The organism is Leucobacter sp. wl10 (assembly GCF_003569785.1).
In the GTDB taxonomy this organism is placed as follows: Bacteria; Actinomycetota; Actinomycetes; order Actinomycetales; family Microbacteriaceae; genus Leucobacter.
Genome location: NZ_KZ984007.1, coordinates 1 through 57,086 on the forward strand (window position 1 = coordinate 1; position 57,086 = coordinate 57,086).

Below are 57,086 nucleotides of genomic sequence, written 5' to 3' on the forward strand. Positions count from 1 at the left end.
ACCCGGTGTTGCATCGACCGGTTGAACTCACCCAGTATGAGGCGGCGTACATCGAGAAGTACGAGGCTCAGCTGGGCGACGTGCTCGAGCACAAGCAGCAGGTCCACGAGCAGCTCCAGAGCATCATCGACGGGGCCTCGTGAACGAGGATGCTCCGGGGACCGAGATGCCCGAGGTCAAGCTTAAACGGATCGCGCGCCCCGTTTACGTCCTCGGAGCCTTGATCCTTGTCGCGGCCATGGTCGTCGTAGCCTTCCTCGCCGGGACCCAGATACAGAGTCCACAGGCGACGAACACCGCCGAGGAGACGACCGCGCTACCGGTAACTGCACAGGTCGAGATGCGCGTCGTCCAGGAGGGGCTCCAGGTCCCCGGCAAGATCACCGCACCGGAGACGCTCGACCTCAAGCTCGCAGGAGAGGGCTCTCTCGGAGTCGTCGCCACCACGGAGGAGGCGCCAGACCCTGAGGGTGCTGGTGGCGAGAAGCAGAAGGGCTCCGAGGCTACCGAGGCGGCCGCCCCGTCGGGGTCGGACCGAAATGTGATCAGCCGCATGGTCGCCGCTGAGGGGAACCGTCTGGCCGCCGGAGATCTGCTGGCGGAGGTCTCCGGTCGGCCAGTTATCGCCGCCCCATCCGGTACTCCGCTCTACCGCGACTTCGTGCTGGGGATCACCGGGGAGGACGTGCTGGCCGTTCAGCAGATGCTTGCCGGGCTCGGCTACGTGGTCGACGTCGACGGCATCCTCGACGCGGACACCATGGACACGATCACCTACTGGTACTCGCAGCTCGGGTACGAGCTGCCCAAGAGCGGCGCCGGGAAGCGCGGCCTGCCGTGGAAGGAGCTCCTCCCATTGCCATCCGGCTCGCTCACGGTCACCACGACCGGGGGAAGCGGCACCGTGCTTGGCGGGGACACCGCTCTGATGAAAGTGCGACGAGGCGATCCGGTGGTGGAGGCGACCGTCGACGCGGTGCAGGTGGGCGAGTTCCGAGACGCGAAAACCGTCTACGTGCTCTTCGAAGGCAAGAGTCTCGAGGCGGAGGTCCTCGCGATCGGCGACCTGAAGACCGACGACGACACCGGCGTCTCCGGCCATACCGTGACTGTGGCGTGCCCGCCAGATCTTGCCGAGCGTTCAGGCGAGGTCACATCGGTGTCGATCGCGACGGCGAAGCCCGAGGAAGCCTCCTTCGCAGTGCCGGTTGCCGCGATCGACGAGGACGGACAGTCCCAGTTCGTGCGCCTGCAGCCCGCCGACACGGAGGCAGCGGACAGCGAGGAACGATCCGCTGAGCGCGTCGACATCGAGGTGCTCGCCGTCTCCGGTGGGTGGGCGGCCATCGCCGAGAACGACAAACTCCCAGAAGGAGCTGAGATCCGTGTCCAATGAGCGAATCGAGATCCTCCGCATGGAGGGCGTCGGACGCACTTACGGCGGAGCGAGCGAGGCCCCCGCGCTCTCTGAGGTCTCCCTCTCGATCCTGCAGGGCGAGTTCGTCGCGGTCATCGGCGCCTCGGGTGCGGGCAAGTCCACTCTCTTGAACCTGTTCGGTCTCCTGGACACGGCAAGCACCGGGAAGTACCTGGTGGCGGGGCACGATATCGCCGAGCTGAGCGATCGAGAACGGGATCGGCTGCGTGCCAGTACGTTCGGGTTCGTCTTCCAGGAATCCCACATGCTCCTGAAAGAGACCGCAGGCGGCAATGCCGCTCTCGGGCTGTCCATCAACGAGGTGGACCCCGAGCTGCGCCCGCCGATCGTGTCAGAGGCGCTGGAGACAGTCCACCTGCTCGAGAAGGCGGGAGACCTGGCAGGGAACCTCTCCGGCGGTGAGCGTCAGCGAGTGGCCATCGCGCGAGCGATCGCCACCTCACCCCGGATCCTGCTCGCAGACGAGCCCACCGGCGCCTTGGACACCGTCAACTCGAAGCGTGTCGTGCGCACGCTCCGACAGCTCAACGACGAAGGGGTGACGGTGATCATGATCACCCACGACCCCGTCGTCGCCCAAGCGGCAGACCGTATCATTGAGATCAGCGACGGTAAGATCATGTCCGACTCATCCGAGCCGACGGTGCACAGGAGTGCCGAAGGCCTCCACCGAGAACCGGCGGCACTGCCGGCCCGCACCCAGTCGACCTGGTCACGCGTCCGCGAACGTATCGGGTCGGCCATCTCCAACCACACCGTCCATGCGGCCCGCGCAGCCCTGCTCCTACTGGCGTTCACCGTCGGCTCGGGAGGGCTGGTGACGGCCATCGGACTGAGCCAAAGCGCCGCGGCTCAGGTGGTCGGGCGGTTGGACTCCGCTGCGCTGGACGAGTTCCTCGTGGTACCGAAGAACGCACCATCGGCCGTCCGATCGGAGTTCGCGCTGCCGGAGACGGCCTCTGCCTCCGAGGTCGCAGAGGTCGCCACGGCACGCGTCGGCGCGCTGGACGGGGTGAGGAGCGTCGGCCTCACCGCGATCGCCGAGTTCGACGAGAAGATCACATTGCTGAACCCGACGACAGTCCACGAGCAACCGGCTGTGTCTCCGGACATCAGAGTGGTCGACAGCACGTACCTCCGGCTGCAAGGCGTCAGGACCGACCGGGAGGTCTCAGTCCAACGGCTCTTCGCCGCTGACGCACAGATCCCGGCGGTCGTACTCGGCCCGGCGCTGGCGGAGAAGCTGGGGTACGACCAAGAGGTGCCCGGTGCACAGCTCTGGATCGGGTCGACTCCCGCCGCGATCGTCGGGATCATCGACGACCTGGGGGAGGAGCCAAGACTGGACTCCGCCCTGGTCGTGAACCCTGCCCTGGCCGCGACGGTCTCGGCCGCAGACCCGTCCCTGATCGTCCAGACTGCTCCAGGGGAGCCAGCCCGCCTCGCAGAGAGCATCGGTATCGCCATCGCTCCAGGTGACGCATCGCTGTTCAAGGCCGAGACCGTGGCCGACCTGCGTTCGCTCACACAGGGAGTCGCCGGCGACCTCGTCTCCCTGATCAACATCGTGTCCTGGGTGCTGCTTGTCCTCTCCTCGCTGAGCGCAGCGACTGCCGCATATCTCTCCGTTCACGCACGAGCCGCGGAGATCGCCCTGCGCCGTGCAGTGGGGGAGAGCAGGCGCTCGATCTGGGGCCAGTTCGTCTTGGAGGGGCTGATCGTCGGCCTGCTCGGCGGCGTGCTCGGCAGCGCCCTGGGCGTCACCATGCTCGTGCTCTTCGCGACCATGCAGGGATGGACCCCGACCTTCAACCTCATGTTCCTCGCCCTCGGGGTCGCCACCGGAGCCGCCACAGGACTCCTTGCGTCTCTGTACCCCGCAGCGGTCGCTGCCCGCCAGGACCCCGCTCTCGCAGTCCGGGGGACCTGATCGTGCGCGCACCCGAGCGGATGAATCGTGAACGCGAACGCCGCGAGACGACAATACGGAGTATGAGGCACGAGCAGGCTACCGACGCGGAGGTGATCGCGACCTCACGCGAGCGTCCGCAGGAGTTCGCCGTCCTGTACGACAGGCATGCCGCAGCGGTGTCACGATACCTGGCGTCCAGGATCGGACAGGGCCCCAGCGCCGAGGACCTCCTGCACGATACGTTTCTTACGGCACTGGAGCTGCGCGATGGCTACGATCCGAGCTATCCCAGCGCGCTGCCCTGGCTGCTCGGGATCAGCACCCGACTGATCAAGAAGCACCGTCGTCTCGAGCACAAAGCGTTGCGCATTACCTCGACAGAGGCGGATCTAGCGGGGGAGGGGTCCGCACGAATGGTGGTGGACCCCACCGCCGAGATCGAGTCGAGACTGGATGCAGCCGTGGCTACCAGTCACCTTCGTGTCGCGCTCACCAAGCTGAAGCCTCGCGACCGCGACGTCCTCCACCTCTACGCGTTCACCGACCTGGATCTCGTCGGCATCGCCGAGGTCCTGGCGGTGCCAGTCGGTACCGTGCGGTCGCGACTGCATCGCATCAGAAAGACCCTCAAGACCCACCTTGGAGCGACCTACTTGGCTGAGAAGGAGCACACTCATGGATGAGTTCGAGACACTGCGACGCCTCCGGCCGGACGTCGAGCCGAGCGAGGAGTCTCTGGCACGCGGTAAGGCACGCCTGGAACGAGCGATCCAGGAGGAGCAGAAGGCGCGACACCGCGCGGCGCTCCCCGTGAAGACACGCCCCGGTCGCTCACGGGTCTGGCTTCCCGTGCTGGGAGCGGGCCTGGCAGCAGCCGCGGTTGCCGTGTTCAGCGTGATCGTGCCGTTCTCGGGCCAGACGCCGGCAGAGGCCGCCGAGCTGCTCTACAAGGCGGCAGACGACGCCAGGTTCGACGCCCTGCAGCTCGACCCGGGATCCTTCCTCGAGGTCGAGACGAGCGCCATGGAGCTCACGATCCTGGGCGCGGCGGACCCGAGTGAGGAGTCCGGCTACCTGAGCCGGCAGACCATCACCTCCTACATCCCACCCGACCGAGACTCCGACTGGATCGTGCAGACCAGCGCGCCGGAGCTTGTGAACACCCTGCCCGGGACGGACGCCGCCGGGACCGACGCACAGGCGGAGGCCGATCTCGCGGAGCGGGCTGAGACCGACCCGCCCGGCGTAATGCGCTGGCCGGGCGGACGTCCGGCACCCACAGCCGATGACCTCGCGAACCCCGATCCGATCGACACTGATGCGCAGATCCTCGATGCGCCTCGCGATCCGGACGAGCTGCTGACCTACATCACACAGGAGCTCGGCACCAAAGGGCGCCCGAGCGACGCCGCGGTCTTCGAATGGCTCCGACCGGTGCTCGCCGACCCCAGCCTCCCTGCCGACCTGCGCGCCGCCGCGTTCGACGCCCTCGCGAGCCTGGACAGCGTCACGATCTCCAGCGAGTCCGCGGCGATCGAGGGGGCCGAGGGTGTCGGGATCACCTTCGATGATCAATCCGGTGACACACGGGACGAGCTCGTGCTGGACCGAGACAGCGGCCGCTTCCTCGGCTACCGCACACTCCAGGTAAGCACGACAGAGCTGCAGCCCTATATCCCCGCAGGGACCGTGATCGCCTACAGCGCCACAGCGTATCGGGTCAGCGACAGCGCGCCAGACGTGCCGTAGCGCGACCGAACCCGTGAGTCCTACTCCGGGCTTCCGGTCGCCACGCGCAACTCGCGTTCGACGACCTCCGCGGTCATCCGGGCAGCGTCTGCGCTCAGATCCGCGCTTGCGGACGGAACCATAGACAGCGACATCAGCGGCCCCAGCAGGAGATTGCAGATGAAGACGAGGTTGTAGCTCCCCGTTCCCAGCTCACCGCGGTCGACGGCGTTGTCGATCACCTCTTTGACCCGTAGCCGACGGGGCAGGATGAACTCCTCGTAGAGCAGCTTGCCCAACTTGGGGTCATCGCTCACCGCTTTCAGCAGGGCCGGAAGCGTCTTCGCCATCAACGGCTCGGACAGCATCTTCGCCTCATTCAGCTGCAGCTGCAAGAGGTCACCGGCGAGGGTGCCTGTGGGTTCTACCCGATTGTCACCGTACCGGCGAAGCAGCACCTCGAGAGTGAGGTGCGCGAGGTCAGGGAATCGCCGGTACATGGCTGGGCGACTCGTCTGCGCCTCCGAGACGAGCGCCTCGACACGGAGCCCTTGGAAGCCATCGGTCTCTAGAATGCGCTCAGCGGTGTCGAGCAGCTTCTCGCTGATCTTCGGGTCGGTCGGTCGTCCGTTCCCTTTGGGGGTAGGCATGACCCAACGTTACCGCAGCGGACGTTACCGTCCCAAGGTAGGTGTGCAGGTTCTCGGCTTATCTCAAGCGCGGATCCCATCGAGCACGTATCCGAGGCTGCGGGAGAGACTCTCAGGAAGCATTGACCAGTCGCCGGTGTAGGCGGCGAGATCCTTGGCGCCGTAACCGACAGCGACGAGGGCCCATGCCACCGACCGCGTGTCGAAGTCGTCGCGCAGCACACCTTCATCTCGGGCTTGCTCGAGGGTCTGCAGCAGGAACGCGTGCCACGTGCCGTACGGGTCGATGACGCGATCCGGGAACTCATGGCGGGCCTCCGCGGCGAGCCTCATGCCTGCTCTCACGACCGGTTCGTCGGCCATGAGTCGACCGACGGCCGCGAACACCCTCTCGAGTCGATCGAGCGCTGAGTCGGCCGCCGCGACGGCCTGCCTTTGAGCTTCGCGCATAGCGGTGCCCTCGGAGTCCATGATGGCATTGGCGACCTCGTGACGCTGTTCCTCGACCCGAGCGGGGTCATGATCCCCACCGAACACTTTTCTCATATCGGCGCCGCCGTAGCCGCGCTCGGAGAACTCCTTCGCTGCCGACACGAGGACGGATTGCGTGATCACGATCATGCCGCCCTGCCCACCTGGACCGTCGAACCAATAGGGTTCCGTGTCTCGAAGAAAGCAAGCCGTGCGCTGGCCTCAACCCCATCGGAGGAGGATGACGCGGAGAGAAGATCATGGATGATGACGCCATCCCGGTTGAGAGCACGCTCCCTGACCAGGCGGGTTCGAGTGGTCAGCATGGTCGGAAGCTCGGAAGGGAATCCATTCGCTTTGATAGACATCGTACGCATCCAGAGATTGCCCATGTCGGTGCGCTGGATGCCTTTCACGGCGCAGACGAGCGCCTGCGTCATCTGCCCCATGGTCACGAGGTAGTCGATCACCGTCGCTGACGGCCAAGCGTTCGCCTGGATGCCGGTGAAGAGGTCTCGCACAGGGGCGACGAGGTCGAAGCAGTGCTCCGCCGTGACCGTGCGGCCAGGGAGGTCCCACTCCAAGATGCGGGTGCGTCCTCTGATACTCGCGAAAGAGTCGGGATACACGTCATGCCGCGGACGGCCCTGAATCGTCGGACGTACGTCGTGCTCGCGCAGCAGGGCTCCGGAGAGCTGAATCCTCGCACCGATGTTGCCGGCTCTCACGCTGAGCTCGATCACCCCCGTGGCGGCGTCGCGCTGCGCGGCGAGGAGCTCGATCGGGACGGCATCCAGTTTGGTCCATGGCTCGGGGCCTGCTCGTAGCTCGACTCCGACGATGCACGCTGCTGCGAGGCTTGACGGGTCGAGACAGCGCGCTTGGGCCGCCATCAGTGCGAGCACGACGGCGTCGACTGAGCTGAGGTGCGCTTGACGCGGTCGGTCGTTCTCGTCGAGCGACCAGCCTTCCGGGTAGAGTACACCGGCCGTCGCCTGGCCGTCGTTCCAAGCCAGGTCTGTGTAAGTGACGTCGCGGTAGCCGGCCCCGAAGTAGCGGCTTTGCTCGGCCCCGAGCCAGTAGTCGAATGAGTGAGATTCTACGAGCGGCACAGCATCCTCCTCTGGATATGCCCTGCTCAGCGTTGAGGCAGGACCGCCCAAAACCCGGCAAATGTGGTTCAGGCGATCTAACATTACCATCGCGGATGTAACGAATTGGTCGCACTTACACTGTTCATTGCAGAGACACCAGGATTGAGTGCGTCTGGTCGGCGTTTGCGGCCGCGTGTGCCCGGCGCAGTTACTACGGGTGCCTATGTCCTGGGCACTCACGGGGAGCTCCCGTGCGACGAGGGATTTTGCCGAGGTTACGAGCGCTCGGCAGCGACCAGTGAGGTGCTCTTCAGGACTGCAACGTTGCTGGCTGTGCCTATCGGTTCTGGGAAGGTTTGAACGAGATAGTCCTCGCAGGCTTCATCGACGCCGAGATCAGGGTTCGTGTCGCGACCTCGAGCGGCGACACGAACCCTGAGGGGTCCCGACTCAAGGATGTCCAAGTCGACCGCCGGGTCGCCCGAGGACGCCATCAGTCCCATGAGGAACACCGGCAGCTCCGGGGAGAGGTGCGTTTCGCTCGAAGTCGGCGACGAGGCCCGCAAGCGCCTGGCCGTCAGGGAGCGCGGAGCGAAGGCCCGTGAATGCCAGCTGAGCGTAGCTCGCTTGACGCGATGGTCACGAGAGCTCCTGTTCTTGTCGGGTCAGTAGCCGGTCGACGTCTGTCACCCGCGTCCGGTTCGCTGGCCTCGCTGCCTTCACGAAGGACACCCACCGGAGAACCGCGCACGGTGCGCAGGTGCTCGGGCGATGGTCGTAGAGGAGTACGACGACATCAGGCAGCACGTTCTCCTGATCCGCCTTCGACCGTCCGACGTGGATGACCACCCCGTCCTGGCTGTGGAGTTCCAGATTGTCGAGCGCGAGCCCGGTGGCTTCGCTGCGGTGCATGGCACCCGCGAAGCCGAGCCAGATCGCCACGGTGTCGCGCGCCGCGGCGACACCGGCGGGGAATGCGCGGTGGTCCATCGCGCGGATGATCTTGGCCACATCGTCAAGCAGCAGCGGCTTCTTCCGTGTCGGCCGACGCGGGTGCTGCTTCTGGGATCCTCGCACGAGGTTCACGACCCCGAGATGCCCGGTCGGGTCGAGGTGGCCTTCGCGGAGGTGCCGGTCGACGATGCCGGCGAGCCGCTGCCGGATCGTGGAGACGGCATAGGGCGGGCTCCCGGCGGGTGCGGTCATCGAAGTGACAAACCATCTGACGGTCTCTGGGTGTGCAGGAAGCGGGTCGAGACTGTTGGCATCGCAGAACACGGTGAAGGCCCACCACGCTTGGTCGTACGCGCGCTTCGTGTTCGAAGCGTGGGTGTGCTCCTCGAGCGACCGCGAAAGCGCTTCGAGCTCGTGCAGGTGACCTGCCCCCGTCGACGGGGGTGACCGGTGCGGGGAAGAGGCGCCGAATGGTGCTCATCCCGTCCGTCCCGACGATGGGTTCTTGATAATGAGGATTCTCATGGCATGGAATGCTGTGGATCCCGCAGAGTCTTTGCCCACACTTCGGCAATTAGAATGGGGTCATGGGCCGTGTTCATCGCCCCAAGTTCCTGTTGGTCTTCAGTTGAAAGGGATGAATGCCGTCCTCCTGCCACACCACTCGGAGGCAGCGTGCTGTGCCACGTGACCTCGGCGAGCGGGGGAGGAGAGTCTTCCCACATGCCGATCACTTGCACACGACCGGTGCCTGTTGTGTAGCGGCTGCCCACTCCGTTCTTAGCTCGGTGAATGAGGACCCGCTTCACGACTTTGCGCAGGGCTTCGTTCACCATATCCACGTCACCGTGCTCCCAGATCGCAACAAGCGCATCGAACGCGGAAAGCTCAGGGATAGTGACAGAGGTGTCTCTCGATTCAATCGCTCGCTTCTGGGAGATGAGGTCATCGAGCTCAACCTTGAGCGCTGCTCGGCGCCCGTCCATCTCGGCTATCTCGTCGTCATCTACGGCGGTGACTTTCATATCGAGGTAGCGTCCGCGCAGCTTCGTCACGGCCTCGATTCTCTTGTCGATAGCGGCGAGGGCTGCCTGAGTGCGCTCGGTTTCCTTCACCTTCTCGATGGCGGCGTTGTAGGCCCTTTCTTCTCTGGAGTTCGCGATGATCCACTTGAGAACTTCGTCCTCAGCGTAGCTCTGCTTGATCATCACAGGAGTCGGACAGAACCGCGTCGCCTTGGTGTTGTGCTTGGACTGGAAGCACTTGTGTACGCGATGCTCTTGTGGCGTGCCGGGATGCACCTTGTGAATGATCAGTTTGCGGCCGCACACCGCGCAGTACTTGAGCGACGACAGGCGGTGAGCGACCCGAGCTTCGCTTGGCGGATGCTTCTCTGCATGCCGCAAGACGTATCTGTCCCACAGATCCCGGTCAATGATCGCGGGGCGGGCTCCTTCAGCGAATTTGCACTCGTTCGGGTTGTAGGTCTTCCGAGCCCCGCTGGGCGTGAATCCAACCACGCGACGGTCGACGAGCAGCCCCGCTGCGATGCCAGAGTCCATGATCTTCCACAGGGAAGTGGTCTGCATAATCCGACCGGTGTTGGTAGTCACGTCGGCCTTTCGCATCTCCTTCACGATTTGATAGAAGCTGAGTCCAGCAACAAACTCCTGGTAGGCCTGCCTCAGCCACGGCCCCTGCCCCGGGTGGATCGAGCACTGGTCCGCGGGATCGTCATCACGTCCGATCTCGCTCTTCACGTATCCCCATCGGACATGGCCATTGCGGAGGAGTCCTTTGCCTACCCGGTACTCCTGGATGTTCATCCAGGTCTCACCGATCTGATCGGATTGCAGCTGAGCGATCGCGAGTGTCTGCGTCAGGGAGAATTTCCCCATCGGCGTTTCGATGTCGTCGAGATTCTCGGTTGCGGATCCGATGAAGCCTCCTGTCTCGTGCAGGGCCATGACGTTGAGCATCGAGTCGAGAGGATTTCGTCCCCAACGGGACGCCTTCCAGACAACGATGCCTTCCGCCTCTCTGCGACGGATGCGCTCGATGCTCTTGCTGATACGTCTCTTGCTGAACTCTCGTCCGGACAGGTCAAGATCTATGATGGGTTCGCCGACAATAGTGAGCCCTTCACGCTCCGCCAACTTGCGGCATACCTCTTCCTGCACGTCGTCGGATATCAGGGTGTCCTTTCGATCACCGACCTTCGAGACGCGTGTGTAGACGAGCACACGATCTCGACGCCTCCGCTTCTGACCAGCGTTTCTCTTACTGAGTGCGCTGAAAGCCGTTCGATCCATACTGTTTGCCGCCCTTCCTGCCTGGCATCTATGGATGTGACCGGCTCTGACTTTTTAGAACCAACGACGAACGTCGGGGCCGTGTTCCGCTCGGTCGCGGCTCTCGGAGCCGACGCGGTGCTGCTCTCGCCGGCCTGCGCCGATCCGCTCTACCGTCGCGCGGTGCGCGTCAGCATGGGCGCCGTGCTGCAGGTGCCGTGGGCCCGCCTGCCCGACTGGCCCGTCGCCGGCCCGCTGCTGCGGGAGGAGGGTTACGAGCTGACGGCGTTCGCGCTGCGGGACGGCGCGGAGGACCTCGCCGGCTTCGTGGAGCAGCTGCCCGAGCGGCTCGCGCTGCTCTTCGGCGCGGAGGGGGCGGGACTCAGCCGCCGAGCGCTCGCGTCCGCCACCCGCTCGGTCGTGATCCCGATGGAGCACGGCGTCGACTCGCTCAACGTGGCGACCGCGGCCGCGCTGGCGCTGTGGGCCGTGCGCACCGCCGACCGGCGCGCTTCGGAGAATCGCGAGGTTCCGGCGGGGATCCCGGGGGGCGGTGCATGACCGGCTCCGCAGGGAGGCTGCAGGCGCTCTGGTCCACGGTACTCTGGGCCGTCGTGGGCGTCGGATCCTATGTGCTCGGCGTGCGCAACGCCCTCGGCCAGCGGGCGGAGGACAGCGCGCTCGGAGCGGCAGAGTTCACCTACAGCCCGCCGCCTCCGCTCAACCTCGTCTCGATCCCCTCAGTGGCCGTCGCGCTGCTGCTCGTCGGGGTGCTCGCCGGTTTCGTGCACGGGATCCGCCGCGCCGTCATGGTGACGGTGGTGCCTTCGCTCGCGATCGTCGCCTCACAGATGCTGAAGCAGCAGCTGCTCACGCGCCCGCAGCTGTTCGAGCTCGACCTGCCGAACACCTTCCCGAGCGGTCACATGACGGTGTTCACCGCGCTCGCCGCCGCGCTCGTCTGGGCGGTGCCGACGCGCGTTCGCTCGCTCGTGGCGATCGGGGGAGCGGCGCTGCTCGGAGCTGCCGGGTGGCAGCTGCTCGCGTACGGCTGGCATCGCCCCAGCGACGTGCTCGGCGGGCTCGCGCTCGGAACGCTGGCGTTCTCCCTGGCTTGCCTCATGAGGCCCACGACGGCGCGGGGACGCGCGGTGCTGGGCCGCACGACCTCCATCGGGCTGGCGCTCGTGGGGTGGATCACGGTGGCGGGCGCGCTCGCCCTGGCGGGGGTCGCCGCGTGGCGCAGCAGCCCCGACCTGATGCTGATCGCGGGGGAGTTCGGCGCGGTCGGGGTCGGCGCGCTGGCGGCTCGGTCCCTGTTCGCGCTGAGTTCCGGCCGCTCCTGAGAGCCCGGAGTCAGGAGCGCGGCCCCGGGTCGGCCTCGTCGGCTCGGCCCGCCCGCTCCCGGCGCAGCAGGCGCTCCGTGCTCATCGCGAACCCCTCCGACACGAGGAAGCGCCTCAGCTGGCCGGCTCCGACGGCTACCGGAGTCGCACAGCGTATCGCCCAGCGGCCCGCCCGCTCGAGGTCGTCGAACAGGCTCGCGAGCCGCGCCGCGTCTCCGGGCGAGGCGAGTACGGCGCCTGGCGGTTCGGACGCGGCAAGCGCGGAGAGCTCGACGATCTCCGAAGGCGTGACCCAGGTGTCGTCCGGTCCGGGGGAGACCTCAAGAGCGAACCCGAGCGCTCGCGCGCGCGCCCTTAGGTCGCCCAGCGGCGGGAGAGGAGCGGATCGATCCTCCGAAACCATGGACCGCATCCAAGATTCGCTGTGCGGGTGGTAGCCGCGCCGAAGGTACAGCGACCTCGCGCGCGCATTGCCACCCATCACATCCACCGCCGCCACGCCGATGCCGCGTTCCCGCGCTTGCGCGTCCACGGCGTCCATGAGGCGGGACCCGAGCCCCGCGCCGCGGATCCCGGGCAGCACGCTCAACGTCTCGAGCACCTGGGCCCGCTCTCCGCCGATGGCTTCCTCGTGCGCCAGCGCGTAGCCCACGGCGGAGTCGCCGTCGAGCGCCAACCAGACGGACAGGCCGGAGGGCCCCGACGCGAGCCGTTCATAGTGCGCTCTGCGCAGCGGCCAGCTCTCCGGGCGCGGGATCGTGGGCAGCCCGGCGGCTCCGACGGAGAGGTGGTGCGCGAACAGGGAGTTCCAGAGGCCCTCCAGGCGGGGGAGCAGCTCGCTGCCTCCGCGCAGCAGACGGGTCGGGTGCATCAGGCGAACCTCCTTCGAACAGGACTGAGTATTCTAGAGTATTCATCATGGGGAGTCTGCGCCGTTTCTGAGACGCGCCGATCGGGGGATCCGTGACGAGAGAGACGCGCCGCAGGCGGCCCGGACGCGGGGGCGGGAGGCGCAAAGACGGGTGATCGAGGGCGCCGCCCGGGTGTTCGGGAACTTCGGATACGAAGCCGCGAGCCTGCCGATGATCGCGGAGGCCTCGGAAATCCCGACGGGGTCGATCCACTTCCACTTCAGCTCCAAGGAGCAGCTCGCGCTGGCCGTCCTGCAGGAGCAGCAGCTCCGATCGATGTCGCTCCTGCGATCGATCAGCGCGCTCGAGGAGGGAACGTTCAGCGCCCCCTCGAGGAGCTCGTACGAGGACTGGATCGAGAGTATCCGCGCGCAACTCGCGAAGCGACGACCTGCTGGGCGCCGTCCAGGACATGTGGGAACTGTTCATCGACGGGATCGCGCCAGTCGGCGCCGGCGATGCGGCCTGGGCCGCGCTGCATCGCGCATTCGGAGCCGAGGCCCCGAGGTCGGGAGGCGTCATATGCACGATAATCGATATTATGTCAGTTTGGATGCTGTTCCGTTGCCAGAACGCCCTCCACGGTGTTGAGTGGGCGAAGACGAGCGCGCTCCCCTCGCAGCGCGCATTGCACGGAAGGCGACGCGATGAGAGCGCTCCGATACTCGATCAACATCACGCTCGACGGCTGCTGCCACCACGAGGCGGGAATCCCGCCCGACGAGGAGTCGATGAGCTACTGGACCGCCGAGATGGAACGAGCGGACGCCCTGTTGTTCGGCCGGGTGACCTACGAGATGATGGAGTCGGCCTGGCGGAGACCGGCCGACGGCGCGTGGCCCGACTGGATGGACGAGTGGGACATCCCGTTCGCCGAGGCCATCGACCGGGCGGAGAAGCACGTCGTGTCGAGCACGCTGAGCGGCGTTGATTGGAACGCCGAGCTGGTGCGAGGCGACCTGGGTGAAGCGGTCCGACTCCTCAAGCAGGAGCCCGGTGAGCGCCTGTGGGTGGGCGGGGTGACGCTCCCCCTGGCGCTCGCTGGTCTGGGACTGATCGACGAGTACGAGTTGCTCGTGCAGCCGGTCGTCGCCGGACGCGGGCCGACGCTGCTCGCCGGCCTGCGCGAGCGCATCCGGCTCGAGCTGGTGGATCGCCGCGAGTTCCGCTCCGGAACGGTCGCCATGCGATACCGGCCCGCTCGACACGACGCGTGAGCTGATCGGGGCGGTGCGGCGGCCGCTCCCCCGCGACCGGATCCCGCGCTTCGGCCGGCCGCGCAGCCCTAGACTGGGCGGCATGTACGTCAAGATCTGCGGACTGCGCGACGCCGGCACGGCCCGGCACGCGGTGTCGAGCGGCGCCGACGCGGTTGGCGTCGTGATGAGCCCGGCGAGTCCGCGCCACGCGACGGCGGGCCAGGCCGTCGAGGTGGTCGATGCCGCTCGCGCGGCGGCGCGCCTCGAGGATCGCCCGGTCGACACCGTGCTCGTGGTGAACCGCATGCCGGCCGCCGAGGCCGCAGGTGTAGCGCTCGAACTCGGCTTCGACGTGCTGCAACTGCACGGCTCTTACGCAGCCGCGGACTTCGCGGCCGCACGGGAGCTGCTCCCCCGCCTGTGGCGCGCCGCCTCGCTGGAGCGCCACCCCGGGCTGCGCGCCGGCGAGTTCGGCGAGGAGCGGCTTCTCGTCGACGGCGCCTCCCCCGGTTCGGGCGAGGCGTGGGATCTCTCGGGGATCGCCGCGGGCGCCGAGGCCCGTGCGCTGCTGGGCGACGGCTGGCTGCTGGCCGGCGGTCTCGATCCGCGCAACGTCGCGCAGGCGATCCGGGCCACCCGCCCGTGGGGCGTGGACGTCTCCAGCGGGGTCGAGCGGTCTCCCGGGCAGAAGGATCCCGAGCTGATCGCACGATTCATCGACGCGGCACGGGCGTAACGCCCCCGGATCCGGATCCAGCCCCGGCGCTCCGGTTCTCCCAGACGTCCGACACCGACTCTGGCGCATTCCGCATCGACGCTGTAACCTGTTCGTTATGTTTGCGCCGGAGCACCGGCGTCGCCCCGACCTCGAGGGACCGCATGCCCACCTCTGACACCGCGACCGGCCGGTCTGTCCATCCCTCGCGCCGCTCGCTGCGCGAGCCCGGCCCTCGGCGAACGGCGACCGGATCGGTCCGCGTTCCGGTCGCCGAGCACGTCCCGGTGACCACCGTCTCTCCCGCCTCCCCCAAGAGTCCGAGGGTTCCGCTGCGGCGGCGCCTGGCGGGGCTCGTGGCGGCCGCGAGCGCCTGCGGGCTGGCCTTAGCCCTCGCCCTCCCCGTGACCCAGCAGGCCGGTCAGGCCTCCCCCGGCGCGGGCGCGGTGCTCGATTCCCAGCGGCTCTTCTCCGAGACCTCCCTCGAGGAGATGCCCTCGTCGCTCACGGAGATCAGCGCCGCCGACGCCGAGGTCGCATCGTCGGGCGACTACGCCTTCGATCCCTCCGTCCTGGTCAACTACCCCTTCGACACGACCGTGACCCTCACCGACGGCTTCGCCTACCGCACGGCGCCGGTCGAGCAGTTCCACGATGCGCAGGACTTCGCCGCCGCCCCGGGCACGCCGATCCGGGCCATCGCCGACGGCACGGTGCTCGAGGCCGGCTGGGCGAGCGATGGCTGCGGCTTCTCCCTCAAGCTGGGCCACGAGATCGACGGAGCGGATGTGACGAGCCGCTACTGCCACATGCAGGCCGACTCGCACTCGCTCGCGGTCGGCGACACCGTGCGCATGGGCGATCAGGTCGGCGCGGTGGGCAACACGGGCATGTCGTTCGGACCGCACCTGCACCTCGCGCTCCGGGTGGACGACAAACCGGCGGATCCCATGCCCTTCATCGCGGAGTACAATCGCAAGAAGCGCACGGCGGGTTCCTCATCGACCTCGGAACCCGCGACCCCGGCGGCGCCCGCCGTCCCGGCGTCCGAGCCTCCGCCCAGGACCGCGTAGCCTCAGCCCCGCGGTTCCCTCGCCGCGGCCTCGGCGGTCGACCGCCGCCACTCGGCGAGCTTCGCGGCGACGCGACCGGAATCGATCGCCTCCTCGGCGATGCGGAGCTTCTCGGCGAGCCGCTCGAGCAGCGCGCGTTCGGCCGAGTCGGGGCGCCGGGCCAGATCGAAGGCAACCAGACCGGCCGCCGCGTTGAGCAGCACGATGTCCCGCACCGGGCCCTTCTCCCCCGCGAACACGCGGTGCACGACCGCGGCGTTCTCCTCCGGGGTCCCGCCGACCAGATCCTCCATCGAGGCTCGCGGGATCCCGAGATCTCGCGGATCGATGTCGTGCTCCGAGAGCCCGCCGCGACTCACCTCCCACAGCCGGGAGTGCCCCGTCGTCGTGAGTTCGTCGAGCCCGTCGTCGCCGCGGAACACGAGGGCCGAGGCGCCGCGCAGCCGGAAGACCCCCACGAAGATCGGAACCCGATCGAGGTCCGCCACGCCGACCGCCGAGGCCTCGGGACGCACCGGATTGCACAGCGGACCGAGGAAGTTGAAGACGGTCGGGATCCCCAGTTCGGCGCGCACGGGCGCCACGTGCCGGAATCCGGGCAGGAATCGCGCCGCGTGCACGAAGGCGATGCCCGCCGCGTCGAACGCTCGGACGAGCTGCTCGGCATCGAGCGAGAGGTCGATCCCGAGCGCGGAGAGCAGGTCGGAGGACCCGGAGAGGCTGCTCGCCGCACGATTGCCGTGCTTCACGACCGGAACCCCGGCCGCAGCGGCGGTGATCGAGGCCATGGTCGACACGTTGACGGTCCCGAATCGGTCCCCTCCGGTGCCGACGATGTCGAGCGACATCGGCGGCAGCGAGATCGGGACCGCCTCCGCCAGGACGGCGTCCCGAAAACCGATGACCTCCTCGACGCTGACGCCCTTCGACCGCAGCGCCACCAGGAACGCGCCGATCTGCGCACCGGTGGCCTCCCCCGTCATGAATCGCGACATCGCCCACTCCGCTTGAGAGAGGCTCAGGTCCCTTCCGTCCAGGAGAGTCGAGAGCACGTGGGGCCAGCTGCGTTCATCGATCATGGGGCCATCCTATCCAGGCCCGCGGGCACGAGTACGCCCTCGGGCGAACGTCTCTGGACGCCTCGCGCGCCCGACTTCATCAGACGAAATCGGTCTCCTGCTCCGCGTATTCCGCCCCCGCAAACCCGATAGGCTGGGCGGGAAACTCGCAGAAAGTTCGGCTCGCCGGGTCCGGGTGAAAACGCACACCAAACTTTCAGCCATAATGGAGGGGTGACAACGACCACTATGAATACCAAGTCAGCCGTGCCCTCGGTGAAGCGACCGAACCTCGTCGCCGTGGGCACGATCGTGTGGCTCGGCAGCGAGGTCATGTTCTTCGCCGGCCTCTTCGCGATCTACTTCACGCTCCGCGCGATGAACCCGGAACTGTGGGCCGAGCAGACCGAGAAGCAGAACTTCACCTTCGCGCTGGTCAACACCCTGATCCTGGTCGCCTCATCCTTCACCGCGCAGGCGGGCGTGTTCGCAGCCGAGCGCGCGCAGCCGCGCGCGACGGGCGCGAGCCCCCTGAAGTGGGGCACGGTCGAGTGGTTCTACCTCACCTTCTTCATGGGCGCGGTCTTCGTCGCCGGCCAGACCTGGGAGTATGCGACCTTCGTCTCGGAGGGCATCACCCTCAGCTCCGACCCCTACGGCTCGGCCTTCTACTTGACCACAGGCTTCCACGGCATCCACGTGTCGCTCGGCCTCGTCGCCTTCCTGCTCGTCATCGGCCGCATCTACGCGGTCAAGAACTTCACGCACAAGGAGGAGACCTCGGCGGTCGTCGTGTCGTACTACTGGCACTTCGTCGACATCGTGTGGATCATCCTCTTCATCGTCATCTACGTCCTCAAGTAGGGGTCAGGAGTAATCGAGAACATGGCTCGCGCCAAGAAGAACGTTCGCAAGTCCGGCCGCCGGCACCCGCTCGCCACTGCGGCTCTCGTCGCAATCGGCCTGCTCGTGACCGGTGCCGCGTACACGGGATTCAGCCAGACATCCGCGACCGCCGAGATCGACCTGAAATCATCGTCCACCATCGAGGCGGGCCAGAAGCTGTTCGCCGCCAACTGCGCCACCTGCCACGGCGCAGGTGCGCAGGGTACCGCCGCCGGCCCCTCGCTCATCGGCGCCGGTGCGGCATCGGTCAACTTCCAGGTCGGCACCGGTCGCATGCCGCTGGCCTTCCAGGGGCCGCAGGGCATGGTGAAGCCGAAGCAGTTCACCGAGGAGCAGACTCTGCAAATGGCGGCCTACGTCGCCTCCCTCGCCCCGGGACCGGGACTGCCCGATAGCAAGTACCTGCAGGCCAATGGCGGCGATGCCGCGGTCGCGAACGGCGGCTCGCTCTTCCGCATCAACTGCGCGATGTGCCACAACGTCGCCGCTGCCGGTGGCGCGCTCACCGAAGGCAAGTTCGCTCCCAAGCTCACCGGTGTCGCCCCCACCCACATCTACGAGGCGATGGTCACCGGCCCCCAGAACATGCCCGTCTTCAGCGACGCCAACATCACGCCGCAGGAGAAGGCAGACATCATCTCGTACCTCAAGTACATCGAGCAGAAGCCGGCCGTCGGCGGCCTCACCCTCGGATCGATCGGGCCCGTGGCCGAGGGCCTGTTCATCTGGGTGATCGGCCTGGGAGCCATCGTCGGCCTCACCGTCTGGGTCACCGCTAAGTCGAACTAGCGCGGCAGCACCCAACGAGTTCATCAGTCAGGAGTCAAGGAGCAACATGGCAGAGGAAGCGAAGAACAACGGCGGCGATGGCGCCGTTGTCGCAGCCCAGGACCACGGCTCGGACGGGACCTCGGTAGGCACCGCGGTCATCGCGCCCGATCCCGTGCAGAATCCGGGCCTTCCCCCGCACCGCAAGCGCGTGACGGATCTCAATCCGAAAAAAGCCAAGCAGGCCGAGCGCACGGTCTACACGCTCTTCTACATCTCGATCGCCGGCAGCCTCGGTGCCGTTCTCGCCTACATGTACTTCCCGATCGAAACGGGAGATCTCATGGCGATCCGGCTGCACACGATGTTCGTCGGCCTCGGCATGGCGCTCGCCCTGCTCGCCATCGGCATCGGCGCCGTGCACTGGGGCAAGGCCCTCATGGCCGATCACGAGTCGATCGATGTGCGCCACCCGGTGCCGAGCGATGAGCCGACCCGCGAGGCCTCGGCCGAGGTGTTCGAGCTCGCCGATCGGGAGTCCGGCTTCTCCAGGCGCTCCCTGGTGCGCAACAGCCTCATCGGGGCGCTGATCGCGTTCCCCCTGCCCGGCATCACCCTCCTGCGCGGCCTCGCCCCGCAGGACCGGGACCCGGTGCAACTGCTCAAGCACACCATGTGGAGAGAGGGCCTGCGTCTGGCGCGCGATCCTTCCGGCGTGCCCATCAAGGCCAGCGAGGTCACGATCGGTTCGGCCTTTCACGTGATTCCCGAGAACCTCAATCTCGAAGAGTTTGAGAAGCTCACCCTCGACGAGCGGGGTGGCAGCGACAATCTGCTCGACGCCAAGGCCAAGGCGATCGTGCTGCTCATGCGCCTCGACGCGTCGGATCTCAAGCAGCTCCCGGAGCGCGAGAGCTGGTCGTACGACGGCATCGTGGCCTACTCGAAGGTCTGCACGCACGTCGGTTGCCCCGTGGCCCTCTACGAGCAGCAGACTCACCACCTGCTCTGCCCCTGCCATCAGTCGCAGTTCGACGTCTCCGAGCACGCGAAGGTCATCTTCGGCCCGGCGAAGCGCCCGCTGCCGCAGTTGCCCATCACCGTCGACGACGAGGGCTACCTCGTCGCGCAGAGCGATTTCCTCGAACCTGTCGGCCCGAGCTACTGGGAGCGCCTCAAGTGAGCAGCACCGCAACTGAAACCCCCGCGCAGAGCGGTTCCGCGTCGAACGGGTCGACTCAGAGCGGTTCCAGCCGGTTCACCGCGGCAGCCGCGAACTACATCGACGAGCGCACCAAGATCGGCGTCGCCGTCAAGGAGTTCGGCCGTAAGGTCTTTCCCGATCACTGGTCGTTCCTGCTCGGAGAGGTGGCGCTCTACAGCTTCGTCGTCATCCTGCTGTCGGGTACCTTCCTCACGCTCTTCTTCCAGGCTTCCATGGCCGAGGTCGAGTACACGGGGCCGTACGTGCCGATGAAGGGACTCGAGATGTCGGTCGCCATGGCGTCGACTCTCGACATCTCCTTCTCGGTGCGCGGCGGCCTGCTCATGCGCCAGATACACCACTGGGCGGCGCTGCTGTTCGTGGCCTCCATCGGCCTGCACATGCTGCGGATCTTCTTCACGGGCGCGTTCCGCAAGCCGCGCGAACTCAACTGGGTGATCGGCTTCGTACTTTTCGTCCTGGCCATGGCCGAGGGCTTCACCGGGTATTCGCTCCCCGATGACGTGCTCTCGGGCAACGGTCTCCGCATCATCGACGGCATCATCAAGGCCATCCCGGTCATCGGCACCTACCTCTCGTTCTTCTTCTTCGGGGGCGAGTTCCCGGGCACCGACATCGTCGGCCGTCTGTACATGCTGCACATCATGGTGCTCCCCGCGCTCGTGATCCTCTTCGTGGCGCTGCACCTCGCGTTCGTGGTCATCCACAAGCACACGCAGTATCCCGGCCCGGGCAAGACCCAGCAGAACGTGGTGGGTTACCCGGTGCTGCCCGTGTACGCGGCGAAGGCCGGCGGCTTCTTCTTCATCGTGTTCGGAGTGATCGCGCTGATCGCCTCACTCGTGACCATCAACCCGATCTGGAACTACGGCCCGTACGATCCCTCCCCCGTGTCGGCGGGTACCCAGCCCGACTGGTATATCGGGTTCGCCGACGGTATGCTCCGCCTGATACCGCCCGGGCTCGAGACCGAATGGTTCGGCTTCACCTGGTCTTGGAACATGCTGCTGCCGCTCGGCATCATCGGCCTCTTCCTCGTGCTCGTCGCGCTCTACCCGTTCATCGAGGCGTGGGTCACGGGTGACAAGCGCGAGCATCACATCCTCGACCGCCCGCGCAACGCGCCCACCCGCACCGGGATCGGCGCGGCCGGCGTCACCTTCTACGCGGTGATGTGGGCCGGTGCGAGTTCAGACCTCATCGCGACGCACTTCCAGCTCTCCATGGAGGGCGTGATCCGCGCCCTCCAGGCGGCCCTCATCTTCGGCCCCATCATCGCGTATCAGATCGCCAAGCGCATTTGCCTGGCCCTGCAGAAGAAGGATCGCACCATCGCGCTGCACGGCTACGAGTCCGGCCGGATCGTGCGTCTCCCCGGCGGCGAGTACGTCGAGGTGCACAAGCCGGTCGAGCAGTACGAGCAGTGGCAGCTGGTCAGCTACCACGACTACGCTCCGCTCATGCTGCGTCCCGACGACGAAGGTCGCATCTCCTTCTCGAAGCGCATCCGGGCCGGCTTCAGCCGCTGGTTCTTCGAGGATCGCATCGTCCCGCCCACGAAGGGCGAGATCGAGAAGGGTCACGACGAGGGTCACTAAAGAGGCCTCTCGGGCCCCGCAGGTTCACTCCTGCGGGGCCCTTTCGCTTGCCGGGGCGGGGATCCCCGCCATACCGCCCCCCGCCAGCGTCGGGGAATCGTAGATGAGCCGGGATTCAGCGTCGAATGAGCGCCCTCGCGCCCTCGACGAGCAGCGCGTCGAAGCGGGCCTCCCCCAGCGACTCCCGCACTGCGAGAAGGCCCGGTTTCAGCGCGTCGCTCATGCCGGGGTCGCCGTTCGCGGCGACGCACTGGTAGAGGAAGCACACGAGCGGCGTAGACGGATCCTCCTCGGGATCCTCGGCGAGCACCTCGCTGAGGCGTGCAAAACACGCGAGAAAGAGTGCCTGCTTCGTCTTAAAGCTGGCGTACACGTGCGGCTGAGGAACTCCCGCTCGAGCGGCGATCCCCGTGGTCGACGCGCCGTGATAGCCGAAGAGGCCGAACTCGACGAGTCCGGCCTCCAGCAGACGCCTCCGGTTCTCGCCGGGACGCCTTCGAGTGCGACGTTCGGTCACACGACTACCCCAGTTCGAGGATCTTGCGGTAGTGCTCTCCCACGGGCTCAAAACCGCGGTGGTTGTAGAACGAGCCGATGCGCGCCGTCGAGGCGGAAAGCTGCCTCACTCCCCGTCCCATGCAGTAGTGCTCGTTGGCCTGCATGAGTCGGTCTCCGACCCCGTGTCCTCGCGAGGGCTCGTCGACGACGATCTCCTGCAGGTGCGCCGTCAAGCCGGGGGCGTGCAGCAGCCGGGAAACCGTCATCAGCGAGTAACCGCCGATCCGGTCATCGAGCTCGGCGACGAAGAGCACGTTCGTCTCCTGATCGCGGTGACGCAGCACATTGTCGAAGGCGACGAGAAACTCATCGCGCCCGATCGGCTCTCTTCCCGTTGTGAACTGACGGGCGAGAGCGAAGACGGCTGATCCATCCTCGCCCCGGCCACGGCGGATGATAATGCTCAAGGGATCGATTCCTCTGTCCGGCTACCGGGCGAAGTTGCCCCGGTAGTACTCGTAGACCCAGCCCACCACGCCGATCACCAGGATCGGCAGCGTGAGGAACGAGAGCCAGAAGTTGAAGCCGATGCACAGGCCCAGCACCACGATAGAGGCGCCGAAGGCCAGAAGGATCGGCCACCAGCTCCAGGGACTGAAGTCTCCGAGCTCGGGATCGCCGTCATCGATGTCGGAGTCCTCGCGGTCCTCGACGAGCACGCCGCCCTGCTTCTTCTGCGTGAGCGCCAGGTAGAAGGCGATGAACCCCGAGAGTGCTCCGGACAGGATGATGGCGATGGAGCCGGCCCACTCGATGTAGCCGTTCTCCGCAATGTTCCAGAAGGTGTAGATCCCGCCGACGAGTACGAAGTAGGCCGTCAGAATCTCGAAGATGACGATGTTGGACTTCATGGGTCAGCTCTCCTCGGGCGTCACTTCTGTTCAGCGAACTCGCGTTCGCGTACGGGCTGCTCCACACCGCTGACCTCGGGGTGGTTGAGATCGAACGCCGGCGACTCGGAACGGATGCGCGGGATCGAGGTGAAGTTGTGCCGGGGCGGCGGGCAGGAGGTCGCCCACTCGAGCGAGCGGCCGTATCCCCACGGGTCGTTGACCGTCACCTTCGGCGCGCGACGTGCGGTCACGTACACGTTCAAGAGGAACGGGATCATGGAAGCGCCCAGGATCATGGCTCCGACGGTGGAGAGCTGGTTGCCCCAGGTCACGCCGTCCGAGGGCAGGTACGTGTAGTAGCGCCGCGGCATCGCCATGACGCCCAGCCAGTGCTGCACGAGGAAGGTCATGTGGAAGCCGATGAAGAGCGTCCAGAAGTGGATCTTGCCGAGACGCTCGTCGAGCATCTTGCCGGTCCACTTCGGCCACCAGAAGTAGAAGCCCGCGAACATCGCGAAGACCACGGTTCCGAAGACCACGTAGTGGAAGTGGGCCACGACGAAGTAGGTGTCGGAGAGGGCGAAGTCGAGCGCCGGCGACGCGAGGATAACGCCGGTCAGGCCGCCGAATACGAAGGTCACGATGAATCCGAGCGCCCAGAGCATGGGGGTCTCGAAGGTGATCGAGCCGCGCCACATCGTGCCCAGCCAGTTGAAGATCTTCACGCCGGTGGGCACCGCGATGAGCATCGTCATCAGCGAGAAGAAGGGCAGCAGCACGGAGCCCGTGACGTACATGTGGTGCGCCCACACGGTCATCGACAGCGCCGCGATCGAGATCGTGGCGTAGATGAGGGTCTTGTAGCCGAAGATCGGCTTGCGGCTGAACACCGGGAAGATCTCGGACACGATCCCGAAGAACGGGAGCGCGATGATGTAGACCTCGGGGTGGCCGAAGAACCAGAACAGGTGCTGCCAGAGGATCGCCCCGCCCTCGCCGCTGTAGATCTGCCCGCCGAAGATCCGATCCGTGGCGAGCCCGAACATCGCGGCGGCCAGCACAGGGAAGACGAGGAGTATGAGGATGGAGGTGATCAGGGTGTTCCAGGTGAACACCGACATGCGCCACATGGTCATGCCGGGAGCGCGCATGGTGATGATGGTCGTGATGAAGTTCACGCCGCCCATGATCGTGCCGAAGCCGCTCACGCCGAGGCCGAGCACCCAGAGGTTACCGCCGACTCCGGGCGAGTAGGTCATATCCGACAGCGGCGCGTAGGCGAACCAGCCGAAGGAGGCCGCGCCCTGCGGGGTCAGGAAGCCGCCGACCGCGATGAGCGAGCCGAAGGTGTAGAGCCAGAACGCGAAGGCGTTGAGCCGCGGGAAGGCGACATCGGGCGCACCGATCTGCAGCGGCATGAGCACGTTCGCGAAGCCCGCGAAGAGCGGCGTGGCGAACATCAGCAGCATGATGGTGCCGTGCATGGTGAACAGCTGGTTGTACTGCTCCTTGGTCGCGACGACCTCGAGCCCCGGGGCGAACAGCTGCGCGCGGATGACCAGCGCCATGAGGCCGCCGATCAGGAACCACACGAAGGAGCTGATCAGGTACATGTACCCGATCACCTTGTGGTCCGTGGATGTGATCCACGAGACGATGACATTGCCCTTCTTCATGTTCTTATTCCCTCGTTACTCGTTCTGCGCCTTGGAATTCTCGTTGTCACCGGCGAGCCGATCCTGGTTCGGGTTGAACTCGTTGGTGACCTGACCCGTGTTGCCGGACTTCCGCAGCGACGCGATGTACGCGTCGTACTCCTGCTGCTCGACGACCTTCACCTGGAAGAGCATCATCGAGTGGTACTCGCCGCAGAGCTCGGCGCACTTGCCCATGAAGGTGCCCGTCTTCTCGGGCGTGAAGCTCATGTAGTTGGTCTGCCCCGGAATCATGTCCTTCTTGTAGAGGTACTCGACCACCCAGAAGGAGTGGATGACGTCGCGGGTCTCGAGTCGCACCTCGGTCGTCTTGCCGACCGGGAGGTAGAGCACCGGCAGCGTGTCCTTCGTGGGCTCTCCCTTGTCGTCGGTCTGCACCTGGACGCCCTGGAAGTAGACGTCCTCGTTCACGTAGTTGAAGTCCCACGCCCAGCGCTTGCCGATGACCTCGACCACGTTCTCCGGCGACTCGTAGCGCTGCTCGATCTTGCTCTGCTCCTGCGCGGTGAACGCGAAGAAGCCCAGCACGAGGATGACCGGGACGACCGTGAAGAAGGTCTCGATCGGCATGTTGTAGCGCAGCTGCACGGGAAGACCGGTCTGCCCCTTGCGACGGCGGTACGCGATCGTCGCCCAGATGATGAGGCCCCAGGTGATCACGCCGACTGCGAGCAGCACGATCCAGGAGGTCACCCACATGGCGGTGACGCCCTCAGTGTTGTTGGTCGCCCCTTCGGACCCCTTGGGAAGGAAGCCGCGCTGCTGCTCGGGGGTGCAGCCTGCGAGCAGCAGCGCCGCCGAGAGCGCCACAGGGGCTGCGACCCATTTCATTCGACGATTGGAACGCACCGCATACCTTTCGAAACGTTTTCCGCCGGCATCGAAGGCAGGCGAAGCTGATGACTCCCTGACAGCTTAGCGCGAACCCGAGGCTTCCCCGAACCAACCACGGGTGTCGCGCATACTCGGTTCGCCGAGTCGCGGATCAGCTGAAGCTGTCGCCGCAGGCGCAGCTGCCCTGCGCGTTGGGGTTGTCGATGGTGAACCCCTGCTTCTGGATCGTGTCCTCGAAGTCGATCGTGGCGCCGCCCAGGTAGGGCACGCTCATCGCGTCGACCACCACCTCGACCCCGCCGAAGTCGACGACCGCATCGTTCTCGAGCTCGCGCTCGTCGAAGAACAGCTGGTAGATGAGGCCCGAGCAGCCTCCGGGCTGCACGGCGATGCGGAGGCGCAGATCGTCGCGCCCCTCCTGCAGCAGCAGGCTGCGCACCTTCTCGCGGGCGGCCTCGCTCAGCAGCACGCCGTGGGCCCCTTCGGGAGCCGCGACGTGCCCCTCCGCGGCGATCGTGTCTGTGCTCATGCCTACTCCTCACGTGTCGATCCGATGCTGCCAGTCTACCGCCGCAACCGAGGACGCGGGGAGACGGAGGAGGGTCGCGGGGCGGTATCCTGGTGGGAATCGTCGGCGCGGAGCCGGCGCCGCGAACATCGAGCGCATCACGCGCGGAGCGAGAGGACAGGCGTGGCGAAGAAGGGCGTTGAGAACGCAGCCGACGCGAACGAGCAGGGGGCGAACGACCGCGGAGCGGTCGGCAAGGGCCGTCCCACGCCGTCGCGCAAGCAGGCCGAGGCCGCGAACGCCCGCCCCATCGTGGGGTCGAGGGACAAGGCGGCGATCAAGGAGCAGCGTCGGCAGCAGGCGACGGCCCGCGAGCGCGCCAGGGTCGGCATGATGCAGGGCGACGAGCGCTTCCTCGGTCCGCGCGACAGGGGGCCGCAGCGGCGATACGTGCGCGACTACGTCGACGCGCGCTGGAGCGTCGGCGAGCTGCTCATCCCCATGATGCTGGTCGTGCTCGTCATGACCTTCATCCCGGGGGTCGTGCAGGTCATCAGCCTCATCGTGATCTGGGCCTTCGTCGCCCTGGCGATCCTCGACGCCGCCCTCCTGGGCTTCCGGCTCAGGCGGCTGCTGGGCGCCAAGTTCGGAGAGGATCGGGTCCAGCCGGGCTTCCGCTGGTACGCTGCCATGCGCGCCTTCCAGTTCCGCCCCCTGCGAGTGCCGAAGCCGCAGGTGAAGCGCGGGCAGCGCCCGGCGTGAGCCGGGGCCTCCCCGGGATCAGCGCGCCGCGTTGCCGCGCCAGGCGGCGCGGCGCAGCCCGCGATTGATGTCTCGGGCCCACAGCGGGCCCTCGTAGATGAACGCCGTGAAGCCCTGCACCAGCGTGGCTCCGGCGCGCAGCCGCTCGAGCACGTCTGCCGCGGTCGTCACCCCGCCCACGGAGACCACGCAGAACCCGGGGTCGGGTGCGGAGGCGCGGATGCGGCGCAGCACCTCCAGCGAGCGCTCGCGCAGCGGTGCGCCCGACAGCCCGCCGGCCCCCATGCGCTCGATCGCGGCCTCCGACTCGCGCAGCCCCTCGCGCGAGACCGTCGTGTTGGTCGCGATGATCCCGTCGAGCCCGAGCCGTACGGCCAGGGCCACGATGCCGTCGATCTGCTCGTCCTCCATGTCTGGGGCGATCTTCACTAGCAGCGGCGTGCCGCCCGCGGCGTCTCGCACGGACGCGAGGAGCGGCTCCAGCATCTCGAGCTCCTGGAGCCCGCGCAGGCCGGGCGTGTTGGGCGAGCTCACGTTCACCGCGAGGTAGTCGGAGATCGGCGCGAGTCGTCGCGCGCTCCAGACGTAGTCCTGCGCCGCGTCCTCGACCTCGGTGACCCGGCTCTTGCCGATGTTGACGCCGATCACGGGCCGGCGGCGCGAGAGGCGCGCCCGCTCCACCCGGGCCACGGCCGCGGCCGATCCCCCGTTGTTGAAGCCCATGCGGTTGATGAGACCCAGGTCGGACACGAGGCGGAACATGCGCGGCTTCGGGTTGCCGGGCTGCGCGTGGCGCGTGAGCGTGCCCACCTCGACGTGGCCGAAGCCGAGAGCACCCAGACCGAGCATCCCCTCGGCGTTCTTGTCGAAGCCCGCCGCGAGCCCGAAGGGGCTGGGAAACTCGACGCCGAGCGCGCGCACTCGCAGCGAGGGGTCCGGCGCGCAGAGCCGTCGCACGGCGCCGCCGAGCAGCGGCGCGGCCCGGATCACCAGGAACGCGAGGTGGTGCGCCCGCTCGGGATCCATCCGCCGCAGCACGGTCTTGAACAGCAGCGGGTACAGACGCATGTGCGTTACTCCTCGGGCGAAGCGGAGGCGGGAGAGGCGGGGTGCGCGCGCAGCTCGGCGATCGCCGCGTCGAAGTCGGCGAGCGATTCGAACGCCTGGTAGACGCTCGCGAAGCGCAGATAGGCGACCTCGTCGAGCTCCCGCAGGTGGGGCAGGATCGCCAGGCCGATCTCGTTCGCGTCGAACTGGGCGATGCCGCTCGAACGCACCGACTCCTCGACCTGCTGCGCGAGCACGGCCAGGTCCGCCTCGGTCACGGGGCGCCCCTGGCAGGCCTTGCGCACCCCGCTCATCACCTTCTCGCGGCTGAACGGCTCGACGACGCCGGACCGCTTGATCACCGTGAGGCTCGCGGTCTCTGTCGTGGTGAAGCGACGGCCGCACTCGGGGCACTGCCGGCGCCGGCGGATGGAGAGGCCGTCATCGGCGGTGCGCGAATCGATCACGCGCGAGTCGGGGTGCCTGCAGAACGGGCAGTGCATCAGCGCCCCCCGCCCTCGAACCGCGCGGTCACCGCTTCACCGTGGGCCGGCAGGCCCTCGGCGCCGGCGAGGGCGAGCACAGGCGCCTCGACCTGCGCGAGAGCCGAGCGATCGTAGCTGACGATCTGCTGCGGTCGCAGGAAGGTGTGGGCGCCGAGTCCAGCGGAGAACCGTGCGGTGCCGCCGGTGGGCAGCACGTGGTTGGAGCCCGCGAGGTAGTCGCCGAGGCTCACCGGAGTGTACCCGCCGACGAAGATCGCACCGGCGTCGGTGATCCGGCCGAGCACGGCGTCGTCGTCGCGGGTCTGGATCTCGAGATGCTCAGGGGCGTAGGCGTTGCTGAGGCGCGCCGCGGTCTCGAGGTCGTCGACGAGGATCACGGCCGACTGCGGGCCGCCGAGCGCCGCGGCGACGCGGCCGGCGTGCCGGGTGCGTCGCGCGCGGGAGGCGACCTCGGCGAGCACCCGGTCCGCGAGGTCGGCGGAGTCGGTGACGAGCACGGATGCCGCGGCCTCGTCGTGCTCGGCCTGGCTAATGAGGTCCGCGGCGATGAAGCGGGGCTCGGCCGACGCGTCGGCGATGACGAGGATCTCGGTGGTGCCCGCCTCGGAGTCGATGCCCACGCGCCCGCTCACGACGCGCTTGGCCGCGGCGACGAAGACGTTGCCCGGCCCCGTCACCACGTCGACCGGCTCGAGACCGATCTGCGGAACGCCGTGGGCGAAGGCCGCGACGGCCCCGGCTCCCCCGATCGCGTAGACCTCGTCGACCCCGCAGAGGGCCGCCGCCCAGAGCACAGCGGGGTGCGGCAGCCCTCCGCTATCGACCTGAGCGGGTGACGCGAGCGCCAGGCCGGCCACGCCCGCCGTCTGCGCCGAGACGGCGTTCATGATGACGGAGGAGGGGTACGCGGCCTTGCCGCCCGGCGCATAGAGGCCCACTCGGGAGACGGGCTGCCAGCGCTGGCGGATCTCAGCGCCGTCGGCCATCCGCGTCACCTGCTCCGCAGGCACCTGCGCGGCCGAGGCCCGACGCAGACGGGTGATGACCTCGCGCAGCGCGGCCTCCACGGCGGGCGGGCAATCCGCCAGGGAGGCGGCGACCGCCTCGGCCGGTACGCGCAGCGCGTGCCCCTCGACGCCGTCGAAGTCGCGGGCCTGATCCCGAAGCGCGGCCTCGCCCCGCTCGGCGACGTCTGCCACCAGCGGGCGCACGCGCTCGACGGCCTCCTCCGCGCCCACCGCGGCCCGCGGAACGAGTTTCAGCAGATCGGCGCGGGAGAGCTCTCGTCCCCGCAGATCAATGGTTCGCATCACCGAACCAGTCTACCGGCCGGTGCGATCATGCCGAGCCAGGCCAGTTCGCGCGCGCCCGAGACGAGCGCCTCGCTCGCTGCGGCGACGTCGACCTCCAGCAGCGTCGCGAGCGCGTCGGCGATCTGCCCGAGCGCGAGTTCGCCGTCGCAGGCGCCGACCGCCGCAGCCAGCAGCGGGTCGGCGACCACCCGCCTGGCGATCGGGCGGTCGATGACGAGTGAGATGGAGCGGGGCGCCTCCTCCCCCGGCGCGTGCTCGCGCTCCTCCACGACCGCGTCCGAGACCAGCCAGCGGATGGAGAGGATCTCGTCGCCGCTCATCCGCTCGGCCGCGATGCCCGCGTCGAACGCCGCCGCGAGACGGGATCCGGCCGCTTCGGCTCCGTACCCGCCCGTCGCCTGCTCGGCGTGGACGACCGTCTCGCGAGTCCCCGCGCCACCGGGTCGGCGCACCCGGATCGCCCCGAGCCCGATCGACACGATCCTCCGCGCGGCGAAGTCCTCAAGCCACGCGTCGATGAGGCGCTCGAACTCCGGCGATCCGGGCCGCGCTCCCCCGTCTCGGGCCCAGGTCTCGGCGTACTGCGCGGGATCCACGCGGTCCCGCTCGATCGCCCAGGCGTCGAGCGGGCCGGCCGCGATCGCCGCCTCCTCGATCCAGCCGCGCACCCGCTGCAGCCCGTTGCCGCCCCACGGCGCCTCCCAGTTGGCGAGGCACAGCAGCACGCCGCCCTCGGCGAGCAGCTCGGGGCCCTCGCGCACGACCCGCTCGGCGAGGGCGTCGCCGGTCATGCCGCCGTCCCGGTACTCGTAGACGGGCACGCCGGCGGCGCGGGGGGTGATGACGAACGGCGGGTTGGAGAGTATCAGGTCGAAGCTCTCGCCCGCGACCGGTTCGAAGAGGTCGCCGCGCCGGAACTCGATGCGGGAGCCCACGCCGTTCAGTCGTGCGTTGGCCCGGGCGAACACGAGCGCGCGCTCGGAGACGTCGGTGGCGATCACACGCCCGCGCAGCGCGAGGTGCATGGCGACGATGCCGCAGCCGGTACCGAGGTCGAGGCAGACGGCCGCGTCGCGCGGCGGGGCCTGGGCGATGAGGGATCGCGTCGCGCCGCCGACCCCCATGACGTGGTCGGGCCGCGCGGGCCCGCCGCGCAGCTGGTCGTCGAGGTCGGAGAGAATCCACCAGTGCGGAGGCTGCTCGACTCGCGAGTCGGCGACCGCGACCGGGTTCAGCGACATCGCGGCCCGGTGGGCGCCGGATCCGCTCCGCTCCAGCAGCCCCAGCTCGAGAGCCCCGGCGGCGCCGAGCGCCGGCAGAGCGGCGTCGACCTCGGCTCCGCCGGCCGTCTCGCCGAGCAGGAAGAGTCGCGCGAGCGTCGCGAGCGAACTCGCGCCCCGCTCGCGGAGCGCCCTCCGCGCCGGGGCGAACACGCCGCGCTGCCGGGCGGCCTCAGCCGGCGCGCCGAGCAGCGAGGCCACAGCCTCCACCCGGTAGCCGACCGCGTCGAGATCTGCCCGCAGCCGGTCGATGAGTTCAGGGTGCACCACACCAGACTAGGCGCTTCGCCCCCGGGCCGTCGCGGTGCGGCGTCAGTAGGCGACGGTGAAACGCGACCCGCGGTGCTTCGGCTCCTCGATCTCGTCGACCACCGCCGCCCCGAAGTCGGCGCCGGAGATCTCCGACCCGCCGTCCGCATCGGTCAGCAGCACGTCGCCGCCGACGCGGTACTCCCCGCGGTACTCGCCCGCGGCCCACGCGCCGAAGGTCGCGGGAGGGCTCACGAAGAACCAGTCGAGTTCGGCGGGCGCGGCGCGCAGGTCGTCGAGTACGCCGCCCATCTCCGAGGCCTCGGGCTTGACCTCCTCGGCGAAATCGGGGCCGTCCATCACGAGCTCGCCGCCCTCGCGCTGCAGCAGCGAGCCTGCGCCCCCGATGACGCCCAGGCGCACCCCGGCCGCGGCGGCCTCCGCCGCCAGGGCGGCGACGGCGGGGCGCACTCGGCCGACCATGTCGCCGCGGGGCGAAACCGCGACGACCACGACGTCGGCTCCGTCGAGGGCGGCCGCGCGATCCGCCGCCTCGGTGATCGATCCCTTCAGATAGCGCACGCCGCCGATCTGCTCCGCGACCTCGCCGCGGGCCATGCTCGTCACCTCGAGGCTGCGCACCGCGGCCGTCTCCACGATGTGCGAGCCCGCGTAGCCGCTGCCGCCGATCACCGTCACCCTGGTCATGTCGGTCCCTCCTTCGCCGAGCCCGCCGAGCGCGGGCCCACTCCCCGCAACCCGGCACGCGCGCGCGGTATTCCCGGCACGCGGCTCCGCGCAGTCGGGCGCCGCGTCCCGGCCGGCCCGGGTTCTAGGCGAAGGCGCGGTCGTGGGCCGTGACCGGCGAGGGCAGCACCGTGTCGCCGGTGAGGTATGCGTCGACCGATGCGGCGGCCGCGCGCCCCTCCGCGATCGCCCACACGATGAGCGACTGGCCGCGACCGGCGTCGCCCGCGACGAAGACCCCGGGCAGCGCCGTCGCGTAGTCCCGCTGCCGCTCGAACGCTCCGCGGGAGCCGCGGGCCAGGGTGACCGCCGCGTCCTCGATCTCCTCGGGCCCGGTGAATCCCATGGCGATGAGCACGAGGTCCGCCTCGATGAGCCGCTCGGTGCCGGGAATGGGCACGCGCCCGTCCTCCGTGAAGCCGGTCTCGGCGACGCGCAGCGCGCGCACCGCCCCCTCGGCCCTGCCGACGAACTCCACGGTGGAGGCGAGGTACCGGCGTTCGCCGCCCTCCTCGTGGGAGCTCGACACCTCGAAGAGCGTGGGGTGCACCGGCCACGGCTGCGCATCGCTGCGCTCGGGAGACGGCCTGCGGCCGATCGCCAGGTTGGTCACCGACTTCGCGCCCTGACGGTGCGCGGTGCCGATGCAGTCGGCGCCCGTGTCGCCGCCGCCGATGACGACGACGCGCTTGCCCCGGGCATCGATCGGCGTGGACTCCAGCGCACCGGTCTGCAGGCGATTCGACGCCGTGAGGTACTCCATAGCGAAGTGCACGCCGGCGAGCTCCCGCCCGGGCAGCGGCAGCTCGCGGGGCACCGTGGCCCCGGTTGCGACGACCACCGCGTCGAAGCGGCGGCGCAGCTCGCTCCACGACATGTCGCGCCCGATCTCGATGCCGCAGCGGAAGCGCGTGCCCTCCTGCTTGAGCTGCTCGATGCGGCGCGCCACGAGCTGCTTCTCGAGCTTGAAGTCGGGGATGCCGAAGCGCAGCAGACCGCCGGGCTCCTCGTCGCGCTCGTACACGGCCACCGTGTGCCCGGCGCGGGTGAGCTGCTGGGCGGCCGCGAGGCCCGCGGGGCCGGATCCGACGACCGCCACCGTCTTGCCGGTGAGCCTCGACGGCGGCTGCGGCTGCACCCAGCCGTTGGCGAACGCCTGATCGATGATGCTGTTCTCGATCTGCTTGATCGTCACCGCCGGCTGGTTGATGCCGAGCACGCACGCCGACTCGCAGGGTGCCGGGCAGGCACGGCCCGTGAACTCCGGGAAGTTGTTGGTCTCGTGCAGCCGCTCGATCGCCTCGCGCCCGCGGCCGCGGTGCATGAGGTCGTTCCACTCGGGGATGAGGTTGCCGAGCGGGCAGCCCTGGTGGCAGAACGCCACGCCGCAGTCCATGCAGCGCGAGGACTGGCGCGCGACGAGCGTGGGATCCGCGGGGTCGACGACCTCGCGCCAGTCCTTGAGCCGCAGCGCGACGGGGCGCTTGGGGGCGAGTTCGCGCTCCCGCACCTTCAGGAATCCGCGGGGATCAGCCATGGGTCGCCTCCAGGATCTCGGACCAGACCCGCTCGCCGTCGGGATCGATGCCCTGCTCGTTCGCGCGCACTCGGATCTCGAGCACCCGCGAATAGCCGCGCGGGATCAGCCGGGTGAAGCGGCCGAACACGCGTTCGGGATCCGCCTCGCTCTCGGCGAGCAGCCCGGCGGCGAACTCGGAGCCGGTCTGCTCGACGTGGCGGCGCAGCAGCGCGATGACCTGCTCGCGCAGCTCCCGCTCCCCGGAGCCGAGCGGTTGCAGCATGAGCGCGCCGGAGCTCAGCTCGGCCGAGTTGACCGCGGCGGGATCGAGGTCGAGGATCACCGCCTCGCCCCCCGACATGCCCGCGCCGATGTTGCGCCCGGTCGAGCCGAGGATCAGGGCGAAGCCGCCCGTGAAGTACTCGAGCGCGTGATCCCCCGTGCCCTCGACGACCGCGGTAGCGCCCGAGCCGCGCACGAGGAAGCGCTCGCCCACGGTTCCGGCGATCCACAGGCTGCCGCCCGTCGCGCCGTAGCCGATCGTGTTGCCCGCGATCACGTTGCCCGAAGCGGGGTGGCCCGCCTGCGGGTGCGGACGGATGACGATCTCGCCGCCCGAGAGGCCCTTGCCGACGTAGTCGTTGGCGTCGCCGATGAGGCGCAGCGTGATGCCCGCCGGGAGGAAGGCGCCGAGCGATTGCCCGGCCGATCCGGTGAGCGTGATGTCGATGGTCTCGGGCGCGAGGCCCTCGGCGCCGTAACGTCTGGTGACCTCGTGACCGAGCATGGTGCCGACGGCGCGGTCGATGTTGCGGATGGGGAGGTCGATCACCACCGGCTCGCGGCGATCGAGGGCGTCGGCGGCCATCGGGATCAGCCGCACGTCGAAGTGCTCGCCGAGTTCGTGATCCTGCTCGGCGCCGTGCCGTCTCGGCTCGTCGGGCGCGAACACGGGCCCCCGCAGGATCGGCGTGAGGTCGAGGCCCTCGGCCTTCCAGTGCCGGATCGCGTCGTCCACGTCGAGGGCCGCCGTGTCGCCGACCGCATCGTCGAGCGAGCGGTAGCCGAGCGAGGCGAGGATCTCGCGCACCTCCTCGGCGATGAAGCGGAAGAAGTTGACCACGTGCTCGGCTCTTCCCGTGAACCGCTCGCGCAGCTCGGGGTTCTGCGTGGCGACCCCGACGGGGCAGGTGTCGAGGTGGCAGACCCGCATCATGATGCAGCCCGACACCACGAGCGGCGCGGTCGCGAAGCCGAACTCCTCGGCGCCGAGCAGCGCGGCCACGACCACGTCGCGGCCGGTCTTGAGCTGCCCGTCCGCCTGCAGCACGACGCGCTCGCGCAGGCCGTTGAGCATGAGGGTCTGCTGCGCCTCGGCGAGTCCCAGCTCCCACGGAGACCCCGCGTGCTTGAGCGAGTTCATGGGGCTCGCGCCGGTTCCTCCGTCGTGACCGGAGACGAGGATCACGTCGGACAGCGCCTTCGCGACGCCCGCCGCGACCGGCCCGATGCCCGACTGGGCCACGAGCTTCGTCGAGATGCGCGCGGAGGGGTTGGCGCGCTTGAGGTCGAAGATAAGCTGCTTGAGATCCTCGATCGAGTAGATGTCGTGGTGCGGCGGCGGCGAGATGAGGCCGACGCCCGGCGTCGCGTGCCGGGTGCGCGCGATCCACGGGTACATCTTCTGCGGCGGCAGCTGGCCGCCCTCGCCCGGCTTCGCGCCCTGGGCGAGCTTGATCTGGATCTCGTCGGCGTGCGTGAGATACATCGAGGTCACCCCGAAGCGGCCGGAGGCCACCTGCTTGACGGCGCTGCGCCGCTCGGGATCGAGCAGCCGATCCTCGCTCTCGCCGCCCTCGCCCGTGTTCGACCTGCCGCCGAGCCTGTTCATGGCGATGGCGAGCGTCTGGTGCGCCTCGGGCGAGATGGAGCCGTAGCTCATGGCGCCCGTCGCGAAGCGCTTCACGATCTCGCTCACGGGCTCGACCTCGTCGAGCGGCACGGGGGGCTGCTGCGGCGCGAACGCGAAGAGCCCGCGCAGCGTCATGAGCCGCTCCTGCTGCTCGTTGACGCGGCGCGTGTACTCGGCGAAGATCTCGCGGCGCCCGGTGCGCGTCGCGTGCTGCAGCTTGAAGATCGTCTCGGGGTCGAAGAGGTGGGGCTCCTCGCCGCGGCGCCAGCGGTACTCGCCGCCCGTCTCGAGGTGCTTGTGCGCGAGAGCCGCAGGATCGTCCGGGTAGGCCGCGCGGTGCCGCGACGCGACCTCCGAGGCGATGACATCGAGCCCCACGCCGCCCAGTTTCGAGGTGGTTCCGGTGAAGTAGCGATCGACCACGCTCTGCGACAGGCCGATCGCCTCGAACGTCTGCGCACCGCAGTAGGAGGCCACGGTCGAGATGCCCATCTTGCTCATGACCTTGAGCATGCCCTTGCCGAGGGCCTTGATGAACTTCGCGATCGCCTCCTCCTCGGTGATGCCCGGGAGCGAGCCGTTGCGCACGAGCAGGCCCGCCGACTCCATCGCGAGGTAGGGGTTCACGGCGCCGGCGCCGTAGCCGATGAGCGCCGCCACGTGGTGCACCTCGCGCACGTCGCCCGCCTCCACGATGAGCGACACGCGCATGCGCTGCCCCTCGCGGATCAGGTGGTGGTGCACCGCCGAGACGGCGAGCAGCGACGGCACCGGCGCCAGGTCCTTGTTCGTGTCGCGGTCCGAGAGGATGATGAACTCCGCGCCCGCCTCGATGGCCGCGCTCGCCTCCAGGCACATCCGCTCGAGGCGGTCTGCAAGGCCCTTCGCCTCGTAGTCGACCGGGTAGAGACCGCGGATCGTCACGGCGCGCTCGCGCTCGGGGTCGTCGCCGAAGTGCTGGATCCGTGCGAGCGCGTCGTTGTCGATCACCGGGAAGTCGAGGATCACCTGACGCGCGTGCTCGGCCGACTGGTCGAGCAGGTTCGCCTGCGGGCCGATGCTCGTGACGAGGCTCGTGACGAGCTCCTCGCGCAGCGCGTCGAGCGGCGGGTTCGTCACCTGCGCGAACTGCTGCACGAAGTAGTCGTAGATGTGACGCGGCTTGGACGAGATCGCCGCGATGGGGGTGTCGGTGCCCATGGCCGCGATGGGCTCGATGCCGTCGCGCGCCATCGGCGTGAGGAGCAGCCGCAGCTCCTCCTCCGTGTAGCCGAAGGTGCGCTGGCGCCGGGTGATCGATGCCGGCGGATGCACGAGGTGCTCGCGCTCGGGCTGCTCGGAGAGCCGGATCCGCCCCTCCTCGAGCCACGCCCCCCAGGGCGCGAGGCCGGCGAGCTCCCCCTTCACGGCCTCGTCGTCGCGGATCTCACCCGACGCGAGGTCGACCGCGAGCATGCGTCCGGGCTGCAGGCGGCCGCGGTGCACCACGCGCTCGGGGGCGATGTCCAGCACGCCCGTCTCGCTGGCGATCACCATCACGCCGTCACCGGTCACGAGATAGCGGCCGGGGCGCAGGCCGTTGCGGTCGAGCGTCGCGACGAGCTGCCTGCCGTCGGTGGCGATCATGGCCGCCGGACCGTCCCAGGGCTCCATCACGAGGGAGTGGTACTCGAGGAAGTGCACGAGGTCGGGGTGCAGACCCGTCTCGGACTCCCAGGCCTCCGGCACCATCATGGCCAGGGCGTGCGGCAGGGAGCGACCCGCCATCACGAGCAGCTCCAGCACCTCGTCGAAGCTCGCCGAGTCGCTGCCGCCCTCGGAGCAGATCGGCAGCAGGGGCCGCACGTCTCCGAGCGCCTCGGAGGCGAGCTGGCGCTCGCGAGCGCGCATCCAGTTGCGGTTGCCGCGCACGGTGTTGATCTCTCCGTTGTGGGCGACCATGCGCAGCGGCTGCGCCAGGTGCCACGAGGGGAACGTGTTGGTCGAGTAGCGCGAGTGCACGATGGCGAAGCGGCTCGCGAACCGCTCGTCGGAGAGCTCAGGGTAGAACCCCGGCAGCTGCAGCGTGGTCACCATGCCCTTGTAGACGATGGTGCGCGAGCTGAGGGAGGGCAGGTAGCACCTCGTCTCGTGCTGCACGCGCTTGCGGGTGCGGAACGCGCGACGCTCGATCTGATCGCCGTCGAACACCGCACCGACGGCGGGGACGAGGATGAGCTGCTCGATGGCGGGGCTGGCCTCGCGGGCGCTCTCGCCGAGCACCTCCGGGCGCACCGCCACCGGGCGCCAGGCCAGCACCGCGAGCCCCTCCTCCGCCGCGATCGCGCCGATGCGGTAGCGGGCCGCCTTGCGCTCCGTCGACGCCCGCGGCAGGAAGACGAGGCCCGCCGCGTAGCCGCCCGGATCGGGAAGGGAGAGCGCGGGGTCGAGGTCGGCGAGCGCGTCGCGGATGAGGGCGTGGGGCAGGTCGCTGAGGATGCCGGCGCCGTCGCCGGTTCCCGCGTCAGAGCCGACGGCGCCGCGGTGCTCCAGGTGCTCGAGCGCTTGGAGCGCGAGCGCGACGATGTCGTGGCTCGGCTCCCCCGTCAGTGAAACGACCGAGGCGAGGCCGCAGGCATCGCGCTCATCGGCGGGGTCGTACAGGCCGACGGGCGCGGGGAAGGCGGTCGGGATCTGCGTGCTCGGGCTCCCTGGGCTTACGGTCATCGACGTCCTCTCTGATCTGCGGGACGTCGACGGCCCGGGCGGTGCCACGCTCGGAACATCGCTTCGGAACGACGACGTCACCGCAAGGCGCGGCGGGTGGAGCTTCAAATTTACCATTCGTTTCTTCGGCGAAACGAATCGGAAATCGTAGTTTCTACATCAGATTCGGGAAGTTGCGCATCTTCGCCGCATATCATACGGAATCCGGAGAGCTTCACCGCAGAGGACGGAGCCGTGTAACAGATTCGAAACACCGCGGCCGCATCCGGGAAACCGGCGCCCGAACAGAGCGCGTCCGATAGCCGAAACACCCCCTCTAGGCCGTTCAACTATCGGACGCGCACCCCGCGGCTCCCCCGGGCGTCTAGCCCGCGAAGCTCGAGGTGTCCCCCACCAGGCGGGTGTGGTCGGCGGGGACCGGATCGACCGCGGCGCGCGCCACCTCCGCCGCGAACTCCGAGACGTTGTAGAGCTTGCCCGCCTGCTCCCGGCGCGCCTCGATCGCACCCGGGCTGAGGCGGTTGAGCAGCGTCGCCGTTACGGTGCCCTCGATCATGTCGCCCGACACCACCGTGAAGCCGATCCCGCGCCTCTCGAGCTCCGGGATGCGCTCTCGGAGCGCGTCCTCGCCCGCGCGCTTCGAGAGGGCGACGGCCTCGTACTCGGGCATCGTCGGCGTGGTGCGGATGAAGTGCGCCTGATGGCTGGTCACGAACACCACCCGCGCGCCCTCGCCCATGAGCGGCAGCGCGGCGTCGAGCACCGCGAGCTGAGCGTCGCGGTTCAGCTTCAGCGCGTAGTCCTCCTCCACGCCGCTCTCCATGCCCCCCGAGGCGTTGAGCACGAGGATGTCGAGGCCCCCGAACTCCCGCCGTACGGCCTCCATCATGGCCGCCAGGGAATCGGGATCGGTGAGGTCGGCGCCCTGCACGATCGCGCGCACTCCGAGCTCGCCGAGCTGAGCCGCCAGCTTCTCCGCGCGCGGAGCCTTGTTGCGGAAGTTGATGACCACGTCGGCGCCCGCCTCGGCGAGGTAGCGCACCGTGTCGGCGCCGATGCCGCGCGAGGATCCCGTCACGAGCGCGCGGCGGCCGGTCAGACTACCGGGTTCAAGAATCTGTGTCACTGATGCTCCTCGTCGTCTCGGTTGCGTGCCTTCCAGAGTAGTGGACCGCCGCGCGAAACCTCGTCGCGGGGTATCGACAAGCCCCGTCGAGCGAGTACGCTGCATGGCAAGGCGACGGCATCCGCACGACCGATGACGCCAGAGCCGCAGCTGACAGGCGAGGAGGTTCTCACCATGGCCGACCGAACGCTTCGAGGAACGCGCATCGGCGCGACGAGCCTGCAGGGCGAGGAGGGCGTCGAGCTCTCCCCCAGACGAACGGTCGAGTACCTCACCGATCGCGGCACCAGCTTCTCGGTGCTCTTCGACGCCGACGCCGAGCCGCCGGCGGAGTGGGTGGACCAGAAGAGCGGCGAGGTCGGCTTCCTCGACGACGAGGCGGGGCGCGCCGCACGCGCCGAGTTCGAGGACAAGGAGTCCTCGCAGCGGACCCCGTGGGACATGCTCATCGAGCGGCGTACGCGCGAGGAGCTCGAGGAGCTGCTCGAGGAGCGGCTGCAGCTGCTCCGAGCGCGACGCGGCAGCGCGGGCCGGTGAACCGGCCCGGCTGACGGCGCGACGCGCCCGGGCTGCGCGAGCCGGCCGGAGGGGCTGCGCAGGCGGACGTCGCCATTCACGACGCGCTCGAGGCCTCGACGATGCCGCGCCGCACGCCCCGCTTCGCCTCCCGCGCGAGCCGGGCGTACGAGCCGAGGCGATCCTCGTCGAGACCGGCCGCCGCCGCCTCCTCGCAGGCCTGGGCGATCTGATCGAGCAGGTCGATGGTCTGCTTGGCCCAGCGCACGAAGTCGCCCGCGCCGATGCCCGAGTCTCCGAGCACCCGCTCGATGGGCGCGCCCGACGCCCACGAGTGCATCGTGGCGGCGAGGCCGGCGTGCGGCATCTCGCCGCGCGGTAGCCGGTGCCGCCCGGCGAGGTCGTCGAGACGCGTCCAGGTGTCGATCACCCGGTCGTGCGCCGCAGCGAACGCCGCACCGCCCGGCAGCCGCGGCTCCCCCTCGTCGTCGCGACGCGGCTCGTAGCTCAGCACGCAGCACATCGCCGCGAGGCCCGGAGCGTCGAGGCCGCGCAGCGCGTCGGAGCGCAGGCACTCCGCCACGAGCAGATCCCGCTCCCCGTAGATGCGGCGCAGCGGCTCGCCCCACGGAGCGACCTGCGGCTCGCCCCCGTTCCGCTCCAGGTACCCCAGATCGAGCAGCAGCTCCACGACCCGGTCGAAGGTGCGCGCGATCGTGCCCGTGCGCGACGCGATCTGGCGGCGGCCGCGCTCGATGCGACGGCGCAGCTTGCGCGCACGATCCTCCCACCGTCTGCGATCGGCCCCCTGGGACCGCGCGACCGCGGCGTCGTAGCCGGCCAGCGACTCCTGCTCGGCGCGCAGCTCGCGCGCCTGGTCCACCACCGCGCGGTCGGCCTGGAACTGGGCGAACGACAGCTCGAGCGTCTCCCGTGCGCGATCCTCGTCCATGCGCTGCAGCAGGTTGACCGCCATGTTGGGGGTGGGCCGGAAGCTGGATCGCACCGGGAAGGAGCGCGCCCCCGCGAGGTGGGCCAGCGCCTCGAGGTCGACGCCGTCGCTCCAGACGACCACCGCGTGCCCCTCGGTGTCGATGCCGCGGCGGCCCGCGCGGCCGGTCAGCTGCGTGTACTCCCCCGACGTCAGGGGCACGCGCTGCTCGCCGTTGTACTTCTCGAGCTTCTCGATCACCACCGCGCGCGCGGGCATGTTGATGCCGAGCGCCAGGGTCTCGGTCGCGAAGACCAGCTTGACGAGGCGGCGCTGGAAGAGGCGCTCGACCACGGTCTTGAAGGCGGGCAGCAGCCCGGCGTGGTGGGCTGCGACGCCCCGCTCGAGACCCGCCAGCCACTCGCGCACCCCGAGCACGCGCCGCTCCTCATCGCTCATCCCGCGCACCTCGGCGCGGGCGATGCGACGGATCTCCTCGCGCTCCTCCCGGCTCGTGAGCGAGACGCCCTCGTAGAGGCACTGGCGGACGGCCTGATCGCAGCCATTGCGGCTGAAGATGAAGACGATCGCGGGCAGCAGCCCGGTCTCGTCGAGCGCGCGGACGACATCGGCCCGGGAGATGCGGCGGCTGCGGCGCACCGGCGCCCGCCCGCGCGATCGCTCGCGCCCCCCGCGCTGCCCGTGGCCGGCGGGGCCCCGTCTCCGATCCTCCCCGCCCCGGTCGCCGGCACCACGGCCCCCGTCGAGCATGCGCAGCTCGGGGTTGAGGCGCCCGCCCGCGGCGAGCTCGCCGTCGCGACCGACGTAGAGGGGCAGCAGCGCCCTCGAGGTGAGCACGTGCTGATAGAGCGGCACCGGCCGGTGCTCGGAGAGGATCACGTCTGTGTCGCCGCGCACCGCGTGCATCCAGTCGCCGAACTCCTCGGCGTTCGAGACGGTGGCCGAGAGCGCGACGAGGCGGACGCTCTGCGGGAGGTGGAGGATGATCTCCTCCCAGACGGCCCCCCGGAAACGATCGCCCAGGTAGTGCACCTCGTCGAGCACGACGAATGCGAGGCCGTCGAGCGCATCGGACTCGGCGTAGATCATGTTGCGCAGCACCTCGGTCGTCATGACGACGACGGGGGCGTCGCCCCGCAGGTTCACGTCGCCCGTGAGCAGGCCGACCTCGTCCTCGCCGTACTCCGCGCACAGCTCGTGGAACTTCTGGTTGGAGAGGGCCTTGATGGGGGCGGTGTAGAAGATGCGCGCGTCCCGCTCGCGGCGCGCGAGGTACACGGCGAACTCGGCGACGGTCGTCTTCCCCGAGCCTGTGGGGGCCGCGACGAGCACGCTGCGCCCGCTCTCGAGGCGCTCGCAGGCCGTGCGCTGGAAGGCGTCGAGCGGATACCCGAGCCGGGCCGCGAACGCCCCGAGCGCCGGGAAGTCGGCGTCGCTCATGCGGATTCCTCGGCCCCGCCCTTCGTCCGGGGGTCGGACGCGTCGGATCCGATCCCGTACTCGGCCATCACCGCCGCCTGCTTCTTATCGGCGCGGCGATCGTGGAGGATCGCGATGCCGGCCGCCCCGAAGTAGAGGACCACGATCGGCGCCGCGAGCAGGAACATGCTCATGAGGTCTGCCGCGGGAGTCGCGATCCCGGCGAACAGGACGATGCACAGGAGGGCGATCCGCCAGCTCTTCAGAATCGACTTGCCGCGGAGCACGCCGAGGAAGTTGAGCATCACGAGGAACAGGGGCATGACGAAACCGATGCCCACGGCGAGCAGCAGCTTGATCGAGAAGTCGAGGTATCGCCTGGCGCTGATGAACGCGGCGTCCTCCTTGGGGGCGAAGCCCGTCAGCAGCTCCACGATGTTCGGGATCACGAGCCACCCGGCGAAGGCGCCCGCGAGGAACAGCGGAACGGCGACGCCCAGGAAGGCCACGCCGTACAGCTTCTCCCGCCTGGTCAGGCCGGGCGCGAGGAAGGCCCAGATCTGGTACAGCCAGACGGGGCACGCGAGGATGATCGCGATGAACAGCGAGATCTGGACCTTGAGGTCGAAGGAGCCCGTGATGTCGTCGTAGTTGATCTGCGCGTTGCGCCCCTGCTCCTCCACGATGTTGTAGACCGGCTGCCTCAGCATCTCCCACACCCAGTCGGAGAGGAACCAGCCCGCCACGAGCCCGATCGCGATCGCGATCGCGGAGATCATCAGGCGGTTGCGGAACTCGATCAGGTGCTCGCCGAGGCTCATCCGCCCCTCTGCATTGCGCCGCTTCCGCGCCAGTCTCGCCATTCGCTCAGTGTATCGCAGGGGCGCCCGGAGTTCGGCGCCGCGACTAGTCCCCGTAGGCGGAGAGCGCTCGCTCCGCCCACTCGCGCACGGCCTCTCGCGCTCCGGGCGGGCGCTCGACCACGATCTCGCCGGGCAGCTGCTGCACGAGCCGCACCGCGGTCCCCGGGTGCCAGGCCTCCACGCGCACCCGCAGCCGGCCCCCCTCCGTCTCGAGCACCTCCGGAGCGAAGCCCGCGAGCTTGGACAGCGCGCGCTCCGAGACGAGGGCGACGATCTCGGTCATCACCGGCCGCTCGGGCTCGGCCGCGTCGCGCGCCGCCACCGCATCCCGGAGTTCGCGCGGGCGCCGCATCCGATCGACGCGGAACGTGCGCTCGGCTCCCCGGCTCAGACAGAATGCGCGCAGGTACCAGGCGCCCGACTCCTGCGTGAGCACGATCGGCTCCACCCGCCGCGCGGTGACCGCTCCGGAGGAGTCGCGGTAGTCGAAGGCCAGCACGCGGCCTGCGTCGATCGCCGCCACGACGACCGAGACGCGCCCGTCCTCCGGCTCCGCCGTCACGGAGAGCGACCGGCGCTCCACGGCTCCGAGTGCCCCGCCCAGCTTGGCCGCGAGGCGGGTCGCCGTCTCAGCGTCGTCCGGCGGGAGCAGCGGCGCGAGCGACTGCAGCCCCGCGATCAGCGCGGCCGTCTCGACGGGCGCGAAGCGCGGCGCCTCGTCGACGCCGACCGTGTGCGTGAGGCTCACGACGTCGTGCTGCTCGAACGCGTCCCAGTCGATGTCGAAGAGATCCTCGTGCTGATAGCTGAGCGTCTCCCCCGGCACGCCGGCGGTGCCGAGGAAGCGCACGAGCGTGCGCAGCAGCTCCGGCGGCGCGTTGAACGCGGCCGCGAGGTCGGAGACAGGGGTCGGCCCGTGCTCGCGCAGGTAGGGCACGAGCGAGAGCAGGAGCATGACCCGGTCCGGCGCGATGATCTGCTTACGCATCCGCCGCCTCCCGCCCCCCGTGCTGCCGGGCGACCCTGCGCAGCCCGTCGGTCACGAGTGCGCGCAGCGCCTCGGGCGCGGCCACCGCGACCTCCGCCCCGTAGCCCATCAGCTCCTCGGAGAAGAGGTGCGCGTCGAGAACGCCGACGACCAGCTCGACGGCGCCATCCTCCGACGCAGGTGCGGCCCCGTCGTCTGCCGGCTCCTTCCGCGACGCAAGCCGGGCCTCCGCCGTCGAGCCGGGTTCCACCCGCAGGTGCGCCCTCCGCTCCTCCCGCAGGCCCAGCATCTCGTCGACGACGGCATCGGCTCGAGCGTGCAGGCCGGGATCGAAGCTCTCGCCGCTCACCCGCACGGCGCTCGTGATGCGCTCCAGCAGGAACACCCGATCCGCGTCCCGCTCGAGGTCCCGCCCGATCAGGTGCCACCTGCCGTCGGCGCGGTGCAGGCGCAGCGGCGCGACCCTCCGCTCGAGCGGGTCCTCCCGACCCGGGAGCCTGTAGGCGAACCGCACGACGCGATCCGCGTCGATCGCTCGCTGAAGCGGGGCGGCCGCCGGCTCGATCGATCCGAGGCTCGGGGCGACCCCGAGCTGCCGCACGTCGAGCCCCGCGCCCAGCGCCTCGAGCTTCATCGCCGCCCGGCGCGCCTCCGCGCTCAGACTGCCCTCGCGCCAGGCGAGCGCCGCGAGACGCAGCATCATCAGCTCCCGCTCGTCGAACCGCAGCCCGGCCGGGAACTCCAGCCGCTCCTTCGCGATGCGGTAGCGGGTGAGCTGGTTGTTCCCCGGTTCCAGGGGCGAATCCATGGTCTCGACCTGGATCCCGAGCGCGCGCAACTGCTCCTTGTCGCGCTCGAACTGGCGCTCGAGCGCCGTGCTCGACCCCTCCGCGCGGAACCTCTCGGCGTACCCGTACACGGAGGAGAGCAGGTCTCGCTTCGTCACCCCCTCGGGGCTCACGACGAGTGCGAGCACGAGACTGAAGATGCGCTGCTCGCCGGGCACGCGGCCGGGCACGGATCGCCTCAGCCGACGCCCACGATGTCGACCACCACCACCCGGGCGTCGCCGCCCTGCGGCCGATCGATGACGACCACCTGCGATCCGACCGTCTTACCGGTCAGCTCTCCGCGGAACGTGAAGCCCGACTGCGCGACCTGATCCTCGGCGCCGAGCGCCATGACACCCGTGTCCCAGCTGTTCGTCTGCTCCTGACCGTCCCAGCCGACGCTGAGGACCTGCGCGATGACGTTGTCGCTCGCGGCCACCTTCGCACCGTCGCCCGCGATGCGCACCGCCGAGCTGGTGCCCGCGGGGGCATCGCGCGGGGGCAGCACGACTCCCGGGCGGCCCTTCTCGTTGGTGACGACCGCGGGGTAGCCAGATGGCAGGCCGCGAACAGAGCCTCGGGCCGTGAGCGGGCCCGCGGAAACCGTGTCGATGACGCCCACGATGGGCGCGGTGGACGTGCTGCGGAGCTGGGCGCCGAGCTGCGCGCTCTCCTTGGGAGACATCGCCAGCACCACCCGGTCGCCCGGCGAGGTGCACCGCACGGCCTCGCTGAGCGGGTTGGAATTCTTGCGATCGATCATCAGGAACTCGGGCGACCCCTTCGCCTGGGAGAATCCCGGGCTCGCATAGAGCTGATTCCCGCTCGCGGAGTCGAAGAACGCCATGTTCACGCCGACGAGCGATCCCTCGCTCGCGACGTCGGTGCGATCCTCGGCCGATTCGACGACGGTGCGCTGCGACGTGAGGATCTCGGTCTGCTTCGGAACCGAGACCTGCGGCGCCTCACCGAAGGCGCCCTGCACGGTCACGGTGTCACTGAGTACACCCGGCTTGAGCCGCGGCTCGCAATCGGCGGCGGCGGACTGCTGAGCGCTGCAGCCGGTCACGCCGGCGAGGAGCAGCACCGCCGCTGCGGTTGCGGGGACGAGTCGACGAAGCATATGCACCTCTCACGGAAGCCTGTACGAACCTCGCTATCCTATCGAATCGGGGTGAGCCCCGCCGTCAGCTCGCTCACGGGCGAAGCGCTGCGCCTCTCGCACCTTCTTGCGCAGCACCCGGTCGCTCTTGCCCCGATCGCCCACGACCTCGGCGGTCCACACCTCCGAGGGTTCCCGGCCTCCGAGATCGGGGAGCCAGCTGGCCAGGTCGTCGTCGGTGAAGTCGCTCTTGGAGGCGCGGCGCTTGAGCCCGGGCAGGATCGCTCCCGGGGCGAGCCGACGCGCCGTGACGAGGAAACCCGTGTGGGCGACCATGCGGTGGTCGGGCCGCACCGCGAGCCCCTCGACGTGCCAGCCGCGCACCATCGTCTCGGAGGACTGCGGGTGCGTGAACGAGCCGCTGCGCCGGATCTCTTCCGCCGTGCGGGAGAGCTGCGTCGCCGTCGCCACGTAGCAGATGATCACCCCGCCGGGCGCGAGGGCCTCCGCCGCGACGCCGACGCACTCCCAGGGGGCGAGCATGTCGAGCACGACGCGGTCGATGCCGCCCTCCGGGCAGGTGGCGGGCAGCGCCCGCTGCAGGTCCCCGACCGTGACGGTCCAGTTCTCGGGGGCGCGGCCCGTGAACGCGGCGACGTTGCCGCGGGCGATGTCGGCGAACTCCTCGCGGCGCTCGAACGAGTAGAGGCGCCCCTCCGGCCCGATCCCGCGCAGCAGGTGGAGCGACAGCGCACCCGACCCCACCCCCGCCTCGACCACGCGCGCGCCGGGGAAGATATCGGCGAGCGACAGGATCTGCGCCGCGTCCTTCGGGTAGACGATCGCCGCGCCGCGCGGCATCGACATCACGAAGTCGGAGAGCAGGGGGCGCAGCGCGAGGTACTCCTCGCCGCTGCTGTTCGTCACGACCGAGCCGTCCGGCAGCCCCGCCAGCTCCCCGTGGCGGATCATGCCCCGGTGGCTGTGGAACTCCCCCTCCGGCACGAGCGTGATGGTGTTGATGCGCCCCTTCGGCCCCGTGAGCTGCACGCGGTCGCCGTAGCCGAGCGGGCCGCGAGGCGCGGGAGTTCCGTCGAGCGGGCCGCGAGGCGGTGCCTCCCCGGTTCCCGGGAATCCCGTCCGCAGCGCGGTGAAGCGCTCGGCGAGCCGCTGCGCGTCCACGGCGGCGAGCGTCGGCCACAGCTCGTGCGCCGGCGCCTCCGAGAGGTCCACGAGGTTCGGGACGCCGATCGCGATCGCCCCCGAGGCGCGGGCGGCGGTGAGCCCGGGCGTGGAGTCCTCGATCGCCAGGCAGTCCTCGATCGCCACGCCGAGCAGCTCCGCGCCGCGCAGGTAGGGATCCGGGTGCGGCTTCTCATGAGCCGCCTCGTCTCCCGTCACGCTGGCGACGAAGGTCCCCTCCGGGAGCATCTCGAGCACGACATCGGCGATCGAACGCACCGACATGGTGACGAGCGCGCAGGGCACGCCCGCCTCGGCGAGCGAGGAGAGCAGTTCGAGAGCGCCGGGACGCCACTGCGGCGTCGAGCCTCGCAGTCCGGAGATCACGGCCGCCGCCCACTCCGCCACGATCTCGTCGACGCCGAGGGGCACGCCGAGCTCTTGGAACAGGCCCGCCGCCGCCCGCAGGCCCGAGCCGACCATCCGCTCGCGCACCTCGGGGCTCAGCTCGATCCCGTACCGGGCGAGCATCGCGAGCTCGGCGTCGAGCCAGAGCGGCTCGGAGTCGATCAGTGTGCCGTCCATGTCCCACAGCACGGCGGCGGGGCCGGTTCGATCAGGGGTCGCGCTCATCCCAGCAAGTCTAGCGATCCGCACCAGCCCCGCAGCAGCCGATATCCTGGAGCACACCCGTCCCGACCCGAGGAGCGCCGCTTCGTGACCCCACCCGCAGCCCCGTACCCCCGCGTTCTCATCGCCGCGTTCCAGGGCTGGAGCGACGCGGGCGACGCGACCACCGACGTACTGCAGCACCTCGGCGAGCTGCTCGACGTCGAGGTGCTGCACGTCATCAGCTCGGAGGGCTATGTCGACTTCCAGGTGCATCGCCCCCGCCTCATGCTCGAAGCGAACGGCAAGCGCGCGCTCGAATGGCCCGACACCCGGCTCTTCGGCCCGGTGCAGCGCCCGGGCGATCCGGCGGAGCCGAGCAGCACCGGCGCCGAGGGCGCCCCCGAGAGCGGCGCCGAGACGGTGCGCCGGCTCGACGGCAGTCCGGTCACCGACCTCTTCCTGCTGGCCGGGGTGGAGCCCGCTCGGGACTGGCAGAACTTCGCCGACGAAGTGGTGGAACTCATCGACGTGTGGGCGATCGACACCGTCATCATCCTCGGGTCGATGTTCTCGGACGCCCCGCACTCGCGGCCCATCGTCACGACGCTCACCTCCGAGAGCGCCGAGCTGCGGGCGCAGACCGGTGCCGAGCGCAGCAGCTACGAGGGGCCGGCCGGCATCTCCTCCGTGGTCGATCTGGCGCTCGCTGACGCCGGCATCCCGCCGGTCTCGCTGTGGGCGCAGGTGCCGCACTACGTGCACAGCACCCCGTCCCCCAAGGCGACGCTGGCTCTGCTCGACAAGCTCGAGGAGCTGCTCGACATCGTGATCCCCCGCGGCGAGCTGCTGGCCCAGGCCAACGAGTGGGAGACCAACATCAACCGCATCGCCGCTGCCGACGAGGAGATGTCGCGGTACATCCGGCGGCTCGAGGAGTCGCGCGACGAGGCGCTCGCGGCCGAGACCACCGGCGACGCGATCGCGATGGAGTTCGAGAAGTTCCTCGAGCGGGACCACCGGCCCCCGCGCGCGGGCGATGCGGGGCAGGCTCCGGATGGGAACGGGGACGCGGACCCGGGAGCCGCCGGGCCCGAGGAGGGCGACCCGGCCTAGAGCCTCACGCCGAGCAGCGCGTCGACGGCGGAGGCGATGAGGCCCGGATCGTCGACGCCGCGATCGAGTGCGGCGTCGAGCGTCGCGAGCATCACCGGCGTGTCGAGATCGTTGGCGAGCGCGGCCCGCAGCTGCTGCAGCACGCCGGTCGACGAAGCCGGATCGCCGGTGGAGCGCGCCAGGCCGCTGCGCCAGGCCTCGAGTCGGCGGGTCGCGGTGCCGAGATCGCCGTCGTGCCACTCCCACTCGGAGCGGTAGTGATGCGCGAGCAGCCCGAGACGGACGGCGGAGGGATCGGCGGCCGGAGCACCGCTGTGAGTGCCGTCGAGCAGCTTCGACAGGAACACCAGGTTGCCGCGCGACTTCGACATCTTGTGCCCCTGGTAGGACACGAGGCCCGCGTGGCAGTAGGCGTGCGCGAGCGGGGTGCCCGAGAGCGCCGTAGCGTGCGCTGCGGTGTACTCGTGGTGGGGAAAGATCAGGTCGGATCCCCCTCCCTGCACCGTGAAGGCTCCGCCGAGCGTCCGTGTCGCGATGACCGAGCACTCGATGTGCCAGCCGGGACGCCCCTCGCCCACCGGCGACTCCCAGCTCGGTTCGCCCGCGCGCGCCGCTCGCCACAGCAGCGGATCGAGCGGGTTGCGCTTGCCCGGCCGGTCGGGGTCGCCGCCCCGTTCCGCGCTCAGTCGCAGCATGAGGTCCCGCTCGTAGGGGGCCACGTCGCCCAGGCGCCACTGCGAGGAGCGTCCGGCCGCGTCGGTGTCGAAGTAGACGTCCTCGCCCTCCGCCTCCGCGGTGGGCACCCGGTAGGCGAAGCCGCGATCCACCAGCTCCCGCACGGCGGAGGCGATCGCGTCGATCTGCTCCGTGACCGCCACGTAGTGGTCGGGCGGGATCATCCCCATGCGGAACATGTCGGAGCGGAACAGCCCGATCTGCGCGTCGGCCAGCTCGCGCCAGTCGACGCCCGTGTCGCGCGCCCGCTCCAGCAGCGGGTCGTCGACGTCGGTGATGTTCTGCGCGTACACGGTCTCGATGCCGGAGTCGCGCCAGGCGCGCAGCATGACGTCGAACGCCAGATAGGTGAAGGCGTGACCCAGGTGCGTCGCGTCGTAGGGGGTGATGCCGCAGACGTAGAGCAGCGCCCGCCCCTCGGGGATGGCGGGGTACTCGAGGCGCTCGCTCGCGGTGTTGAAGAGCTTGGGTGCGACTCCCTCGCCGGGCAGCTGCGGGACGACGGGCGGGGTCCAGGTTCTCACAGCGCCACCCCGCTCGTCGCCGCGACAGCCGCGGCGCCCTGCGCGACGGCGGTGCCGCCCTCTGCTGTCAGCACGCCGGTGCCCAGCAGCACCATGATCGCGATGCCGAGCAGGATCCGGTAGACCACGAAGGGCATGAAGCTGCGCCTCGAGATGTAGCTCATGAAGAACTTGATCACGAAGATGGCCACGACGAACGCCGCCACCGAGGCGACGAGGGTCATCGACATCGGCGCGCCGCCGCTCGGCTCCCGCACCTCCTTGAAGAGCTGGAAGAAGCCGGATCCGAGCACCGCGGGGATGGCGAGCAGGAACGAGTACCGCGCGGCCGCCTCGCGCTTGTAGCCCATGAGGAGGCCGGCGGTGATGGTGCCCCCGGAGCGGGAGACGCCCGGGATCAGAGCCAGCGCCTGGGCGAAGCCGTAGATGAGGCCGTGCTTCCAGGTCAGCCGCTCGAGCGGGAGCTCGTTGCGGCCGGCGCGGTCGGCGATCCCGAGCAGGATGCCGAACACGATGAGCGTCGTGGCGACGAACCACAGCGAACGCAGCGTGGTCTCGATCTGGTCCTGGAAGAGCAGGCCCAGCACCACGATGGGGACGGAGCCGAGGATGATCCACCAGCCCATCAGGGCATCGGGGTCGCTCCGCGGCACGGACCCCGCGAGCGACCGGAACCAGCGGCCGATGATGCGCACGATGTCGCGCCAGAAGAACACCACGACCGCGGCCTCGGTGCCGATCTGCGTGATCGCGGTGAAGGCAGCGCCTGCGTCCCCGATGCCGAGCAGCTCGCTCGCGATGCGCAGGTGGGCGCTCGACGAGATCGGGAGGAACTCGGTGAGCCCCTGGATGATGCCGAGGATGATCGCCTCGAAGATTCCCATCGTTTCCTTTCATGGCGACGCGACGCACCGCGCGAGATCCGGGCCGCCGTCCAGGATAGCCCAGCGCTCCGCTCAGTAGGTGCGCAGCAGGTCCACGAGCACGCGATGCCCGAAGTCGAGCGCGTCGAGCGGCACCCGCTCGTCGACCCCGTGGAACATGCCCGGGAAGTCGAGGTCGGCCGGAAGACGCAACGGCACGAAGCCGTATCCCGTGATGCCGAGCCGCGAGAGCGCCTTGTTGTCGGTGCCGCCGGAGAGGAGGTAGGGCAGCACGCGGGCGTCGGGATCCGCGCGCCGCAAGCTCGCCGTCATCGCCTCGACCAGTTCGCCGCCGAAGGGCGCCTCGAGGCCGATGTCCGAGTGCACCGTCTCGACCTCGATGCCGGGGCCGACGATGCGCCGCACCTCGTCGAGCACCGACCGCTGCTCGGCGGGCAGCGCGCGCACGTCGACGAGCGCCTCGGCCGTATCGGGGATCACGTTGTGCTTGTATCCGGCGGAGAGCACGGTCGGGTTGCTCGTGTTACGCAGGCTCGCCTGGATGAACCCCCCTCCGCTGCCCAGCCGCAGCACCAGGACCTCCGGCTCGACCTCGAACGGGTCCTCCCCCAGGATCGCGGCGATCTCGTGCACCAGCTGCCGGGTGGTCTCGCAGAGCACGACCGGCCACTCGTGGCGCCCGAGCGCCGCGACAGCCTCGGCGAGCCGCGTGACGGCGTTGTCGCGCCACACGCGCGACCCGTGCGCTGCGGTGCCGCGCGCGCGCAGGCGGATCCAATCGAGCGATTTCTCGCCCGTCTGGATGAGGTAGGCGCGGGTGCCCGCCACGTCGATGGAGTATCCGCCGACCTCGCTCACGGCCGTGGCCGCGCCCGCGAACAGCTCCGGATGGTGCTCGACCAGGTAGTGGGAGCCGAAGACGCCGCCGTTCTCCTCGTCGGCGAAGAAGGCGAGGACGATCTCCCGCCGCGGCCGCTCTCCGGCGCGCAGCAGCTCCGCGACGGCCGTGAGCATCATCGCGTCCATATCCTTCATGTCGACGGCGCCCCGGCCCCACAGCATGCCGTCTCTCACCGCACCCTCGAAGGGGCCGACGCTCCAGTTCTCCGGATCCGCGGGCACGACGTCGAGGTGCCCGTGCAGCACCATCGCCGGTAGGCTCCGGTCGGCGCCCGGCACGCGGGCGACCACGCTCGCCCGGCCCGGTGCCGACTCGAAGATCTGCGGCGCGAGCCCGAGTTCGCGCAGATACGCCGCGACGTAATCGGCGGCCGGCCGCTCGGCTTCCGCGTCGCCGCCGCCGCGATTGGTGGTGTCGATCCGGATGAGGTCGCGGGCGATTCGCGCGGTTTCGGACAGCGGGGGTTCGGCTGATTCGGCGCTCCCGCGCCCGGTCGTCTCGATGCTCATGCGTCCAGCGTAGCCGGAGCCTCCGACACGGAGGTTCGGAGGGGCAACGCCGATCAGTTGAACATGAAGAGCGAAGCGCAGGAACCGAACGCGAGCACGAATGCGGCGAAGAGCACGAGCGTCACCCACGCCTTCGGCGGCAGGCTCTGCGGCGACTCCTCGGCGTCGCTCATAAGCGGCTCCGGCTGCTCATCGGTGCGGTTGGAGGTCATATCGAACTCACGATTCTCGAGATATCGGTGGCCATGGCGATGGCGAGGATGACGAATACGACGGCGATGAACCACGTGTACATCCACCGGGACCGGTGGTCGCCTATCCAGAACCTGCGCAGACTGTACACGCCGTTGACCACCGCCACCACGCACAACGCGATGCCGACGGGGGCCGCGAACACCCCGGCGAAGCCGATGATCGGCACGAGGATCGGCACCAGCAGGTAGCTGATCAGACAGCGCACGCCCGAGACGATCATCGACACCCGGAAGCCGCGGTGCGCCTCGCGCTCCGTCTTCGCGGAACGGTCCACCTCCCGCACCCGGAGCAGCCTGCGCATGAAGCGGTCGGCTGCCGAGCGCTCGACGGCGGGTCGCGCAGCCGCCCCATCCAGGCTCTGCTCCTGATCCGGAGGTGCGGTCACGGAGTTCATGGCTTCCCCTCGTTCGGTTGCCCGGTCGATGTGCGGACCGGCCCTGCGGGCCGCAGCCCGCCCCAAGCCTAGCAACACGTCGCCGGAATCGGGCTGAGCGCCGTCAGGTCTGGCAGCCGGGGCACCAGTACAGCTTTCTGGCGCCGAACTCCTCGAGCACGATGTTCGTGCCGCAGCGCTTGCAGGGCGTGCCCTCGAGCTTGTAGACCCAGTGGCGCTCGTCGCGATCCCGCAGCGCCCGCTGGTACGCCTCGCCCTCGAGCCCGTCGATCGTGATCATCTGCCCGACCGTGATCCCGATGCCGAGCAGGTGAGCCCAGTCGTCCCACAGCGCCTCGAGCGCCGCTCGGTCGAGCGAGCTCGCCGGAGTGTGCGGGTCGAGGCCGGCTCGGAACAGCATCTCGGCCCGGTAGACGTTGCCGATGCCCGCCACGACCGACTGATCCATCAGCACCAGGCCGATCGGCGTCCGCTTCCGTCGCGCGCGGTCGACGAAGCGGCGGCGCTCCTCGGGCGTGTTCGCGTTCGCGGGATCGGGGCCGAGGCGCTGGATCACCGCGTCCACCTCCGCGGGCGTCAGCACCTCGCAGGCCGTCGGGCCGCGCAGGTCGGCGCAGACCGCCTCGTTCAGCAGCCGCACCCGCACCTGCCCGACCGGATCGGGAGGGAAGACGCCGTTGACCGGATCCTCCCGGTCGGTCTCGGCCATGTGCACCCGCGTGCGGCGCGGCGCGCCGATCGAGGTCACTGAGTCTTCTCCGGCCCCGTCGACCGGCCCGTCCACGACGCCCGCCATTCCGGTCTGCCCGAGGCGGCCTCGCCCGAACCTCGTCGCGTGGATCTGGATGGCGGGATCGATCCGCACCTCGCCCGCGAAGTCCCAGGCGCCGTAGATGCCGAGGTGCACCCGCAGCCAGTGGCCGCCCTCGAACTCGAGGAACATCTGCTTGCCCACCGCTCGGGCGTCGAGCATCTCGTGACGGTCGAGGATCGCGGCCCCCTGGGCGAAGCGCCCCTGCGGGCTGCTCACCTGCGGGGCGGTGCCGACGAAGTTGACGCCGAACTGCCTGGCGATGCGATGGACGGAATGGCCCTCGGGCATGCGTCTAGCGCCCGTCGATCCGCTTGCCGGCGATCGCTCCCGTGCGCTCGTACTCGCCGAGCTGCGAGATGCGGCGCACGTGGCGCTCGTCGCCGCTGAAGGGCGTCGCGATGAACAGGTCGATGAACCGGATCGCATCCTCGATCGGGTGCTGCCGCGCACCGATCGAGACCACGTTGGCGTCGTTGTGCTCGCGGGCCAGCGCGGCCGTCGATTCGCTCCACACCAGCGCGGCGCGTATGCCCTCGACCTTGTTCGCCGCCATCTGCTCGCCATTGCCCGAACCGCCGAAGACGACCCCGAGCGCCTCGACGCCGTCGCGCTCGTCACGGGCCACGCCCAGCGCGGCGTTGATGCAGAACGACGGATAGTCGTCGAGCGCGTCGTACTCGACCGGGCCGTGGTCGACGACCTCGTGGCCCTGGTCGCGCAGGTGCTGCTGCAGCCGCCGGCTGAACTCGAGTCCGGCGTGGTCCGTGGCGATGTGGATGCGCATGGGCCCCAGCCTATCGGGCGCCGACCCGCGGGAGCGCGGCGCTCGATCGCTCAGAACTTCGGGCCCTCGGTGCGGCCCCGCTTCAGCTCGTAGAAGCCGGGCACGCTCGCGGCGGCGTAGATCCCGTCCCACAGCTGCAGCGCCGCCTCGCCCGTCGGGGCCGGCGTGACCACGGGACCGAAGAAGGCCACCCCGTCGATCGAGATGATCGGCACCCCGACGTCGGGGCCGGCGATCTCGAGCGCGTGGCGGGTGTTCTCCCGCAGCTGCGCATCGTCGGGCCGGCCGGCCGCCTCGAGCAGGCCGGTCGAGACGCCGTCGACCGCGGCGAGCGACTCCAGGATGATCTCGTCGTAGTCGGTGCGGGCCCCGGGGTGGATCCTCGTCCCCATCTCCGTGTACAGCGCGCCCACGGCGGCGGATCCCGCCTCGGCGCCGACCGCGAGGGCGACCTGCCCCATGCGGTGCCCCTGCCGCATCACCTCGGCGAGAGACCCCGGATCTTCGCCCTCGTTGACGATCTGGAGGCTGATGGGCCGCCAGTCGATCTCGAAGCCGCGCGTCTCGGCGACCTCTGCGGCCCAGCGGCTGGTCATCCAGCACCAGGGGCAGATCGGGTCGAAGTAGAACTCGACTGAGGGGGATGCTGCGTTGCTCATGCGCCCAGCCTAGCGAGCGGCGGGGAACGGCGGAACCGCGCCCTCCACGCCGGCGTCCAGGGCGCGGGCATAGGCTTGTGCCGCCGACCGATCACCACACTCGTCAGGAGCATCAGTGCCAGGAACGAACCTCACCCGCGATGAGGCCCGCGAGCGAGCGCGCGTCGTCTCGACCGAGCGCTACGAGGTCGCGCTCGACCTCACGACCGGTGCCGAGACCTTCGCCGCGGTCACCACCATCCGGTTCGCCGCGGAAGAGGGCGCTTCGACCTTCGTCGACCTCGTCGCCGACTCGGTCGAGAGCGTCGAGCTGAACGGCACCGCGCTCGATCCGGCGCAGGTCTTCGCCGACTCCCGCGTGCAGCTGCCCGGCCTGGCGGCGCACAACACGGTGCGCATCGCCTCGACGCAGCGCTACACCAACACCGGCGAGGGGCTGCACCGCTTCGTGGACCCGGCGGACGGCGAGGTCTACCTCTACTCACAGTTCGAGGTGCCCGATTCGCGCCGCATGTTCGCTGTGTTCGAGCAGCCCGACCTGAAGGCGGCCTTCCAGTTCACGGTCACCGCCCCGGCCCGGTGGGAGGTCGTGAGCAACCAGCCGACGCCCGACCCCGTTCCGGCGGGCGAGAAGCCGGGCGCCCAGGGCGCGGACCGAGCCGCGCAGCCGATCGCCACCTGGACGTTCGAGCCGACCCCGATCATGTCGAGCTACATCACCGCCCTCATCGCAGGCCCCTACCGGGTCGTGCGCAGCGAGCTGACGAGCCGAGACGGGCGCACGATCCCGCTGGGGGTGTTCTGCCGCGCATCGCTCGGCGAGTACCTCGACGCCGACTACATCTTCGAGAAGACCCGCGAGGGCTTCGCCTTCTTCGAGGAGCAGTTCGAGTACCCGTACCCCTTCGACAAGTACGACCAGCTCTTCGTGCCCGAGTACAACATGGGCGCCATGGAGAACGTCGGCGCGGTCACCTTCACGGAGGCCTATGTCTTCCGCAGCCAGGTCACCGACGCCATGCGCGAGCGCCGGGTGGTCACGATCCTGCACGAACTGGCCCACATGTGGTTCGGCGATCTCGTCACGATGCGCTGGTGGAACGATCTGTGGCTCAACGAGTCGTTCGCGGAGTACATGTCGACCCTCGGCGTGGCCGAGGCGACCGAGTGGAACGAGTGCTGGACCACCTTCGCCGCCTCCGAGAAGTCGTGGGCGTACCGGCAGGACCAGCTGCCCTCCACCCACCCCATCGTCGCCGAGATCCGGGACCTCGAGGACGTGCTCGTCAACTTCGACGGCATCACCTACGCCAAGGGCGCCTCGGTGCTCAAGCAGCTCGTCGCCTGGGTGGGGCGCGAGCCCTTCATGCGCGGCGTCCACCACTACTTCGCGAAGCACCACCACTCCAACACGGAGCTCGCGGACCTGCTCACCGAACTCGAGGCGCAGAGCGGGCGCGACCTCGCGGAGTGGTCGGGGCTCTGGCTCGAGACCGCGGGCGTCAACACGCTGAGGCCGGTCTTCGAGGTGGACTCCGAGGGCCGCTACACGAGCTTCGCGATCGAGCAGACGGCGATCCCGCAGTACCCGACCCTGCGGCCGCACCGCATCGCCGTGGGACTCTACGCGGTCGGAGGCGACGCCGTGCGCAGGGTGCGCCGCCTCGAACTCGACGTCGACGGCGCGCGCACGGAGGTGCCCGAGCTCATCGGCACCGCGCAGCCCGACCTGCTGCTGCTCAACGACGACGACCTCACGTACGCGAAGATCCGGCTCGACGACCGCTCGCTCGAGACCGCGTCGGCGCACCTGGGCGCCTTCGAGGACTCGCTCGCCCGGGCACTGCTCTGGGGCACCCTCTGGGACGCGACGAGGGACGGGGAGCTCGCCGCCTCGCACTTCGTCGACGTCGTGCTGACGCACATCGCGCGCGAGACCGCCTCCACGACCCTCCGCACCCTGCTGAACCAGCTGCTGCTCGTCGCGTCGAGCTACGTGGCCCCCGCCAAGCGGGACGCGACGCTCGAGCGCGTGGCCGACGCGCTGTGGCAGCGGGCTGTCGACGCCGAGCCCGGCTCGGACAACCAGTTCCAATTC

Annotated in this window: 52 protein-coding genes and 2 pseudogenes (1 of these 54 running past the window's edge); 18 read left to right on the forward strand and 36 right to left on the reverse strand. The window is 69.4% G+C overall.

All coding sequences use genetic code 11. The annotated features are described in order from the left end of the window. The first annotated feature begins 139 nt into the window (after positions 1-139). The 4 genes from D1J51_RS14880 (at position 140) to D1J51_RS14895 (ending at position 5,099) form a co-directional block, all read left to right on the forward strand. A complete protein-coding gene (locus D1J51_RS14880) occupies positions 140-1,396 on the forward strand; it encodes a hypothetical protein (protein ID WP_119076518.1) in 1,257 nt (418 codons plus the stop codon). Next, entirely contained in the window at positions 1,386-3,368 is a 1,983-nt protein-coding gene (locus D1J51_RS14885; protein ID WP_119076520.1) for an ABC transporter ATP-binding protein/permease, read from the forward strand. The genes D1J51_RS14880 and D1J51_RS14885 overlap by 11 nt, the downstream gene beginning before the upstream one ends. Before the next feature lie 62 nt (positions 3,369-3,430). Then, complete coding sequence (locus D1J51_RS14890) at positions 3,431-4,033, forward strand: RNA polymerase sigma factor (RefSeq protein WP_119076522.1); 603 nt, start codon at positions 3,431-3,433, stop codon at positions 4,031-4,033. Beyond that, positions 4,026-5,099, forward strand: coding sequence for a hypothetical protein (locus D1J51_RS14895; RefSeq protein ID WP_119076524.1), 1,074 nt, complete (start codon positions 4,026-4,028; stop codon positions 5,097-5,099). The genes D1J51_RS14890 and D1J51_RS14895 overlap by 8 nt, the downstream gene beginning before the upstream one ends. A 20-nt stretch (positions 5,100-5,119) precedes the next feature. On the opposite strand, the gene D1J51_RS14900 is transcribed toward D1J51_RS14895, so the two are convergent. The 5 genes from D1J51_RS14900 to D1J51_RS14920 all read right to left on the reverse strand — a co-directional run bounded on the left by D1J51_RS14900 (position 5,120) and on the right by D1J51_RS14920 (position 10,490). Further along, complete coding sequence (locus tag D1J51_RS14900) at positions 5,120-5,728, reverse strand: TetR-like C-terminal domain-containing protein (protein ID WP_119076526.1); 609 nt, start codon at positions 5,726-5,728, stop codon at positions 5,120-5,122. 63 nt (positions 5,729-5,791) lie between these two features. Then, on the reverse strand, positions 5,792-6,343 hold the full coding sequence (locus D1J51_RS14905; protein ID WP_162903876.1) for a hypothetical protein: 552 nt from the start codon (positions 6,341-6,343) through the stop codon (positions 5,792-5,794). Positions 6,344-6,345: 2 nt separating this feature from the next. Continuing rightward, the gene (locus D1J51_RS14910) at positions 6,346-7,311 is read right to left on the reverse strand and encodes an AvrD family protein (protein WP_162903877.1); all 966 of its coding nucleotides are present in this window, start codon (positions 7,309-7,311) and stop codon (positions 6,346-6,348) included. A gap of 621 nt (positions 7,312-7,932) precedes the next feature. Then, positions 7,933-8,499, reverse strand: a complete 567-nt coding sequence (locus D1J51_RS14915) for a site-specific integrase (protein WP_119076532.1) — start codon at positions 8,497-8,499, stop codon at positions 7,933-7,935. A gap of 269 nt (positions 8,500-8,768) precedes the next feature. After that, positions 8,769-10,490: a recombinase family protein gene (locus D1J51_RS14920; protein WP_162903878.1), complete on the reverse strand. Its 1,722-nt coding sequence runs from the start codon at positions 10,488-10,490 to the stop codon at positions 8,769-8,771. 135 nt (positions 10,491-10,625) lie between these two features. On the opposite strand from D1J51_RS14920, the pseudogene D1J51_RS14925 reads away from it, so the two are divergent. Both D1J51_RS14925 and D1J51_RS14930 read left to right on the forward strand, forming a co-directional pair. Further along, a pseudogene (locus tag D1J51_RS14925) lies at positions 10,626-11,099 on the forward strand (TrmH family RNA methyltransferase); the annotation flags it as partial. Then, the gene (locus tag D1J51_RS14930; protein ID WP_119076536.1) at positions 11,096-11,884 is read left to right on the forward strand and encodes a phosphatase PAP2 family protein; all 789 of its coding nucleotides are present in this window, start codon (positions 11,096-11,098) and stop codon (positions 11,882-11,884) included. The pseudogene D1J51_RS14925 and the gene D1J51_RS14930, both read left to right, overlap by 4 nt. A 10-nt stretch (positions 11,885-11,894) precedes the next feature. Here D1J51_RS14930 and D1J51_RS14935 read toward each other — a convergent pair whose 3' ends face one another. Beyond that, entirely contained in the window at positions 11,895-12,755 is an 861-nt protein-coding gene (locus tag D1J51_RS14935) for a GNAT family N-acetyltransferase (protein WP_119076538.1), read from the reverse strand. Between the two features lie 151 nt (positions 12,756-12,906). Here D1J51_RS14935 and D1J51_RS18680 point away from each other — a divergent pair, with 151 nt between their 5' ends. The 4 genes from D1J51_RS18680 (at position 12,907) to D1J51_RS14955 (ending at position 15,782) form a co-directional block, all read left to right on the forward strand. Then, on the forward strand, positions 12,907-13,386 hold the full coding sequence (locus D1J51_RS18680; RefSeq protein ID WP_162903879.1) for a TetR family transcriptional regulator: 480 nt from the start codon (positions 12,907-12,909) through the stop codon (positions 13,384-13,386). Between the two features lie 56 nt (positions 13,387-13,442). Next, positions 13,443-14,012: a dihydrofolate reductase family protein gene (locus D1J51_RS14945; RefSeq protein ID WP_119076542.1), complete on the forward strand. Its 570-nt coding sequence runs from the start codon at positions 13,443-13,445 to the stop codon at positions 14,010-14,012. A gap of 82 nt (positions 14,013-14,094) precedes the next feature. Beyond that, the gene (locus D1J51_RS14950) at positions 14,095-14,730 is read left to right on the forward strand and encodes a phosphoribosylanthranilate isomerase (RefSeq protein ID WP_119076544.1); all 636 of its coding nucleotides are present in this window, start codon (positions 14,095-14,097) and stop codon (positions 14,728-14,730) included. Positions 14,731-14,873: 143 nt separating this feature from the next. Then, positions 14,874-15,782: a M23 family metallopeptidase gene (locus tag D1J51_RS14955; RefSeq protein ID WP_119076546.1), complete on the forward strand. Its 909-nt coding sequence runs from the start codon at positions 14,874-14,876 to the stop codon at positions 15,780-15,782. Positions 15,783-15,784: 2 nt separating this feature from the next. Here the strand turns inward: D1J51_RS14955 and trpD are convergent, their stop codons facing one another. Then, complete coding sequence (gene trpD, locus D1J51_RS14960; protein WP_119076548.1) at positions 15,785-16,861, reverse strand: anthranilate phosphoribosyltransferase; 1,077 nt, start codon at positions 16,859-16,861, stop codon at positions 15,785-15,787. Between the two features lie 228 nt (positions 16,862-17,089). Here trpD and D1J51_RS14965 point away from each other — a divergent pair, with 228 nt between their 5' ends. The 4 genes from D1J51_RS14965 to D1J51_RS14980 are packed head-to-tail and all read left to right on the forward strand — an operon-like array spanning position 17,090 to position 21,337. Beyond that, the gene (locus D1J51_RS14965; protein ID WP_119076550.1) at positions 17,090-17,704 is read left to right on the forward strand and encodes an aa3-type cytochrome oxidase subunit III; all 615 of its coding nucleotides are present in this window, start codon (positions 17,090-17,092) and stop codon (positions 17,702-17,704) included. A 21-nt stretch (positions 17,705-17,725) separates the two neighbouring features. Further along, positions 17,726-18,535, forward strand: a complete 810-nt coding sequence (locus tag D1J51_RS14970) for a cytochrome bc1 complex diheme cytochrome c subunit (protein ID WP_119076552.1) — start codon at positions 17,726-17,728, stop codon at positions 18,533-18,535. A gap of 46 nt (positions 18,536-18,581) precedes the next feature. Then, on the forward strand, positions 18,582-19,697 hold the full coding sequence (locus tag D1J51_RS14975; RefSeq protein ID WP_119076554.1) for a cytochrome bc1 complex Rieske iron-sulfur subunit: 1,116 nt from the start codon (positions 18,582-18,584) through the stop codon (positions 19,695-19,697). After that, the gene (locus D1J51_RS14980) at positions 19,694-21,337 is read left to right on the forward strand and encodes a cytochrome bc1 complex cytochrome b subunit (protein ID WP_119076556.1); all 1,644 of its coding nucleotides are present in this window, start codon (positions 19,694-19,696) and stop codon (positions 21,335-21,337) included. The genes D1J51_RS14975 and D1J51_RS14980 overlap by 4 nt, the downstream gene beginning before the upstream one ends. 115 nt (positions 21,338-21,452) lie before the next feature. Here the strand turns inward: D1J51_RS14980 and D1J51_RS14985 are convergent, their stop codons facing one another. The 6 genes from D1J51_RS14985 to D1J51_RS15010 form a co-directional block, all read right to left on the reverse strand. Beyond that, entirely contained in the window at positions 21,453-21,854 is a 402-nt protein-coding gene (locus D1J51_RS14985; protein WP_162903880.1) for a helix-turn-helix domain-containing protein, read from the reverse strand. Between the two features lie 4 nt (positions 21,855-21,858). Beyond that, positions 21,859-22,302 (reverse strand): GNAT family N-acetyltransferase, encoded by a 444-nt coding sequence (locus D1J51_RS14990; RefSeq protein WP_119076560.1) that lies wholly within the window; start codon positions 22,300-22,302, stop codon positions 21,859-21,861. 21 nt (positions 22,303-22,323) lie between these two features. Beyond that, positions 22,324-22,746 carry a cytochrome c oxidase subunit 4 gene (locus D1J51_RS14995; protein ID WP_119076562.1) on the reverse strand — a complete coding sequence of 141 codons (423 nt, stop codon included), beginning with the start codon at positions 22,744-22,746 and terminating at the stop codon, positions 22,324-22,326. Positions 22,747-22,766: 20 nt separating this feature from the next. Continuing rightward, positions 22,767-24,404, reverse strand: coding sequence for an aa3-type cytochrome oxidase subunit I (gene ctaD, locus D1J51_RS15000; RefSeq protein WP_119076564.1), 1,638 nt, complete (start codon positions 24,402-24,404; stop codon positions 22,767-22,769). A 15-nt stretch (positions 24,405-24,419) separates the two neighbouring features. After that, entirely contained in the window at positions 24,420-25,274 is an 855-nt protein-coding gene (gene coxB, locus D1J51_RS15005) for an aa3-type cytochrome oxidase subunit II (RefSeq protein WP_205547946.1), read from the reverse strand. A 154-nt stretch (positions 25,275-25,428) separates the two neighbouring features. Next, entirely contained in the window at positions 25,429-25,806 is a 378-nt protein-coding gene (locus D1J51_RS15010) for a HesB/IscA family protein (RefSeq protein WP_119076568.1), read from the reverse strand. A gap of 162 nt (positions 25,807-25,968) precedes the next feature. Here D1J51_RS15010 and D1J51_RS15015 point away from each other — a divergent pair, with 162 nt between their 5' ends. Then, positions 25,969-26,547: a DUF3043 domain-containing protein gene (locus D1J51_RS15015; RefSeq protein WP_119076570.1), complete on the forward strand. Its 579-nt coding sequence runs from the start codon at positions 25,969-25,971 to the stop codon at positions 26,545-26,547. An 18-nt stretch (positions 26,548-26,565) separates the two neighbouring features. Here the strand turns inward: D1J51_RS15015 and D1J51_RS15020 are convergent, their stop codons facing one another. The 8 genes from D1J51_RS15020 to D1J51_RS15055 form a co-directional block, all read right to left on the reverse strand. Then, positions 26,566-27,615 carry a quinone-dependent dihydroorotate dehydrogenase gene (locus D1J51_RS15020; RefSeq protein ID WP_205547947.1) on the reverse strand — a complete coding sequence of 350 codons (1,050 nt, stop codon included), beginning with the start codon at positions 27,613-27,615 and terminating at the stop codon, positions 26,566-26,568. A gap of 5 nt (positions 27,616-27,620) precedes the next feature. Then, positions 27,621-28,097, reverse strand: coding sequence for a transcriptional regulator NrdR (gene nrdR / locus D1J51_RS15025; RefSeq protein ID WP_119076572.1), 477 nt, complete (start codon positions 28,095-28,097; stop codon positions 27,621-27,623). Next, on the reverse strand, positions 28,097-29,410 hold the full coding sequence (gene hisD / locus D1J51_RS15030) for a histidinol dehydrogenase (protein ID WP_119076574.1): 1,314 nt from the start codon (positions 29,408-29,410) through the stop codon (positions 28,097-28,099). The genes nrdR and hisD overlap by 1 nt, the downstream gene beginning before the upstream one ends. Next, positions 29,410-30,960 carry a DUF7059 domain-containing protein gene (locus D1J51_RS15035; protein WP_119076619.1) on the reverse strand — a complete coding sequence of 517 codons (1,551 nt, stop codon included), beginning with the start codon at positions 30,958-30,960 and terminating at the stop codon, positions 29,410-29,412. Before D1J51_RS15035 ends, hisD begins: the two co-directional genes overlap by 1 nt. Positions 30,961-31,005: 45 nt before the next feature. Beyond that, entirely contained in the window at positions 31,006-31,650 is a 645-nt protein-coding gene (locus D1J51_RS15040) for an NAD(P)-dependent oxidoreductase (RefSeq protein ID WP_119076576.1), read from the reverse strand. Between the two features lie 124 nt (positions 31,651-31,774). Beyond that, a complete protein-coding gene (locus D1J51_RS15045) occupies positions 31,775-33,226 on the reverse strand; it encodes a glutamate synthase subunit beta (RefSeq protein ID WP_119076578.1) in 1,452 nt (483 codons plus the stop codon). Continuing rightward, positions 33,219-37,826, reverse strand: coding sequence for a glutamate synthase large subunit (gene gltB, locus D1J51_RS15050; RefSeq protein WP_119076580.1), 4,608 nt, complete (start codon positions 37,824-37,826; stop codon positions 33,219-33,221). Before gltB ends, D1J51_RS15045 begins: the two co-directional genes overlap by 8 nt. A 364-nt stretch (positions 37,827-38,190) precedes the next feature. Beyond that, positions 38,191-38,952 (reverse strand): SDR family oxidoreductase, encoded by a 762-nt coding sequence (locus tag D1J51_RS15055; RefSeq protein ID WP_119076582.1) that lies wholly within the window; start codon positions 38,950-38,952, stop codon positions 38,191-38,193. A gap of 174 nt (positions 38,953-39,126) precedes the next feature. Between D1J51_RS15055 and D1J51_RS15060 the strand changes: the two genes are divergently transcribed. Then, the gene (locus D1J51_RS15060; RefSeq protein ID WP_119076583.1) at positions 39,127-39,489 is read left to right on the forward strand and encodes an RNA polymerase-binding protein RbpA; all 363 of its coding nucleotides are present in this window, start codon (positions 39,127-39,129) and stop codon (positions 39,487-39,489) included. 76 nt (positions 39,490-39,565) lie between these two features. Here the strand turns inward: D1J51_RS15060 and D1J51_RS15065 are convergent, their stop codons facing one another. The 7 genes and pseudogenes from D1J51_RS15065 to D1J51_RS18490 form a co-directional block, all read right to left on the reverse strand. Further along, positions 39,566-41,860 (reverse strand): DEAD/DEAH box helicase, encoded by a 2,295-nt coding sequence (locus tag D1J51_RS15065; RefSeq protein WP_119076585.1) that lies wholly within the window; start codon positions 41,858-41,860, stop codon positions 39,566-39,568. Next, entirely contained in the window at positions 41,857-42,702 is an 846-nt protein-coding gene (gene tatC / locus D1J51_RS15070) for a twin-arginine translocase subunit TatC (RefSeq protein WP_240423332.1), read from the reverse strand. Before tatC ends, D1J51_RS15065 begins: the two co-directional genes overlap by 4 nt. A 43-nt stretch (positions 42,703-42,745) precedes the next feature. Next, positions 42,746-43,690 carry a helix-turn-helix transcriptional regulator gene (locus D1J51_RS15075; RefSeq protein ID WP_119076589.1) on the reverse strand — a complete coding sequence of 315 codons (945 nt, stop codon included), beginning with the start codon at positions 43,688-43,690 and terminating at the stop codon, positions 42,746-42,748. Then, positions 43,683-44,708 carry a helix-turn-helix transcriptional regulator gene (locus D1J51_RS15080; RefSeq protein WP_119076591.1) on the reverse strand — a complete coding sequence of 342 codons (1,026 nt, stop codon included), beginning with the start codon at positions 44,706-44,708 and terminating at the stop codon, positions 43,683-43,685. Before D1J51_RS15080 ends, D1J51_RS15075 begins: the two co-directional genes overlap by 8 nt. Positions 44,709-44,716: 8 nt before the next feature. Beyond that, positions 44,717-45,643 (reverse strand): peptidylprolyl isomerase, encoded by a 927-nt coding sequence (locus D1J51_RS15085; RefSeq protein ID WP_119076593.1) that lies wholly within the window; start codon positions 45,641-45,643, stop codon positions 44,717-44,719. 33 nt (positions 45,644-45,676) lie between these two features. Further along, a complete protein-coding gene (locus tag D1J51_RS18485; protein WP_256386025.1) occupies positions 45,677-46,768 on the reverse strand; it encodes a tRNA (adenine-N1)-methyltransferase in 1,092 nt (363 codons plus the stop codon). 108 nt (positions 46,769-46,876) lie between these two features. Continuing rightward, positions 46,877-47,437, reverse strand: a pseudogene (locus D1J51_RS18490) (HAD family hydrolase); the annotation flags it as partial. An 84-nt stretch (positions 47,438-47,521) separates the two neighbouring features. Between D1J51_RS18490 and D1J51_RS15095 the strand changes: the two are divergent. Next, a complete protein-coding gene (locus D1J51_RS15095; protein ID WP_119076597.1) occupies positions 47,522-48,529 on the forward strand; it encodes a PAC2 family protein in 1,008 nt (335 codons plus the stop codon). Here D1J51_RS15095 and mshC read toward each other — a convergent pair. The 8 genes from mshC to D1J51_RS15130 all read right to left on the reverse strand — a co-directional run bounded on the left by mshC (position 48,526) and on the right by D1J51_RS15130 (position 54,988). Next, positions 48,526-49,788: a cysteine--1-D-myo-inosityl 2-amino-2-deoxy-alpha-D-glucopyranoside ligase gene (gene mshC / locus D1J51_RS15100; RefSeq protein ID WP_119076599.1), complete on the reverse strand. Its 1,263-nt coding sequence runs from the start codon at positions 49,786-49,788 to the stop codon at positions 48,526-48,528. The genes D1J51_RS15095 and mshC overlap by 4 nt on opposite strands. Next, on the reverse strand, positions 49,785-50,672 hold the full coding sequence (locus tag D1J51_RS15105; protein ID WP_119076601.1) for an undecaprenyl-diphosphate phosphatase: 888 nt from the start codon (positions 50,670-50,672) through the stop codon (positions 49,785-49,787). The genes mshC and D1J51_RS15105 overlap by 4 nt, the downstream gene beginning before the upstream one ends. 72 nt (positions 50,673-50,744) lie before the next feature. After that, a complete protein-coding gene (locus D1J51_RS15110; protein WP_119076603.1) occupies positions 50,745-52,082 on the reverse strand; it encodes a M20/M25/M40 family metallo-hydrolase in 1,338 nt (445 codons plus the stop codon). Between the two features lie 53 nt (positions 52,083-52,135). After that, complete coding sequence (locus D1J51_RS18045) at positions 52,136-52,294, reverse strand: hypothetical protein (protein WP_162903881.1); 159 nt, start codon at positions 52,292-52,294, stop codon at positions 52,136-52,138. Then, positions 52,291-52,731 (reverse strand): hypothetical protein, encoded by a 441-nt coding sequence (locus D1J51_RS15115; protein ID WP_205547948.1) that lies wholly within the window; start codon positions 52,729-52,731, stop codon positions 52,291-52,293. Before D1J51_RS15115 ends, D1J51_RS18045 begins: the two co-directional genes overlap by 4 nt. 103 nt (positions 52,732-52,834) lie before the next feature. Further along, on the reverse strand, positions 52,835-53,833 hold the full coding sequence (locus D1J51_RS15120; RefSeq protein ID WP_119076605.1) for an Fpg/Nei family DNA glycosylase: 999 nt from the start codon (positions 53,831-53,833) through the stop codon (positions 52,835-52,837). 4 nt (positions 53,834-53,837) lie between these two features. Next, the gene (locus D1J51_RS15125) at positions 53,838-54,329 is read right to left on the reverse strand and encodes a ribose-5-phosphate isomerase (protein WP_119076607.1); all 492 of its coding nucleotides are present in this window, start codon (positions 54,327-54,329) and stop codon (positions 53,838-53,840) included. A gap of 50 nt (positions 54,330-54,379) precedes the next feature. Continuing rightward, a complete protein-coding gene (locus tag D1J51_RS15130) occupies positions 54,380-54,988 on the reverse strand; it encodes a mycothiol-dependent nitroreductase Rv2466c family protein (protein ID WP_119076609.1) in 609 nt (202 codons plus the stop codon). A gap of 115 nt (positions 54,989-55,103) precedes the next feature. Between D1J51_RS15130 and pepN the strand changes: the two genes are divergently transcribed. Further along, positions 55,104-57,086: the 5' portion of an aminopeptidase N gene (gene pepN / locus D1J51_RS15135; RefSeq protein WP_119076611.1), read on the forward strand. The gene runs 603 nt beyond the window's last position; the window shows 1,983 of its 2,586 coding nt (coding positions 1-1,983); its start codon is at positions 55,104-55,106; its stop codon lies off the right edge, out of view.

Coding starts and splice junctions, on each gene's coding strand:
- D1J51_RS14890 (WP_119076522.1), top strand. CDS start 3,431: ATGAGGCACGAGCAGGCTACCGACGCGGAGGTGATCGCGACCTCACGC.
- D1J51_RS14895 (WP_119076524.1), top strand. CDS start 4,026: ATGGATGAGTTCGAGACACTGCGACGCCTCCGGCCGGACGTCGAGCCG.
- D1J51_RS14900 (WP_119076526.1), bottom strand. CDS start 5,728: ATGCCTACCCCCAAAGGGAACGGACGACCGACCGACCCGAAGATCAGC.
- D1J51_RS14915 (WP_119076532.1), bottom strand. CDS start 8,499: ATGACCGCACCCGCCGGGAGCCCGCCCTATGCCGTCTCCACGATCCGG.
- D1J51_RS14930 (WP_119076536.1), top strand. CDS start 11,096: ATGACCGGCTCCGCAGGGAGGCTGCAGGCGCTCTGGTCCACGGTACTC.
- D1J51_RS14935 (WP_119076538.1), bottom strand. CDS start 12,755: ATGCACCCGACCCGTCTGCTGCGCGGAGGCAGCGAGCTGCTCCCCCGC.
- D1J51_RS14945 (WP_119076542.1), top strand. CDS start 13,443: ATGAGAGCGCTCCGATACTCGATCAACATCACGCTCGACGGCTGCTGC.
- D1J51_RS14950 (WP_119076544.1), top strand. CDS start 14,095: ATGTACGTCAAGATCTGCGGACTGCGCGACGCCGGCACGGCCCGGCAC.
- D1J51_RS14955 (WP_119076546.1), top strand. CDS start 14,874: ATGCCCACCTCTGACACCGCGACCGGCCGGTCTGTCCATCCCTCGCGC.
- trpD (WP_119076548.1), bottom strand. CDS start 16,861: ATGATCGATGAACGCAGCTGGCCCCACGTGCTCTCGACTCTCCTGGAC.
- D1J51_RS14965 (WP_119076550.1), top strand. CDS start 17,090: ATGAATACCAAGTCAGCCGTGCCCTCGGTGAAGCGACCGAACCTCGTC.
- D1J51_RS14970 (WP_119076552.1), top strand. CDS start 17,726: ATGGCTCGCGCCAAGAAGAACGTTCGCAAGTCCGGCCGCCGGCACCCG.
- D1J51_RS14975 (WP_119076554.1), top strand. CDS start 18,582: ATGGCAGAGGAAGCGAAGAACAACGGCGGCGATGGCGCCGTTGTCGCA.
- D1J51_RS14995 (WP_119076562.1), bottom strand. CDS start 22,746: ATGAAGTCCAACATCGTCATCTTCGAGATTCTGACGGCCTACTTCGTA.
- ctaD (WP_119076564.1), bottom strand. CDS start 24,404: ATGAAGAAGGGCAATGTCATCGTCTCGTGGATCACATCCACGGACCAC.
- coxB (WP_205547946.1), bottom strand. CDS start 25,274: ATGAAATGGGTCGCAGCCCCTGTGGCGCTCTCGGCGGCGCTGCTGCTC.
- D1J51_RS15010 (WP_119076568.1), bottom strand. CDS start 25,806: ATGAGCACAGACACGATCGCCGCGGAGGGGCACGTCGCGGCTCCCGAA.
- D1J51_RS15020 (WP_205547947.1), bottom strand. CDS start 27,615: ATGCGTCTGTACCCGCTGCTGTTCAAGACCGTGCTGCGGCGGATGGAT.
- nrdR (WP_119076572.1), bottom strand. CDS start 28,097: ATGCACTGCCCGTTCTGCAGGCACCCCGACTCGCGCGTGATCGATTCG.
- hisD (WP_119076574.1), bottom strand. CDS start 29,410: ATGCGAACCATTGATCTGCGGGGACGAGAGCTCTCCCGCGCCGATCTG.
- D1J51_RS15040 (WP_119076576.1), bottom strand. CDS start 31,650: ATGACCAGGGTGACGGTGATCGGCGGCAGCGGCTACGCGGGCTCGCAC.
- D1J51_RS15045 (WP_119076578.1), bottom strand. CDS start 33,226: ATGGCTGATCCCCGCGGATTCCTGAAGGTGCGGGAGCGCGAACTCGCC.
- gltB (WP_119076580.1), bottom strand. CDS start 37,826: ATGACCGTAAGCCCAGGGAGCCCGAGCACGCAGATCCCGACCGCCTTC.
- D1J51_RS15060 (WP_119076583.1), top strand. CDS start 39,127: ATGGCCGACCGAACGCTTCGAGGAACGCGCATCGGCGCGACGAGCCTG.
- D1J51_RS15065 (WP_119076585.1), bottom strand. CDS start 41,860: ATGAGCGACGCCGACTTCCCGGCGCTCGGGGCGTTCGCGGCCCGGCTC.
- tatC (WP_240423332.1), bottom strand. CDS start 42,702: ATGGCGAGACTGGCGCGGAAGCGGCGCAATGCAGAGGGGCGGATGAGC.
- D1J51_RS15075 (WP_119076589.1), bottom strand. CDS start 43,690: ATGCGTAAGCAGATCATCGCGCCGGACCGGGTCATGCTCCTGCTCTCG.
- D1J51_RS15085 (WP_119076593.1), bottom strand. CDS start 45,643: ATGCTTCGTCGACTCGTCCCCGCAACCGCAGCGGCGGTGCTGCTCCTC.
- D1J51_RS15105 (WP_119076601.1), bottom strand. CDS start 50,672: ATGGGAATCTTCGAGGCGATCATCCTCGGCATCATCCAGGGGCTCACC.
- D1J51_RS15110 (WP_119076603.1), bottom strand. CDS start 52,082: ATGAGCATCGAGACGACCGGGCGCGGGAGCGCCGAATCAGCCGAACCC.
- D1J51_RS18045 (WP_162903881.1), bottom strand. CDS start 52,294: ATGACCTCCAACCGCACCGATGAGCAGCCGGAGCCGCTTATGAGCGAC.
- D1J51_RS15115 (WP_205547948.1), bottom strand. CDS start 52,731: ATGAACTCCGTGACCGCACCTCCGGATCAGGAGCAGAGCCTGGATGGG.
- D1J51_RS15120 (WP_119076605.1), bottom strand. CDS start 53,833: ATGCCCGAGGGCCATTCCGTCCATCGCATCGCCAGGCAGTTCGGCGTC.
- D1J51_RS15125 (WP_119076607.1), bottom strand. CDS start 54,329: ATGCGCATCCACATCGCCACGGACCACGCCGGACTCGAGTTCAGCCGG.
- D1J51_RS15130 (WP_119076609.1), bottom strand. CDS start 54,988: ATGAGCAACGCAGCATCCCCCTCAGTCGAGTTCTACTTCGACCCGATC.